Raw genomic sequence first — 54,476 nt, forward strand, 5'->3', positions numbered from 1 at the left:
CCCGCGCCGGGCGCCGGCGCCGGCGCGCCGCAGCAGCAAGGCCAGCCCGGTTCGGGCGCCGCCGCCGGTTCGGGCGGCAGCCAGGACACCCGTCCGGCCCGCTGAGGCCGGCGTCGCCACCATCCGGCCCCGCGGCGCCGTCGCGGGGCCTTCTCAGGGAGAACTTCCATGCGCGCATTTCACCAAGCCACGACCCTCCTGTTCCTGGGCGCCATGCTGGCCGCCCCGCCAAGCAGCCAGGCGCAAACGGCCAAGCCCGACGCCGGCCCGGTCAATTCCGCCCATAACATCGAGACCGAAGACCGCGATTTCCTGTCCAACGCGGCCCAGGCCGGCCATCTGGAGATCGAAGGCAGCAAGATGGCGCTGCGCAAATCGGCCAACCTGGACATCAAGACCTTCGCCCAGCGCATGATCGACGACCATGGCAAGGTGGCGCAGGAGCTGGCCGGCCTGGCGCGCAACAAGGGCGTCGAGATCCCCGGCGAGCCGTCCCTCATGCAGAAGGGCGTGCTCAAGGGGCTGGACCTGCGCAGCGACGGTTTTGACGAAGCCTATGCGGATTCCATCGCGGTCTCGGCCCACAAGGACGCGGTGGAACTCTTCGACAAAGCCGCGCGCGAGGCCAAGGACGCCGAGGTCAAGGCCTTCGCCGCCCGCGTGCTGCCCCAGCTCAAGCAACACCTCGCGATGGGCCAGGAGCTCCAGCGCAAGGTGTCGGCCAAGCAAAAACAGAAGGACTGAGCCGCCTAGCGCCGGCGCGTCATCGCGGTTCCCAAGAGCAGCAGGGCGCCGGCGCCCACCCACAACATGCCGCCGCCATGGGTGCGCAGCTGGGTGTAGACGCTATGGCGGCGCACGTTGGAAGGGCGGGGCGCCGAGGTGCGCAGGCCGGGCTCGTACAGGGCGTCGCCATCATGCGTGGCCGGCACATCGCTGCGCTGGCGGCGCGTCATCCACCCGGCCAGGCGGTCCATGACGCCCGGCACGCGCTGGCCCAGGGACCCCATCATCGCCGCCGCCGAGCCCACATAAACGTCGCGGGCCGGCGTGCAGGCGGCGTACAGGATGGCGTCGGCCACCAGTTCCGGCGCATAGACTGGCGGGATCAGGGTCGGCTCCACGTCCATATAGTTGCGCGCATGGCGCGTGAAACCGGTGTCGATGGAGGCCGGCTTGATCAGGGTCACGCTGACGGGGGCCTCCTGGGTGCGCAATTCCATGCGCAAGGCGTCCGTGAAACCTTTGACGGCATGCTTGGCCGCCGAGTAGGCGCCCTGCAGCGGGATGGCCCGGTCAGAGACCTCGCTGCCCACATTGACCAGCGCGCCGCCGCGCTCCTTGAGATAGGCCGCGGCCGTCAGCGACCCGTAGACCACGCCCCAGTAGGTGGTCTCGAACAGCTGGCGCTGGTCCTCCAGCGGCACGGTCAGCAGGTCCCCGAAGATGGACACGCCCGCATTGTTGACCCAGGTGTCCACGGCGCCGAAGGACTCCTGCGCGCGCTGCAGCAATTGCGAGTGATCCTCCTGGCGGCCCACATCCATCACGACGGAAATCGCTTCGCCGCCCTCGGCGTGGATGGCCTTGGCGACCTCGCCCAGCGCGGCCTCGTCGCGCCCGGCCAGCACCACGCGCGCGCCGGCGCGCGCCGCCGCCTTGGCCGTGGCCGCGCCTATCCCGCTGCCGGCGCCGGTGATCACGATCACCTGTTCGGACAGGGGCTTGAGTTTGAGTTTGTTCATCGATGGTTCTCCGTGCGGGCCCGGTCCCCGATGAACCGGGATCCGGACAGGGAGTCCGGAGCAGGGCAGGCGGCGGCAAGCCGCGTGCCCGGGCAGGCACGCCACCTGCTGGCCCACCCGGCTCTTCCACCCACACCGGAGCCTTCCATGTTTGCGCACAACAAACGCCTGCAATACACCGTCCGCGTCGCCGGCGGCGACCCGGGACTGGCCAACCTGCTGCTGGAACAATTCGGCGGCCCGCAAGGCGAACTGGCGGCCGCCTGTCGCTACTTCACCCAATACCTGGCCGAAGACGACCCCGGCCGCCGCGATATGCTGATCGATATCGCCACCGAAGAGCTCAGCCATCTCGAGGTGATCGGCTCCCTGGTGGCCATGCTCAACAAGGGCGCCAAGGGCGTGCAGGCCGAAGCCACCGAAAAAGAAGCCGACCTCTACCGGCGCCTGCAAGGCCCGGGCAACGACTCCCACCTGACTCAAGTCCTCTATGGCGGCGGCCCGGCGCTCACCAACTCCGGCGGCCAGGTCTGGAACGCCGGCTATATCGACACCATCGGCGACCCGCTGGCCGACCTGCGCTCCAATATCGCCGCCGAGGCGCGCGCCAAGATCATCTACGAGCGCCTCATCAACGCCACCGACGACGCCGGCGTCAAGGACGCGCTGACCTTTCTCATGACGCGCGAAGTCTCGCACCAGCTGTCCTTCGAGCGCGCCCTGCATGCCATCGAACCCAACTTCCCCCCGGGCAAGCTGCCCGGCGATCCGCGCTACGCCAATACCTACTTCAATATGTCGCAAGGCGAGGGCGATATGCGCGGCCCCTGGAACCGCGACGATATGTTCGAGTATGTCAGCGACCGCGAAGCACAGATGGGCATAGACGGCCAGGGCGAGGCCATCGTGGCGCTTGCGCCGGAGGAAAAGCAGGCGGTCGAAGCCATGCGCAACCGCCTGGCGACGCGGACCTAGGCGCCGGCTACAGGCTGCTGCCCAAGGCCCGCATCTGTTCGCGGATCTCCTGGCCGGGCAGGTCGCGCAGCCGGCGTCCCGAGGTGATGGACAGGGCCGCGGCAAGTGCCGCGGCCCGGCCATATTCGAAAATTCCGCCACGGCCTGGCGGCTTTTCCGTCTTGTCCCCTGGCGACCGTCAAAATACGCATAATGTATATTATGTAAAGTAACGGAGATGGCGGAAGCCCGGTCCGCCCTGCGTGGTTTGGCAAGCCCCCGCCCGAAGCCGCCGCTTGCCCTATCCACCCCCATCCCGCTGTCCTCACACGGCCAGCCTCGCCACCAGCCCGATGACGGCGCAGGCCGCGATGACTTCGATCACGCCGCGCTTGAACCTGAAGAGCGCGAGCGCGGCGCCCAGGGCGATCAGCGCCGACAGCGCATCGAACGGCCCCGCCAGCCCCTGGGGCCAGAGCACGTGATAGCCGAAGAACACCGCCAGGTTCAGGATGACGCCGACAACGGCCGCGGTAATGGCGGTCAAGGGCGCGGTGAATGTCAGGTCTTCCTTGGTGGCCTCGACCAGCGGGCCGCCCGCCAGGATGAATAGAAAGGACGGCAGGAAGGTGAACCAGGTCACGATGACGGCGGCCACGGCGCCCGCGGCGAACAGCAGCTCCGGGCCGAGCAGGCTATGCGCGTAGCCGGCGACAAAGCCGACGAAGGCAACCACCATGATCAGGGGGCCCGGGGTGGTTTCGCCGAGGGCCAATCCGTCGATCATCTGCACGGGCGTGAGCCAGCCGTAGTGGTCGACCGCGCCTTGGTAGAGGTATGGCAGCACGGCGTAGGCGCCGCCGAAGGTCAGGTAGGCGGCCTTGGTGAAGAACCAGCCCATCTGGGTGTAGGCGCCCTGCCATCCGCCAAGCGCCGTGAGGACGGCCATCGGGAGGCCCCACAGCGCCGCGCCGACGGCCAGGACGCCGATCAGGCGGCCCCAGCGGAAACGGGCGTGTTCCGGCGAGGGCGTGTCGTCGTCGATCAAGGCCGGGCCATGGCTTTGGGCCTTTGATCCATGGCGCGCGCCAGCGTGGAAGTATGCCGGCCATCGGCGGCCGCCCACGGCGCCGGCCAAGGCCGCGATGGCGACAATCAGCGGAAATGGCAGTGCCAGCGCGAAGATCGCCACAAAGGCCGCGGCGGCGATGCTCCAGAGCACGGGGTTTTTGAGGGCCCGGGATCCGATGCGGTGGGCCGCATGCAGGACGATGGCGGTCACCGCCGGCTTGATGCCGTAGAACAGCCCGGCGATGACGGGCACGTCGCCCCAGGCGATGTAGATCCAGGACAGGCCGATGAGGATGAACAGCGAAGGCAGGACGAACAATCCGCCCGCGACCACCCCGCCCCAGGTCCGATGCAGCAGCCAGCCGATATAGGTCGCCAGTTGCTGCGCCTCCGGTCCGGGCAACAGCATGCAGTAGTTCAGGGCATGCAGGAATCGCCGCTCGCTGATCCAGCGCCGGCGCTCGACCAGTTCGGTGTGCATGATGGCGATCTGGCCCGCCGGGCCGCCGAAGCTGATGAAGCCCAGCTTGAGCCAGAACCACAGCGCCTGCCGGAAGCTGACCGGCCCGGGCCGCTCCAGCGGCTTGTCCTCGGGCGCGCCGGCGGCCACGGCCGTCTCCCGCGTGTTCATCATGCCCCGCCCTCCTTCTCGAAGCTGGCCAGCAGCCCATCGAAGACGCCGCTGGCCAGCGCCAGCAGTTGGTCATCGTCGGCGACCGTGGCCCGCAGACCCGCCAGAATCTGTTCCACCCCGGCGGCTTCGGCGGGCTGCACACCGCCGGCATCCAGAAAATGCACGATGGCGCCGAGCCGGTCGATGCCACGGCTTTGCAGGCCAAAGGCGGCCGCCAGGTGCTCAAACGTGACCTTGGCGCCGACATGCGAGAAGCTCGCGCCGTCGAAGTCGAAGCCCACGGCCGTCCGGGGGCAGTCGGCCGGCGACGCCAGCCACAAGATGCGGGCATCCTTGTCGATGCGGCGCCGGATCAGCCAGGCGCTCGCCAAGCGGTCCACCCAGGGCCGGGCGCGCGTCGCCCAGGTCCGGCCCTGGTAGTCCTCGACCCGCAACCGCACGATGGGCGAATCGAGCGCATGCGGCTCGTCGGCCGACAGGGCGCGATGCGCGCCCTCCTCCAGTTCGCGCAATGCCGCATCGGCCTGGCGCTGGGCCTCGCCCGGAAAGAAGTCCGTCTCGGCCAGCTGGACATAGGTTTTGCGCAGCTTGCGCAGTTGTTTCAGGGTCTCCAGCGCGGTATCGGGCGACAGCGCGCTTCGCAGCGGCTCGACGCCCTTGGCCATCAGCTCGCCATACTCGGCCGACCGGTCGAACAGGGCCTGCAGCCGCGCCGGATCTTCCTCGGCAAACGCGGCATCGGCCAGATAGGCCGTCCCGCCGCTATCGCGGACCTCGCGCGCGATCGTTTCCAACGTCTGCCGGCTGCCGCCGCGTGACGGCAGCAGATAGACGCCGTCACGCAGCACGGCCGCCCCGCAGGACTTCAGGGCGCGCCAGGCGCGCATGCGCGCCGCGGCGTTTTCCGTGGGCATCGAAAGAATCAAGGCTAACCAGTCCATGCCGGGCTATCGTTATGTAGAGTATTTAACGTTTTTGTAGCGTACTCTTCAAGCCCAACAAAAGCAACAAGGCCGGGGCGGCGCCAGGGTTTTCCGGCTGCCTATCCTCCCCCCGGGGATATGATGGCGGCATGATGAAGAGCGACCCCCACACCCATCACGATGCCGTCGCCAAGCGCCTCAAGCGGGCCGAGGGCCATTTGCGCAGCATTCTGCAAATGATGGAGGACCACCGCGGCTGCCTGGAGCTTGCCCAACAGCTGCACGCGGTCGAACGGGCGATCTCGCAGGCCAAGAAAATCCTGATCCGGGACCACGTCGACCACTGCCTGCAGGAGGCGGTGGGCGGCGCAGGGGCGGACAGGCAGCGCGCCATCGACGAGTTCAAAGCCATCACCAAATACCTCTGAGAGCCCTTACCCATGCTGTCGTTTTCCGCGCTGTTGGCCCAAGGCGCCGCGCACGCCTGGCTGTTCATTCCCAGCGCCATCCTGCTGGGCGCCCTGCACGGCCTGGAGCCCGGCCACTCCAAGACCATGATGGCGGCCTTCATCGTGGCGATCCGCGGCACGGTCTGGCAGGCCGTGCTGCTGGGCCTCACCGCGACCCTTTCCCACACCCTCGTCGTATGGGGCATCGGCCTGGGCGGGATGTATCTCTGGCGCGGCGTGGCGCCGCAGGCGCTGGAACCGTATTTCCAGCTGGCTTCCGGTGTGATCGTCGCCGCCATCGCGGCCTGGATGTTCTATCGGACCTGGCGCGAACAGCATGCCGGGGCGCATGTCCACCCTCACGCGCACGACCACTCCGCGCACGACCACTCCCCGCACGACCACGCGGGGCATGTCCATGACCGGGGCGGGCATCACCATGACGCCGACGACGACGGCCATACCGACGCCCACCAGCGGGCGCACGCCCGCGACATCCGCCGGCGGTTCGCCAACCGCGACGTGACCCATCGGCAGATCGCCCTCTTCGGCTTGACGGGGGGTCTCATCCCCTGCCCCGCGGCCATCACCGTCCTGCTGCTGTGCCTGCAGCTCAAGGCATTCACCCTGGGCGCGGTGCTGGTGCTGTGCTTCTCCATCGGCCTGGCCATCACGCTGGTCACGGTCGGCGTGGTCGCGGCCCTGGGCGCGCGCCAGGCCAGCCGCCGGCTGCCGGGCTTGAACACCTTCGCGCGGCGGGCGCCCTATCTGTCCAGCCTGCTCATTCTGGCGGTCGGGGGCTACCTGGGCCTGCTGGGGTGGTCGGGGCTATCCGCGAACCCGGCGGCGCAGAACCCCGGCACCGCCGGCCTGTCTCTTCCGGCTGGACATTAAGCTCCGCCCGGGCGCGATGCCCGGGCGTGAGCGCCGCCGATTCGCCGTGGCGAGCGCGACGCCGGCAGGTTCGGCGGTGCGCGGCCCATCGCTCCTCCCCCTGCCCCTCCCTCCCTCTCCGCCTCGCCCGACATCTGCCGCAAGGAGGCGGTTTACCGTTGGCCTTGGCGGTTTCACCTTGCTCCGGCCAATGAGTGACACCCCTTGACGGCTTTATTTGCAACAAACTTATCGTGCCGACCACGGCCGGCGGCAGCATTGGCGTCACGCAAATGGTGCGCTCCGCGCCGGACGGCAACACGGTGGCCGGCGTCTGGCTGGGCCCGGTGACGGTGGCCCCGCATACCATGCCGGTCTCCTACACCCTGCAGGACTATATACCCGTGGCCCAGCTCACCAGCGCGCCCTATGTGATGTGCGTGCAGAGCAGCTTCGCCGCCGACGACGGCAAGGCGCTGATGAAGACGCTGCGCGAGGCGCCCAACCGCTATTCCTTCGGCACCGACGGCGCCGGCGACACCCTCATGGCCTTGCTGGGTGGCCATATCGATCTGTACGTGGGCTCGATCCCGCCCGTGCTGCCCTATGTGAAGAACGGCAAGGTCAAATGCCTGCAGCTGACCTCGGCCGACAAAGTGGCGGCATTGCCGCAGGCCACCAGCCTGAACGAGCTGGGCCTGGGCGAGGAGCAGACGCTGTTGTGGCGCGGCATCCTGGCGCCGAAGCAGACGCCGCCCGAGCGTATCCGGGTGCTGGAACAGGCTTTCACCACGGCCGCGCAGGCGCCGGCCACGCGCCGCTTCGTCGAGGAGGCCGGCGAGCAGGTCACCATCGTGACCGGCGAGGCGCTGCGCAAGCAGATCGAACAGGAGTACACCGCCTTGGGCAAGGTCGCGCAGGGCTTGAGCCTGACGAAGTAAGGGCCGGCCCGCCAGGCCGCTCAGCCTGCCCGCAGACGCCGCCAGAGCGTCGTCGGGCTGATGCCCAGGACCTCGCAGGCGGCGCGCCGGTCGCCGCCACAGCGCGCCAGTACCTCTCGCACATGGGCCGCCTGCTGTCGGCGGCCATGTTCGGCCAGGTTGCCCTCCATGGCCGAAGCGGCGGGCGGGGCCGGCGTGGTGTCCCGGACGAGCTCGGGCGCCACGTCGGCCACGATCTGGCGCAGCCGCGCCGGCGGCAGGTTCGCGGGCGTCTCGGCCAGGAAGACCGCCAGGCGCTCCAATACGTTCTCGAGTTCGCGGATATTGCCGGGCCAGCCATAGCCCAGCAACACCGCCTCGACCGCCGCGGGCAAGGGCGCCTCGCCCGTCAAGCCCAGGTTCTGCCGCGCGCGGCCATACAGCTTTTGCGCCAGCAGCCAGATATCTTCGCGGCGCTCGCGCAGCGTCGGCATGTCGATGCGCAGGATATTCAGGCGGAAGAACAAGTCTTGCCGGAACGCGCCCGCGGCCACCATGGCGGACAGGTCGCGATGGGTGGCGGCGATGATGCGCACATTGACAGGCACGGCTTCGCTTCCGCCCACGGGCATGACCTGCCGCTCTTGCAGCACGCGCAACAGGCGGATCTGCAAGGCCGGCGGCATGTCGCCGACCTCATCCAGGAACAGCGTGCCGTTGTGGGCCGACTCGAACAGCCCCGGCTTGCCGCCGCGGCGCGCGCCGCTGAAGGCGCCGTCCTCGTAGCCGAACAGTTCGCTCTCGAGCAGGGTCTCGGGCAGCGAAGCGCAATTGACGGCGATGAAGGGAAAATGATGGCGGGCGCTTTCCTGGTGGATGCCCTGGGCCATGACTTCCTTGCCGGTGCCGCTTTCGCCGCCGATCAGCACGGTGGAATCCACGCGCGCGTAGCGCCGGGCCAGCATGCGGGCTTTCTCCAGCGGCCGTGACACGCCGTAGAGGTCGTCCAGCGTGTAGCGCACCGTCTTGCCGCGCGCGCGGGCGCGGGTGCGCAGGTTGCGGTCGGCGCGATGGATGGCGCCGGCCTCCTGCAGTGTCAGCACCGCGCCCGACAGGCCGGCGCGGGTGGCCAGCGGGATGCGGTTGACCACCACCATCTTGCCGCCCAGCCGGTGCACGGATTCGGCTTCGCGCTGGCCGCTGCGCAATACCTTGTCCAGCGACAGCGCGGGCGAGATTTCCTCCAGGCGGCGGCCGGCCAGCCCGGCCGCGCTGATGCCGAGCAGCCGCTCGACGGCCGGATTGAGCGCCTGCACATGGCCGGCGGCGTCCACCGCGGCCACCCCTTCGTCCAAGTTGGCCAGCACCGCGTTGAGATAGTCGCGGCGGCTGGACTCGATGCGTTGCAGGCGGGTGATCTCGATGGCGTCCTCGATACAGGCCGCCACGGTGGACAGCGTGTAGACCAGCACGCCGGCCAGGCCCATGCGTTCGGCATAATCGACGATCAGGCCCGACCCCACCAGCACCTCGATGCCCTCGTCCTTGAGCTGCTTGGCCTGGGCCAGCGCGTCGTCCTGGTCGAGGTAGGTGCGCACGGGGATATCGACCGCGAAGGTCTGCATGAAGGTCTGCAGCGCGGGATACTGCGCATGCTGGCCCAGCAGGGCGATGCGCGGCGAGATGCGCCGCGCCGTGGCCAGGGCGTTCATGACCTCGAAGCCGCTGATCTTGACCTGCACCACCGGCACGCTCACGTGGCGGCGCAGATAGCTGCCGTTCAGGCCGGCGGCCACCACGGCATCGACCCGTCCCTGGCGCGCGGCCTCATTGATGGCAATGGCCGCCGCATCGAAGCCGGCCTCGATCAGCTTGAACTCGCCCCGCTCGGCATAGCTGGGCAGGATCTGGGCGAAGCTGCGCGCGATGCGCGCCACGGCGACGGCCCAGATACGCGGCAGCGCGGCGACTTCGGACTCGGCGGGAGCGGTCAGCATGGGGTTCCGGCGGCGGAGAATGGGCCTGCATTTCAGCATTGCAATGCCGTGATTTCAATCCTGAAATACCCCGCCCCTGCCCAGCCGGCCTTTCCCCGGGACAAGGCGGTTGGCATATATCTTGCATGGATGGGGAACATCATCCCCCCATGGAGTGCTTCATGTTGCCTTTCTCCGAACACGCCCTGCCCGCCAGCGCCGGCCTGCGCCTGCGCCAGGCCATGCAGGCCGAACAGCCTTTGCAGGTCGTCGGCGCCATCAACGCCAATCACGCCCTGCTGGCGCAGCAGGCGGGCTTCCGGGCCATCTATCTTTCTGGCGGCGGCGTGGCGGCGGGCTCGCTGGGCGTGCCCGACCTGGGCATCGTGGGCCTGGAGGATGTGCTGACCGATGTGCGCCGCATCACCGATGTCTGCCCCCTGCCCCTGGTGGTCGACGTGGACACCGGCTTCGGCGCCTCGGCCTTCAATGTGGCGCGCACCACCCGCTCGCTCATCTCGGCGGGCGCGGCCGCCATGCAGATCGAGGACCAGGCCGGCGCCAAGCGCTGCGGTCACCGGCCCAATAAAGAGGTGGTGACGCTGGCGGAAATGGTCGACCGCATCAAGGCGGCCGTCGACGCCCGCAGCGATCCGGACTTCGTGATCATCGCGCGCACCGACGCGCTGGCCAGCGAAGGCCGCCAGAGCGCGCTGGACCGGCTGGCCGCCTGCATCGAGGCCGGCGCCGACGTGGCCTTCCCCGAAGCCGTCCATGACCTGGAGAGTTTCCGCGGCTTCGCCCGCGCCCTGCCCGCGCCCATCCTGGCCAATATCACCGAGTTCGGCCAGACGCCGCTGCTCACGGTGCAGGAGCTGGCCGCCGCCCAGGTGGCGCTGGCGCTCTATCCGCTGTCCGCCTTCCGGGCCATGAACCGCGCCGCGCAGCGCACCTATGAAGCCATCCGCCGCGACGGCACGCAACGCGCCATGCTGGACCAGATGCAGACGCGCATGGAACTGTATGAGAGCATCGGCTACTTCGCCTATGAACAGCGCCTGGACGCCCTGTACGCGGCCCGGCCCGTCGGACAATGACCATGAAGACCGGCGAAACCATCGTGACCGATCCCTATCTCCAGGTCTTTGACCCGCAAGCCGCGCACGGCCGGCACTTCAGCGTGCCGGCCTTTGCCGCCGACCACGGGCTGCGCGCCGACCGCCTGCCCTATGTGGCGCGCGTGCTGATCGAAAACGCCCTGCGCCACGAGAGCGCCGCCCACCGCGAGCGCCCGCGCGCGCTGGCGCTGCTGCGGACCTATCACGCCGATGCCGCCGCGCCCGCGGAGCCGGCCGACGTCTGGCTGCACCCGACGCGGGTGCTGGCTCAGGACGTCAGCGGCATCCCCAGCCTGATCGACCTGGCCGCCATGCGCGACGTGCTGCGGGCGCGCGGCGGAGACCCGCGGCGCATCAACCCGCTGATCCCGACCGACCTGATCGTCGATCACTCCCTGATCGCCGAAGAAAGCGGCCACGCCGGCGCGCGGCAGGCCAATGAGGCGCGCGAGTACCACCAGAACCGCGAGCGCTACACCTTCCTGAAATGGGCCCAGGACGCTTTCGACAACCTGCGCCTGGTTCCGCCGGGCAAGGGCATCCTGCACCAGATCAACCTCGAATACCTGGCCGACGTCGCCACCGCGGTGCGCACGGCCGGCGGCGTGGCGGTCACCTGTCCGGACACCCTGGTGGGCACCGACAGCCACACGACGATGATCAATGCCCTCGGCGTGCTGGGCTGGGGCGTGGGCGGCATCGAGGCCGAAGCCGCCATGCTGGGCGATGCGCTGGTCCTGCGCGCGCCCGAGATCGTCGGCGTGCGGCTGTTCAACCGCCCGGCGCCCGGCATCACCGCCACCGATCTGGTCCTCAACCTCACGCGCATCCTGCGCGAAGCCAAGGTCGTGGCGCAGTTCGTCGAATTCACGGGCGAGGCGCTGGACGGCGTGCTGTCGCTCGAAGACCGCGCCACGCTGTCGAACATGGCGCCTGAATATGGATCGACCTGCGCCTACTTCCCCGTGGACGAGGAGACGCTGGCCTATCTGGCGCGCACCGGCCGCAGCCCCGGCCACGTCGAGGCCGTGCGGCGCTATGCGCAAGCCGCGGGCCTGTGGCGCGGCCCGGTCCCGCCCGCCTACAGCCGCCTGGTGGAGGTGGACCTGGCGCGCCTGGGCCGCGTGGCGGCCGGGCCCAGCCGGCCCCAGGACCGCATGACGCTGGCCGAGGTGCCCGTCAGCTTCGCCCGCGCCACCGCCGCCCTGCCCGCCCGCCCGGACGCGGCCCTGCCCGAAGGGGCCGTGGTGCTGGCCGCCATCACCAGTTGCACCAACACCTCCAACCCGCGCCTGCTGGTGGCGGCCGGCCTGCTTGCCCGCAAGGCCCGCGCCCTCGGTCTGCGTCCGCCGGCCTGGACCAAGACTTCGTTCACGCCCGGCTCGCGGGTGGTGACCGACTATCTGCGCGCCAGCGGCTTGCAGGACGACCTCGATGCGCTGGGCTTTCATACGGCGGGCTATGGCTGCGCCAGCTGCGCCGGCCTGTCGGGTTCGCTGCCGCCCGAGGTAGAGGCGGCCATCGGCGCGGGCAGCACGCGCGTGGCGGCCGTCCTGTCCGGCAACCGCAACTTCCCCGGCCGAGTCCATCCGCTGGCGCGGGCCAACTACCTGGTGTCGCCGCCCATGGTCGTGGCCTATGCCCTGGCCGGCACCGTCGCCCGCGACCTGGAACGCGAAGCCGTCGGCGCCCGCGAAGACGGGCGGGCCGTGATGCTGGCCGAGCTCTGGCCCGACGACGCCGAGATCGACGCCGTGGTGGCCGATCATGTCCGCCCCGGGCTGTTCACCGAGCGCTACCGCGACGTCTTCGAGGGCGACCGCGCCTGGCGCGACCTGCCCGCCGGCGACGGCGCCTGCTACCAATGGGACGCCGATAGCCTGTACCTGCGCCGCCCGCCCTATCTGGACGTGCCCGCGCACACGGGGCGCGTGCGGATCGAGGGCGCGCGCGCCCTGCTCGTCCTGGGCGACTCGGTCACCACCGACCATATCTCGCCGGCCAACGAGATTCCGCCCGCCTCCAGCGCCGGGCGCTATCTGCTGTCGCTGGGCGTGCCCGCCGATGGCCTGCACACCTATCTGGCGCGGCGCGGCAACCACCGCGTGATGATGCGCGCCACCTTCGCCCAGCCCACCCTGGTCAACGAACTGCTGCCCCAGGGGCCGGCCGGCGCCACCCGCCATCAGCCCGACGGCGCCGTGCTGCCCATCTACGATGTGGCCATGCAGTACCGCGACGCCGGCGTGCCGGTGATCGTCGTGGCCGGCAAGGATTACGGCAACGGCTCCTCGCGCGATTGGGCCGCCAAGGGCACGCGCCTGTTGGGCGTGCGGGCGGTCGTGGCCGAGAGTTTCGAGCGCATCCATCGTTCCAACCTGGTGAACATGGGCGTGCTGCCGCTGGAGCTGCCGCCGGGCGTCACGCGCTTGACGCTGGGCCTGGACGGCACGGAGATTTTCGATCTGGACATCCCCGCTTCCCTGGCTCCCCGGGGCACGGTGGCTTGCCTGATCCGGGGCTTGGGCGCGCCCCGGCCATTGTCCCTGCTCTGCCGCCTGGACAATGCGCACGAGATCGAGATCTGGCGCGCGGGCGGCATCTTGCCCGCGGTATTGCGCCAGGCCCTGGAGGAGACGCGCTGAGCGTTCTTCCCTCATATCCATAAACAGGAGACAAGATGAACCTCGACCGATTCAAGACCTCCCTGTCGGCGCTCGCGCTGGCCGCCGGCCTCGCCGCCGCCTCGCTGGCGCAGGCCGCGCCCTGGCCGGACCGCGCCGTGCGCCTGGTCGTGCCCTTCTCGGCCGGCGGCCAGCTGGACAACATGACCCGCATCTTCGCCACCGGGCTGTCCGACCACCTCAAGCAGCCCGTCATCATCGACAACCGGCCGGGCGCCGGCGGCATCATCGGCTCGGACATGGTGGCCAAGGCCGCGCCCGACGGCTACACCTTCCTGGTGGCCGGCAATGGCGCCATCACCAACAAGATGCTGCGCAGCAAGATGCCCTATGAGGACAGCGACCTGGTGCCGGTCGGCCTGCTGTTCGAATCGGCCTCGGTCATCGTGGTCAATGCCAACAGCAAGATCCGCTCGCTCAAGGACTGGCAACAGCAGGCCGGCCAGGCCAGGCATCCTATCCTGTTCGCCACCGCCGGCACCGGCAGCACCGGCCACTTCGTGGCCGAGATGCTGGGCCAGGCGCTCAAGGTGCCGGTCACGGTCGTGCCCTACAAGAGCGGCTCGGAAAGCTCCACGGCCCTGATGGGCGGCCAGGTCGACGCGGCCTCGGAGGCCGCCGTCTCGGTGCGCAACTATGTCAGCGCCGGACGTGTGCGCGCCCTGGCGGCCACCGCCGACCACCGCTCGCCGCTGTTGCCCGACACGCCCACCACCGCCGAACAGGGTTTCGGGCAGATCAACATCACCCACTGGGGTGGCCTGTACGCGCCCAAGGACACGCCGCCGGCCATCATCCAGGCCATGAACCAGGCCATCGCCGACGTCATGGCCAACCCCAAGGTCAAGCAGCAGCTGGAAGACGCCGGCTACGAGGCCATCCCCGGCAGCGTGGACAAGTTCAAGGCCTTCATCGCCGCCGAGGACAAGCGCCTGGGGGCCATCGTCAAGAGCGCCAACATGAAGGCGGAGTGAGCCCCGGGGGAGACGGCATCGGCCGGAATAGCCGGAAGGCGGCGTCCGGCGCCAGCAAAAAACAAACGGCCCCTATCGAGGCCGCCGGGCGCCTCAGGCCGCTGCCGGCGCATGACTCCGCGCCAGCAGGCACAGGCATTCATACATCAGGGTGGCGCCCAGCAAGGCCGTGTTGCCGCTGGGGTCATAGGGCGGCGCGACTTCGACCACGTCGGCGCCGACGAAATCCAGCCCGTCCAGGCCGCGCAGCAGCGCCAGCGTCTCGCGCGTGGACAGCCCGCCGATCTCCGGCGTGCCGGTGCCGGGCGCATAGACCGGATCCAGGCCGTCGACATCGACCGACAGATAGGCCGGCCCCGGACCCACCACGCGCCGCGCCTCGCGGACGATGGCCTGGACGCCGGCGGCGTCGAACTCCTCGATGAACACCACGCGCATCCCGTGGTCCAGCGAGTAGCGCCAGCCCTCGTCGGTGTTCTGCGCCCCGCGTATCCCGATCTGTATGGTGCGCCTGGGATCGAGCAGCCCGGCCTCGACGGCGCGCCGGAAGGGCGAGCCATGGCTGAACTTGGAGCCGGCGTGTTCGTCCCAGGTGTCGGTATGGGCGTCGATATGAACCATGCCCAGGGGCTGGCGCGGCGCGATGGCCTGGAAGATGGGAAAGGTGATGGAGTGGTCGCCGCCGGCGACCAGCACCTTCTTGCCCGCCGCGAAAAGCGGCGCGAAGAAGCGCCGGATATCCTCATGGGCGGCTTCCAGCTGCCCGAATCCCGTGAACGGCACATCGCCGATGTCGGCCACCTTGCACACGGCGAAGGGATTGAATCCGGTCACATGGTGGATGGCGCGCGTCATGCTGGACATGTTGCGGATCTCGCGCGGACCGAAGCGCGCGCCCGGGCGCAGGGTCACGCCGCCGTCGAAGGGCACGCCCGCCAGCGCGATGTCGAAATCGTCCTGGGGCGCGGCCTGGGGCACCCGCATGAAGGTCGGCATGCCGCTGTAGCGCGGCAGGCCTTGCATCGTGATGTCAGTACTCATGAAGGCATCCTGGTGGTCAGAAGGTGGCTGGCGTGTTGACCCACAGCACCCGGGCCATCGCGCGGCCCGGGTTGCGATAGCTGTGCGGCACCTCGCTGGAAAAGTAGAAGGAATCTCCCTGGCGCAGGTGGTGGACGGCCTCTCCCAGGTGCAGCTCGAACTCGCCTTCGAGCACATAGCCCATCTCCTCGCCCGCGTGCGAGATTTTTTCCAGGCTCTCCGCTTCGGGCTCGAGCTGGTGGATGTCGGCCTGCAGCAGCTGGCCGCGCATGGGCACGATGACCCGTTCCAGCTTGACGCCGGGTTTGCGGCCGCGCGCGCTGGTGAACTCGATGACGGGCCTGTCGCCCTGCCGGATCACCGGCGACGAAGGCGGCGCGTGGGCCGCCATGAGCTCGGCCACGTTGGTGTCCAGCGCCCGCGCCAGCCGGTGCAGATTGGCCAGCGAGGGCATGACCTGGCCCCGCTCGATGCGCGACAGCAGGCTTTCCGAGCAGTCGGCCGCCTGCGCCAGGGCCTTGAGCGTCAGGCCGTGCACCCGGCGGGCATGCTTGATCCGGGTGCCCAGCGCGGGCTGCATGGATACGTCGGGCGGCGCGGGCGGCCGTGGACGGGAAGCGGATGGAGGCGTCATGGCGGCGCCCGGCTCAGGCCAATACCGAGAAATGGATCTCGACCGGCCGGTTGTCATTGATGGGCACGATGTCCTGCGGGCAGGCCGAGAGCACCACGACGCAATCCATGTCGGCGCGCAGGTCGACATAATCGCCCGCCTTGGAGACCGGGGGCAGCCATTGGACGCCGCCATCCGGGCCCACGGGAATGTTCATCCACAGGTTCAGCGGTTGCGGCACCTCGCGGGCCCGCAGGCCGATGGCCTTGAGCGCCAGGCGCATATTGTCGGCGCAGTTGTCGTGATAATGCTCCACCCCCAGGTTGCGATAGCGATAGGCGTCGCAGGCGGCCATCAGGGTGTCATGCACGCCGGGCGAAGTATCGGCCAGCAAGGTCATGATGCTGCGCCGGCGGTTGCTGTAGAGGGCGTCGCCCGCCTTGGGGATGATGCGGTCGATGGCCGCGCGCGCATGCTCCATGGACATGAACTCGCTCAGGTCGTCGCTCTTGAAGGCCCAGGTATCGCAGACCTGGCTGCCATGGGTATTGACAATGCGGATCACCTGGCCGCGCGCCAGGCGGACCGCGCGGCCATGGCGCGCGGGGACCTCATAGCGCCTGCCGGGCTCCGGCGTGCCGTCGGGCGAGATGGGCTCCAGATGGGTGTTGTTCAGGCCAACGGCTTCGCCATTGTCGGCGACGGTGGCGGCGAGGTGGGTGTCCATGCGGGTTTCCTTGACGGTGGTGGGTGGAACAGGGAATCAGGATGAGCAGGGTTCGGCCAGGTGCAACAAACACCAGGCCAGCGCCCGCGTGCAGGCGGCCAGGTCGGCGATCGCCGTGTCTTCGGCCGGGTGGTGGCTCACGCCCGCCACGCTGGGCGCGAACAGCATGGCGGTCGGGCAGAAGCCCGCCATCGGCATCGCGTCATGAAAGGCGCCGGACAACATGCGGCGATGCGGCAAGCCCAGCGCCTGGCAGGCCGAGAGCGCGAGCGCGACCAGCTCGGGGGCGAAATGCACGGTGGGCTTGTCCTGCAGGACCTCGATACGCCCTCCCTCGGGCAGCGCGGCGTCCATCACGGCGCGCACGGCATCCAGCGCCCGCGCCTCGGGATGGCGCGCATCGACCGTGAAGCTCACCCGGTCGGCGATGGTGTTGATCGAACCCGGGGTGCACTCCCAGCGGCCTATCGTGACACGCAGCCGGTCATCGCCGGCCCGGGCATGCTCCAGCACGGCATGGGCCATGCGGATGGCCTTGGCCTGCGCGTCGTCGCGGCTGGCCAACGGCGTGGTGCCGGCGTGCGCGCTGCGTCCGGGCACCGTCACGCGATACCAGCGCACGCCCTGGATAGCGCTCACGCATCCGACCTGCAGGCCCTGCGCCTCCAGCACGGGGCCTTGTTCGATGTGGGCCTCGATATAGGCATGCACGGGTTCGCCCAGGCGCCGTGCCATCCCGGCCCAGCCCGCCCGCGCCGCATGATCGCCGAAGTCCGCCACGGCCCGGTCGCGGGCGTGCCCGAACGACACGCCCCCGGCGTCGGTCACCGCGAGAAAATCCGCCAGGCGGCCCGGGTCGGCATAGGAGACCGAGCCCATCAGGCCGGGCGCGAACCGCGACCCCTCTTCATTGGTCCACATGACCACCTCCAAGGGACGCCGGGTGGCGATGCCCAGGTCATCCAGGGCGTCGAAGACCTCCAGGCCCGCCACGATGCCGAAGGCGCCGTCCAGCCAGCCGCCCAGGGGCTGGGTGTCGGCATGGCTGCCCGTCATCACCGGTTCGGCCCGGGGATCGCGGCCCAGCCGGCGCACATAGACATTGGCGGCGGCATCGATGCCCACGCGATAGCCGGCGCGTTGCCCGAAGTCCTGCGCCAGCCAGCGGCGCGCCTGCAATTCCTCCGCGCTCAGGGCCTGGCGCGCCCCCCCGCCGGTGGCCACGCCGCCATGGCCGGCCAGGCCGCGCTGGCGGGCCGCCAGGCGGGCGGTATCGACAGCCCCGGCCAGGCGGGCCGCCAGGGCCGCGGCGCCGGCCGCGCTCATGGCGCCACCCCGGCCAGGCTGCGCCGTATCCAGGGCTGCAAAAAAGCCCGCAGCCGCGGGTGCTCGGGCCGGTAGATGATCTCCTGCGGCGTGCCCACGGCGACAATGCCGCCTTTTTCCATGAAGACAATACGGTCGGACACCTCGGCCGCGAAACTCATTTCGTGGGTGACCATCACCATGGTCATGCCCTCGCGCGACAGCGACTGGATGACCTCCAGCACTTCGTCGACCCGCTCGGGATCCAAGGCGGAGGTCGGCTCGTCCAGCAGCATGGCCTCGGGCCCGATGGCCAGGGCGCGCGCGATGCCCACGCGCTGCTGCTGCCCGCCGCTCAGGTTGGCGGGCAAGGCATCGGCCTTGGCCGACAGCCCCACGCGCGCCAAGGCGTCGCCCGCGATCTGGCGCGCGCGGTCGGCGCGCATGCCCTTGGCCAGCGTCAGCGGCGCCATCACATTGGCCAGCGCGGTCATGTGCGGCCAGAGGTTGAACTGCTGGAACACCATGGCCAGGGGTGCGCGCACCTCGGCGATGACGCGGTCGGACTCGGGCCGCAGGCGTCCCGCGGCGTCACGCTGGTAGCCCAGCAAGGCGCCGCGCACCCTCACCTCCCCTTCATCATAGGCTTCCAGGAAATTCATGCAGCGCAGCAGCGTGGTCTTGCCCGAGCCCGACGGACCGATCAGGCTCACGACCTCGCCGCGCGCCACATCCAGGTCCACCCCGGCCAGCACGCGGTGGCCATCGAAGGACTTGCCCACGCCCCGCAGGGACAGCATGGGAACGGCAGTATTCATGGACAGCTCCTCAACAAGCCAGGCGGCGCTTGAGCGCGGCGCCCAAGCGCTGGATCAGCATCGCCAGCAGCAGATAGCTCAGCGCCAGCAGGAAATAGGGTTCGATGTAGACGAACTGCTCGGACACCACCTTGCCCGCCGTCATGGTCAGTTCGGGATAGGTGATCACCGAGGCGAGCGCGGACTCTTTCATGAGCAGGATGGTCTGGTTCAGGACCAGCGGCAGGCTGGCGCGCAGGGCTTGCGGCGCCTGGATGCGCAGGAAGACCTGCCGCCGGCTCAGGCCCATGCAGCGCGCCGCCTCGACCTGGCCCTGGGGTATCGCTTGCCAGCAGCCCCGGAAAATCTCGGCGAAGTACGCGCCGCCATACACCGACAGCGTGACCGCGGCCGCGGTAAAGGGGTCCATCGTGATGCCTGCGGCCGGCAGGCCGAAGTAGACGATGAACAGATGGATCAGGAAGGGCACGCCGCGCCACACCGCCGTATACGTCCAGTACAGCCCGCGCAGCGCCGGCAGCCCCGTCTCGCGCAATACGTGGGCGACGAAACCCAGCGCCAGGCCGCCGGCCAGGCCCGTGGCCACCAGGGCCAGGGTGCGCAGCGCGGCCAGCCCGAATACGGGCAACAGCCCGCCCAGCATCGTGATGTCTATCATGTCTTGTTGATGGCCATGCGGTTCATCACCGCGGCGCTGGCGCGCCGCCCCTGCCCCAGCCGCCTACCCAGCCAGGATCCCAATACAAAAATGGCGCCGGTCATGAGCAGGTACAGCGCGCCCACCGACAGATAGACCTCCAGCGGCCGGAAGTTGGCCGACGCGATCTGGCGCCCGGCGCGGGCCAGCTCGGCCACGGCGATCACCGACACGATGGACGAGTTCTTGACCACATCGATGGCCTCCGACACCACGGCCGGCCAGACCGCCCGCGCCACCTGGGGCAGCTGCACATAGCGGAAGACCTGGTGCCGGCTCAGGCCGAAGATGACGCCCGCCTCGACCTGGCCGGGCGGCACCGCGGCCAGCCCGGCGCGCAAGATCTCCGACTGAAAGGCGCCCGAGTTCATGCTCATGACCAGGATGGCCACCAGCAAGGGCGGCAAGTCCAGCCCGAAGGCGCTGGGCAGGTAGAACAGCATCAACAGCTGCACCAGCAAGGGCGTGCCCCGGAAGAAACCCACATACCCGGCCACCGCCCGCCGCAACGGCCCGCGGCCGCGCAGCGACAGGCCCAGCAAGACGGCGCCGAGCATGAAGCCCAGCACAATGGCCGAGGCGGACACCACCAGCGTCATGCCCGCGCCCTGGAGCAGCGCCGGCAGATAGGCCTGCCACCGGTCAAGGAAAGAAGCGGCATTCATCGCGCGGCGCGGCTCAGAGTTCGGGGACCGGCACGGCGTCGGTGGGAACGTCCATGGTGAAGCCGAACCACTTGGTCTGCAGCGCCTGCAGCTGCCCGGACTTGGCGGCCTGGGCGATGCCATCGGAGAAGAACTTCACCAGCGTCGCGCTGTCGGCGTCCTTGCGGCCGACCCAGCCGAAATAGGTCTTGGGGCCGATGGGCGTGGACAGCACGGCGTAGACGTCCGAGCGCGTCTTCACCAGCGAGGCCAGGTTGGCCAGGGACTGCGCCACCGCCGACAGACGCCCGGCGGCCAGGTCGGCATAGGCCTCGTCAAAGCTGACGTACTCGCGGATGGTGACAGGCGGCTTGCCCTCGGCCTGCAGCTTCTTGGCGTAGTCCTGCAAGGCTTTCAATTGCGCGGAGCCGGCTTGCGAGCCCACGACCTTGCCGGCGATGCCGGCTGGATCGCTGAGCGCGGTGTCGTCCTTGCGCTTGACCAGCGCCGTCGTGGCGTCGGCGATGGGCACCGTGAAGGCGAACTTGCTCACGCGGTCCTTGGTAAGCGTCACCGACGTGACGATGAAGTCAAAGCGCTTGGTGGCCAGGCCCGGCAAAATTCCCTGGAAAGGCACGTCCAGCTGCTTGACCTTGACCTCGGGCAGCCCGGCCAGGATGAGCTTCATCAAGTCCGGGCCATAGCCCACGATCTTGCCGTCCTGGACGGACTCGAAAGGCGCGAACTGCGCCTCGGTGCCGATCACGATCTCTTTCTTCTGCTTGATCGTGCTCAGCAGGTCGGCGCTCTGGGCGGCGCCCGCCACGAACAAAGACAGCACTCCCGCGAATACTTGGCGTAGCAGCATGGCAATTCCCCTGTGTCGGATTCCTGGCCTGGGCGGCGGCCCGGCCAGGCAAGTCACTGGCATCGCACGCAAGTGACTTGCATGACTAGCAAGCAAGTTGCATGCCAGTTCTGCGACAGGGGGAAAAAGGGCATCGTGGGACCCCGGCGGCCGGCAGGCGCACCGGCCTTGTGCGCAATGCATGGCGGCCCGGCACCAAGCCGGGGCGCGCCGGCCGCCCGGCTGCGGGCGCGCTTACTCGAAGTAGTCGGGATAACGGGCGGCCAGGCCGTCCACAAAACTCTCGATCAGGCGGATGTGGTTGCGCAGCGACGCCACCAGCGCTTCGGTATCGCCTTCCACCAGCGCGGCCACGATGATCTCGTGCTGGTCCAGCGCCTTGGTATTGCTTTGCAAGGCCGGGATGGCCATGCGGCGGACACGTTCCATGTGGGTACGCGCCTGGCGCACCGGCTCCCAGGCGCCGGGATGGCCGGAGAGGTCGATGATGGCTTTGTGCAGGTCTTCGTCGCGGTCCAGGCCGCCTTCGACATCGTTGCGGCCGATGGCCTCGCGCTGGCGCCGCACGATGTCCAGCACCGCCCGCCGGTCGGCCTCGGGAGCCAGGACCGCCAGGCGCGCCGCGCCGCATTCGATGGTTTCGCGGATGAACAACGCATCGGCCAGCACCTGGCGGCTCATCTTGCGCACGGTCGTGCCCACCTGGGGCGCCACGGTCAGCAGGCCCTCGGCGGCCAAGCGGCGGAACGTCTCGCGCACTGGCGTGCGGCTGACGTGCAGCATCTCGCCGATCTCCACTTCCGACATGGCGGTGCCCGGCGGCAAGATGCCGCGCACGATGGCCGCGCGCACCGCGTCGTAGACCTGGGTGCTGGCCGTGCCCCGGGTGGCGATGGCCAGGGGGCCGAGTGACGACGCCAGCCCGGGCGTGCTGGCGAGATGATTAGCGGTGCGTGCCATAGATCGGATTGGACGGGTGAGCCGAGCGCCAAAGGTAGCATCAAAACAACGTCCGGGCGTGGGCCCTGCCCTCGCAGGAAATCGTTGACGCCCGCCGGGAAGATGCATAGACTTCGCATAGAAGTATCCTAGTATACCAATTAACGATAAGCGATAACTTCCCGGAGACAAGCATGCGCAAGCTCATCGTCGCGTCCCTGCTGGGCGCTCTTTTCACGCCGCTTGCCGGCGCGCAAGACACTGTGACCCTTACCTATGGCGATTGGCAGCTCGCCCAGGAGGTCTGGGGCAAGTCCCTCAACCAGGTGATCGACCAGTTCGAGAAAGAACATCCCGGTATCAAGGTCAAGCGCGAGCCGGTGCCGCTGGGCCAGCGCGACGTCAAGTACAGCACCGCCATCCGGGCCGGCGCCGGGCCGGATGTCTTTGCGCTGGACGCCAATCCGGTGCGCCAGTACATCGCCGAGGGCTGGGTCCGCGACTTGACTCCCCAGGTGCAGCAGGCCGGCGGCGCCCAGTTCCTGTCCGACTTCTATCCCATCGCGCTGGAGCCGGTCACGGTCGATAAAAAAATCTATGGCCTTCCCATGAACACCGTGGCCATGGTGCTGGTCTACAACAAGCAGCTGTTCAAGGAAGCCGGCATCGACGGCCCGCCCAAGACCTGGACGGCCTTCCGCGAGGATGCGCGCAAGCTCACCCGCTCCTCGACCGGCGGCCAGGCCATCGACCGCTGGGGCTTCGGTTTCGTGCTGGCGCCGGCCGGCTTCGACTTGCGCTTCTCGGCCATGCTGCGCGGCTTCGGCGGCGACTTCGTCACGCCCGATGGCAAACACTCGGCCCTGAACACCCCGCAGAGCAAGGCCGCCTTCAACCTGCTGCTGGACATGGTCGAAAAAGACAAGTCCATTCCGCCCGGCGTGACCCAGGTCGACGCCAATGGCGCGCGGCGCCTGCTGGCCAACCAGACCACGGCGATGAAGATCGGCACGACCTGGAGCCTGCCCGAAGTCAGCGCCATGAATCCCAAGCTCGACGGCTGGCACACCCTGGGCCTGGCGCCCATCCCCCAGCCCGAAGGCAGCACCGAAAAAATCCGCACCACCCTCTTCCAGAAGTCCATCTTCGTCAACAAGAACAGCAAGCATCCCGAGCAGGCCTGGCTGCTGGCCAAATACCTGACGGACGCGGCCGCCATGAAGACCTGGTACGACTTCAACAACATGCTGTCGTCGCGCCGCAGCGTCAACGAAGGGTACGACAAGATCAGCGGCAGCGAGTCGGCCCGGATCGTGTCGGCCGAGATCGAGCACGGCGCCTTCCTGCCCCAGACGCCCAAGTGGCCGCAGATCCAGGAAGCCTTCCGCCAGAACCTGCAGGCGGCGGTGGCCGGCTCCAAGACGCGCGAGCAGGCGCTTGACGACGCGCACAAACAGGCCGAGGCGCTGCTGCAACAGCCCTGAACCGGCGGGCCACGGCCCGCCTCCAACGAGAACATCAATGGAAAAGAGGCAATGGGCCGGGTACGCCTTCGTGGCGCCCGGCGTGATCCTGCTCATCCTGATCCTGGGATTTCCGGCCGTCATGGCGGTCCTGCAGAGCCTGGGCATCGGCGAGGCTTCGGGACCGAGCCTGGCCGGCTACGCCCGCCTGGTCCAGGACGCCGAGTTCCGGGCGTCCTTGCTGAACACGGTCATCTTCGTCGTCTGTGTCGTCAGCCTGCACTTCCTGCTCGGCCTGGGCGTGGCCCTGCTGCTTAATCAGCGGTTCCGCGGCCGCTGGCTGTTCCGGGTGATCGCCATCCTGCCCTGGACCATGCCCGATGTCATCGGCGGGCTGATTTTCCGCTTTATCTTCGACACCCTGTCGGGCGGCGTGAACCTGGTCATCCAGCTGGCCGGCGGCACGCCGGTGGATTGGCTGGGCCATCCGCAATGGTCGCTGATGACCGTCATCCTGGCCGAGGCCTGGCGCGGCTATCCCTATGTGATGCTGATCCTCTTGGCCGGCCTGCAAGCCATCCCGCGCGACCAGTACGAGGCCGCCGAGATCGACGGCGTCGGCAAGTGGAAGGTCTTCGCGCACATCACCCTGCCCAATCTGCGCCCCATGATCGCCATCGCGCTCATCCTGGACGCCATCTGGGAATGCCGGCTGTTCGGCATGATCTACGGCATGACGGGCGGCGGGCCCGGCTATGCCACCCAGAACCTGACCCTGCTGGTCTACAAGAACTACTTCCAGTTCTTTGACAGCGCCTATGCTTCCTCGATCGCCGTCGTGCTGGCCGCCCTATTGCTGGTGCTGGCGGTCCCCTATGTGCGCACGACGCTGAAGGAACAAAGGTAATCCGATGCGATCCCGTCTCACTTCCTGGATATGGACGTACGCCGCGCTGTTCGCGATGGCCGCCTATAACCTGCTGCCCTATTTCTGGATGGTGTCCTCGTCCCTGAAGACCGATCTGGAGGTCACGGCGGTGCCGCCCACCCTTTTTCCGCACGAGCTGACCACGGCCGCCTACCGCCGCATCTGGGAGCAGGAAGGCTTTGTGCGCTACTTCCTGAACAGCGTGCAGGTCTCGGCGGCCACCGCCCTGCTGTCGGCCGCGGCGGGGCTGTTCTGCGCCTATGGTTTCTCGCGCTTCCGTTTCCGGGGCCGCGAGTTGCTGATGATCCTCTTCCTGGCCAGTCAGGTCATTCCCGGCGTGCTGCTGGTCGGCCCCTACTTCAAGCTGGTGACGCTGGCCGGGCTCTATGACACCCATCTGGCGCTCATCCTGGCGCAGACCACCCTCACCCTGCCGTTCTCGGTCTGGATGCTCAAGGGCTATATCGACACCGTGCCCACCGAGATCGACCAGGCGGCCGAGATGGACGGCGCCTCCAAGCTGCAATGCCTGCGTTATTGCATCCTGCCCAACATCCTGCCGGGCCTGGTGGCCACCATGATCTTCGCCTTTCTGCTGGCCTGGGGCGACCTGCTATGGGCGCTGTGCCTGATCAACGATCCGGCGCGGCAGACCATGACGCTGGGCATCACCAACCTGGTCGGCCAGTTCCGTGTGCTGTGGTCGGACGTCATGGCGGCCACCGTCATCGGCTGCGCCATCCCGGCGTTTGCCTATGTCTTCCTCCAGCGCTATCTGGTCCAGAGTTCTGCCGGTTCGGCAGTCAAGGGGTAACGGCGTGCATGCTATCGATCTGCCCAATGGCGGCGGCCTCAGCGAGTTGATCCTGGGCGGCCACGAATACCTGCCCGATGGCCGCTCGCGCGCCTTCAACGAAGACATGGCCCGCGCCGTGATGCCGGGCGTGGTGTTCCCCGGCTTCGGCGGCCCGGGCCGCCTGGCGGTCCTGCGCCGCGCGCTCGACGCCGGCGTGCGCGCCTTCGACGTGACCATAGACTCCGAGAAAGAGGCCCTGGGCCGCAACCTGCGCCAACTGGGCGTGCGGGACGCGACCGTGCAGACGCGCCCGGAAGGCATGCTGTATGGCTACGATCCGGCCAACCGCAAGCTGGTCACCCCCGGCCTGCTGCGCGCCGAAGTGCGGCGCATCATCGACATGATGCAAGTGCCCCGGATCGACATCCTCAACATCGGCATCCTGCGCGACGCCCTGGACGCCGACGCGGCCTACCTGTCCAGGCTGGCCGACATCCTGGACGGCCTCAAACAGGAAGGCCTCATCGGTCACGCGGCGGCCGACAGTTTTTCGGGCGCGCGCTGCTATCTCGCCATGATCGCCTGCGGCGCCTTCGACAGCATCAATATCAATTTCAACCTGGCCGACGACCGCGCCTTGGACGAAGTCATCCCGGCCGCGCGGGCGCGCGGCATGCGGGTCGTCGCCCGCGAAATCTACCTCAAGGGCGAGCTGTTCCGCATTGCCCGCGACCTCGGCCTGCCCGCCGCCCAAGCCGCCCGCGCCGCCTACAAATGGGTGTTGAGCCGGCCCGGCATCGACGCCTGCATCCTCGGCGCGCAGGACGAGCTCCAACTGCAGGCCAGCCTCGACGCCCTGGCCTCGCGCCGGCTGGACAGCGACGACCTCGATACCCTGGACCGCCTATTCGCGGCCCCCGCCTTGCGGACGCTGCGCGAGAACAATCGCGCGCGTTTCCTCCTTTGACTCCACGAACCCACGACATCATGAGCAACCCAGTTTCCGACGCGCTTCGCCAGCAACTGTCCCAAGTCAGCATCGCCACGCTGTCCACGGCGCTGTTCAAGCGCGGCTTTCGCAACACCGTGATCCAGGGCGTCCTGCCCGTGAATCCGGGCGCGCCGCGCATGGTGGGCGCGGCCACCACGCTGCGCTACATCCCGTCGCGCGAGGACATCGACCATGTGGGCGTGTTCGCCGACCCGGAAAACGCCCAGCGCAAGGTCGTCGAACACATGCCGGCCGGCAATGTGCTGGTCATCGACAGCCGCGCGGACGCCGGCGCGGCCTCGGCCGGCAGCATCCTCATCAACCGCCTGAAGGTGCGCGGCGTGCGCGGCATCGTCACCGACGGCGGCTTTCGCGACACGCCGGAGCTCCAGGCGCTGGATTATCCCGTCTATTGCGCCCGGCCGTCGGCGCCCACCAACCTGACCCGGCACCATGCGGCCGACATCGACCTGCCCATCGGCTGCGGCGGCGTCCCCGTCTATCCGGGCGATGTGATCGTCGGCGACGCCGAAGGGGTGATCGTGATCCCGGCCCATCTGGTGCAGGAGATCGCCGACGAAGCCAGCGAGATGACGGTGTTCGAGGACTATGTGACCGAGCGCGTGCGCGCGGGCGCCAGCACCTTCGGCCTCTATCCGCCCTCGGAAGCCGCCAAGGCCGTGTTCGAGGCCTGGCAGCGCGACAACCACCGCTGAAACCGGAACGAGACATCATGGCATCCGTCGCCCTCGACAATATTGAGAAACGCTACGGCGATACCCACACCATCAAGGGGGTGAGCATCGATATCGCCGATGGCGAATTCGTCGTGCTGGTCGGCCCCTCGGGCTGCGGCAAATCCACTCTGCTGAGAATGATCGCCGGCCTGGAAGACATCTCCGGCGGCGAGCTGCGCATCGACGGCGAGCGCGTCAACGACCTGCCCGCCAAGTCGCGCGATATCGCCATGGTCTTCCAGAACTACGCGCTCTATCCGCACATGACGGTGTTCGACAACATGGCCTTTTCCATGAAAATGCGCGGCGTGGACAAGGCCGGCATCGCCCGCCGCGTGCAGGCCTCGGCCGAGATACTGGGCCTGCAGCCCTATCTGAAGCGCTATCCCAAGCAGCTGTCCGGCGGCCAGCGCCAGCGCGTGGCCATGGGCCGCGCCCTAGTGCGCGACCCCAAGGTGTTTCTCTTCGATGAACCCCTGTCCAACCTGGACGCCAAGCTGCGCGTGCAGATGCGCGCCGAGATCAAGAGCCTGCACCAGCGCCTCAAATGCACCACCGTCTATGTCACGCACGACCAGATCGAGGCCATGACCATGGCCGACAAGATCGTGGTCCTGCAGGACGGCGTGGTCGAGCAGATCGGCGCGCCCCTGGCCCTCTATGACGCGCCGGCCAATCTTTTCGTGGCGACCTTCCTGGGCTCGCCGACGATGAACCTGGTGCACGGCGCGGTGCGCGAGGCCGAGGGCGGCTTGCACCTGGCCACGCCCAAGGGCGCCTGCCTGCCCCTGCCCGAGGCGGCGCGCGCCCACCTGGGCCGGGACTGCGTCTATGGCATCCGGCCCGAACATCTGGCGCCGGCCGATGACGGCGTCGCGGTGGACGTCTCCGTGGTCGAGCCCACGGGCGCCGAAGTCCATGTGGGCGTCGAGCTGCACGGCCAGCCCATCACCTGGGTCTCGCGCGAGCGCGTGGCGCACAAGCCGGGCGACGCCGTGCGCCTGGCGCCGCGGCCCGACCGGGTGCATCTGTTCGACGCCGCTTCCGGCGAGCGCCTGGCCTTGTGACGCCCTCCAGGCCGGGCGGCCGCCCCGGGGCTAACCGCCGCCGCCGAAGCCGCGCTCGCGCTGCCTGACCAGCCGCGTGAGCGTCTGGTTCACGGGGGCGGTCATGCCGCATTTGGCGGCCTGTACCGGGATGGCCCCGTTGATATAGCCGATCTCGCTGACGCGCCCGCGCTCATGGTCCAGCATGACCGAGGGCTTGGCATCGCGGATGCGGTTGCCGAAAGCCCGCACATGCGCCACCGGGTCGGCGACCGCGATCGGCACGCCCAGCGCGCGCGCCACGGTCCAGGCTTCGGTGGCCGCGGCCTGGCTCACCAGGCTGACATCGGGGTCGTCCATGACGCCGCCTATGGTCAGGCCGCTCAAGGTGCACGGCGCGCTGTAGGCAACGTTGCAGATAAGTTTCTCCCATTGCATGGCCGCCAGGTCCGTCACCGCCTCGGCCGTGAATCCGGCCCCGCGCCAGATGTCGGCGATCCGCTCCACCTGCTCGGCGCGCAGGCCGGCATAGGCGCCCATGCGCACCGCCGACATGCCGTTGTGGTGCACATGCCCGGGCGCGGGCAAGGAGGCGCCGAAAGCCGCGGCGATCCCCACGGCCAGGCGGTCCGCGCCGATGGCGCCGGCCACGTCGTCGGCGCTGCCCAGGCCGTTCTGCAGGGTCAGCACCAGCGTATCGGGTCCGGCCATGGCGCGCGCCTGGGCCGCCGCCTCCGCGGCCTGGGCCGCCTTGACGGCGATGATGATCAGGTCGACCGCCTCCTCGGGAGGCTGGGTATAGGCCCGCAGGCGCACCGTGCGGTCGCCGCTGGCGCCCTCCACGCGCAGGCCGCGTTCGGCCATGGCGGCGATATGCTCGGCCCAGCGGGCGATGGCGATGACGTCATGGCCGGCCGAGGCCAGCAGGCCGGCGTAGACCGAGCCCATCGCGCCGCAGCCCATGATGGCGATTTTCATATGACGCTCCTTCTTCAGCGCGCGGCCAGCGCCGCGATGGACCCGGCCAGCTCCGGCTTTTGCTCCAGGCCGAAGCCCGGCGCATCGGTGGGCCGGACCTTGCCGCCGCCCAGCGCGCACTGGGGCGAATAGCCGCCGAAGGGCTGGAAGACGCCCGGATAGGCTTCGCAGCCGCCCAGGCCCAGGCCCACGGCGATATGCAGGTTGATCAAGTGCCCGCCGTGCGGATGCAGGCTGCGGCGGTCGAAACCGGCCGCCTCCACGGCCGCCAGCATCTTCAGGTATTCGGTCAGGCCATAGGACAGGCCGGCATCCATCTGCAGGATATCGCGTCCGGGCCGCATGCCGCCAAAACGCAGCAGATTGTTGACGTCGGGCAGCGAGAACAGGTTTTCGCCCGTGGCGATGGCGCCGCCGTAGGCCTGCGCCACCCTGTGGTTGAGCGCATAGTCCAGCGGATCGCCGATTTCTTCGTACCAGCGCAAGGCATAGGGTTCCAGGGCCCGCGCATAGGCCAGCGCGGTGGCCTCGTCAAAGCGCCCATTGGCGTCCACCGCCAGGTTGGCGCCCTCGCCGGCCACGGCCAGCGCCGCCTCGATGCGCGCCAGGTCATCGGCCAGGGGCGCGCCGCCGATCTTCATCTTGAACTTGCCGAATCCCTGGTCGCGGTAGGACTGGAACTCCTGCCGCAGGCGCTGCCGCGCATCGCCGCTGTCGTAGTAATAGCCGCCGGCCGCATAGACCTGGGCGCTTGCCTCGCCCACCGCGCGGCCCGCGTGGCGCGCAATCGTCAGATAGGCCGGCTCGTCGCGCAGCTTGGCGTTCAGGTCCCACAAGGCCAGCTCCAGCGCGGCCACGGCCGCCGCCCGGTCGCCATGGCCGCCCGGTTTTTCGTTGCGCATCATGACGGCGCTGGCGCGCGCCGGATCGAAGGCGCCGCCGCTGTCGTCCAGCAGCGCCTGGGGCGCGGCGGCCAGCAGTCGCGGGATGAAGCGCTCGCGCAACAGGCCCGGCTGGGCGTAGCGGCCGATGGAATCAAAGGCATAGCCCACCAGCGGCCTGCCCTGGCGGCGCACATCGCACTCGATCGCCACCAGGGAGACCGTGTGCTCGGCGAAGTTGACCAGCGAATTGGAGATATTGCCTTGGAGAGGGACTGACATTTCCCGGATGGCGGTGATGCGCATGGGGTGAGACTCTGCAGAGTTGAAGTAAGAAATCGGGGCGGCCCGCGCGGGGCGGTGTCATTGCACGGAGATGCCGGCCGCCTGGATGATTTGCGCCCAGCGCGCGGTATCGTCATGGATCAGCTTGGCGAAATCCTGGCGGCTGTCCACCACGGGCCAGGCGCCCAGCTCGATCATGCGCGCCTTCATGGCCTCGCCGCCCAGGGCCTGGCTGAGCGCGGCGTGCAGCTTGTCCAGCACCGGCACGGGCGTGCCGGCCGGGGCGAGCAGGCCATACCAGCTCGGGGAGTCGAAATCCTTCACGCCGCCCTCGGCGATGGTCGGGATGGCGGGCGCGCCCGGAAAACGCTGCCCCGAGGTCACGGCAATGGCTTTGAGCTTGCCATTCTTCAGGAAGGGATCGGCCACGGCCAGTCCGGTGACCAGCAGCGGGATCTGCCCCGAGACGATGTCGGCGATGGCCTGGGCGCCGCTCTTATAGGGGATATGGGTCATCTTCATGCCGGTGGCGCGGGCAAGCCGTTCGCCGACCAGGTGACCCATGCTGCCCGCCCCGGCGCTGCCGAAGTCCAGCGTGCCCCCCTCCTTGCGGTCCAGCGCCACCAGCTCGGGCAGCGTATCGGCCTTGAGCCGCGGGTTGGCCACCAGCACCAGGGGCACATTGGCGATGCGCGAGATGGGCGCGAAGTCGCTCTGCGGCTTGAAGGGCAGCTGCTTGTACAGCGAGGGATTGATGACCAGCGTGGCGTCGGCCGCGAAGAGCAGCGTATACCCATCGGGCGCGGCCTTGGCCACCGCATCGCTGCCGATGTTGCCGTTGGCGCCGGGGCGGTTTTCCACCACCACGGTCTGCCCCAGCGCCTCGCCCAGGGTCTGGCCCAGCATCCGGCCCAGGATATCGGTCGTGCCGCCCGCGCCGAAAGGCACGATCAGCCGGATGGGCCGTTCGGGGTAGCCGGAAGCCTGCGCCGGCGCGCCGCCCAGCGCCAGGCCCAGCGCCGCCACCATGGCCAGCGCGCGATTGCGGACTTGCTTGATGCCTTTCATCGATGTCTCCCTGCTGTTTTATCGTCGTGCTTATTTGATGCACACGTTTGCACTGAGAGGACTATAATCCTTGTCGTGCTGATGAATAACTACTCGTTTACCCGATTAAAAATTTAAAAATCGTTTTTCATACGTGTGCACCAAAGAGGGAAACATGACCCCATCCATCGCCCGCAGGCCGCAGACGCTGTTCGACAAGTTCTGGGCCAGCCACCATGTCGCCGAGCTGGAGGACGGCCGCAGCCTGGTGCACATCGACCGCCACCTCCTGCACGACCTGTCCAGCCCGCAGGCCTTCGACGCCCTGCGTGCCGCCGGCCGCCGCGTGCACAGTCCCGGACGCAACATCGCCATCGCCGACCACATCGTCTCCACCGCCCCTGGCCGCCAGGCCGAGCGCGTGCCCGGCGGCGACGCCATGCTGGACGCCCTGGCCGCCAATGCGGCCGAGTTCGGCCTGCGGCATTACGGCCCGGACCACCCGGACCAGGGCATCGTCCATGTGCTGGCGCCCGAGCTGGGCCTGGTGCTGCCCGGCATGACGGTGGCCTGCGGCGACAGCCACACCTCGACGCTCGGCGCCCTGGGCGCCTGGGCCTGGGGCATAGGCACCTCGGAGGCCGAGCATGTGCTGGCCACCCAGACCCTGGCCATGCGCCGCCCGGCCGCCATGCGCCTGACCCTGACCGGCGCCTTGCCCCCGGCCCTGAGCGCCAAGGACATGGCCTTGCATGTGCTGCGCCGCATCGGCGTGCGCGGCGCGCCCGTGGGCTTTCTCGAACTGGCGGGTCCGGCCATCGCCGCCTTGCCCATGGAAGGCCGCCTGACCGTCTGCAATATGGCCATCGAGGCCGGGGCGCGGGCGGCCGTCATCGCGCCCGACGCGGTCACGCTGCAATACCTGCGCCAGCACGCGCCCGAGGTCTGCGCCGATCCGCGTGCCGTGGCGGATTTCCAGCACTGGCGCAGCGATGCGCGGGCGCGCTATGACACCGAGCTGGCGCTGGAGCTGGCCCTGAGCGAGCCGCAGCTGACCTGGGGCACCGATCCCTCCCAGGTCGCCGGGGTGGGCGAGGCCTTGCCCGACCCGCAGCAGGCCGATGACAAGGCCGGCCGCGACGCGCTCTTGCGCGCCTACCGTTATATGGATCTCGCGCCGGGCCGGCCGCTGGCGGGCACCCCGGTGCAGTGGGTGTTCATCGGCTCCTGCACCAATGGCCGGCTGTCTGACCTGCGCGCGGCCGCGAGCATCGCGCAAGGCGGGCGGGTGGCCGCCGGCGTGCGCGCGCTGGTGGTGCCCGGCTCGCGGCGCGTCAAGCGCGCCGCCGAAGCGCTGGGGCTGGACCGCATCTTCATCGAGGCGGGTTTTGAATGGCGCGAGCCGGGCTGCTCGATGTGCGTGGGCATGAACGCCGATAAAGTCCCCGCCGGCCAGCGCTGCGTGACCACATCCAACCGCAACTTCGAGGGCCGCCAGGGCCCGGGCGCGCGCAGCCACCTGGCCAGCCCCGCCAGCGCGGCCGCCGCCGCCCTGGCCGGCCACATCGTCGATCACAGGGAATTGGTCTAACATGAAGCCCTTCCTCAGCGCCCACGGCAGCATGCTTCCCTTGAACCAGGACAACATCGACACCGATGCCATCGTGCCCCAGCGCTGGCTGGTGACCGTTGCGCGCAGCGGCATGGCCGACGGTTTCATGGGCGCCTGGCGCTATGACGAGCAAGGCCGCCCGCGTCCCGGTTGCGTGCTCAACCAAACGGCCTACCAAGGCGCGGCCATTGTCGTGGCGCGCAAGAACTACGGCTGCGGCTCCTCGCGCGAGCACGCGGTCTGGGCCCACCAGGAATACGGCATCCGGGCCATCGTGGCCGAGAGCTACGGGCCCATCTTCCACGAAAACTGCCTGAAAAACGGGCTGCTGCCCGTGACCCTGCCGGCCGCCGCCATCGAGGCGCTGACACGCCAGGCGCTGGCGCGGCCCGGCGCCGGCTGCACCGTGGACCTGGCCGCCCAGCGCGTCACCGGCCCCGACGGGCAGGCCTATGGCTTCGACATCGACCCCGGCCGGCGGCGCCTGCTGCTCGAGGGCATCGACGACATCGGCCTTGCCTGGCGCCGCGCCGCGGCCATCGAACGCTTCCAGACCGAACAGCAAGCACAAAGACCATGGCTGGCATAGTCGCCCGCACCAACGTCACCATCAAGGACATCGCCACCGCGCTGGGCATGTCGCACACGACCGTCTCGCGCGCCCTGGCCGATCATCCCAAGATCAGCGCGGCGACCAAGGCCAGCGTGCGCGAAGCCGCGCGCAGCATGGGCTATGTGCCCAACGGCACGGCGCAGAACATGCGCACCGCGCACAGCCCGGTCATCGGCCTGATCGTGCCCGATATCCAGAACGACTTCTATGCGGCCACGGCCAAGATCGTGGCCGACGCCGCCGCGGCGCGCGGCTTTCAGCTGGCGCTGAGCATCACCGAAGACAACCCCGAGCGCGAGCTCAATGACCTGCGCGCCTTCGTCGTCTCGCGCGCGGCCGGCGTCATCATCACACCCACCGTCTCGCCCAAGGCTGAAACCGTGGCCCTGCTCAAGAGTATCCACGCCATCCAGCTCATACGCCAGCACGCGGCCATGGAAGCCGAGGCCGTGGTCATCGACGAGCGGGCCGCCACGCGCGCGGCCGCCGAACACCTCATCAATTACGGCCATCGCCGCATCGCCTATGTGGGCACCACGACCGACCTGAGCTGCGGCGAGGACCGCCTCGAAGGCTTCCATGGCGCCATGCGCGACGCCGGCCTGGACGCCAGCCTGACGGCCGTAGGCCCGCCGCGAGTCGAATTCGCCCATCGGGCCGTGCATGGCATGATGGGCGGGGCCAAGCCGCCCAGCGCCCTGATCGTGGGCAGCTCGCGCCTGACCGTGGGCGCGCTCAAGGCGCTGCGCGGCCTGGGCCTGTCCTGCCCGGGCGACGTGTCCGTGGTCGGCTATGGCGATCCCGACTGGTTCGAACTGATCGGCGAAGGCCTGACCACGGTCGCCCCGCCCGTCTATCCGCTGGGCGCCTACACCATCAACCTGCTCCTGGCGCGCATCCACGGAGAATCCGAACCCGCGCGCGCCGGCCATGCCTGCCCCTCGCGCTTTCCGGCCACGCTCACCATACGCGGCTCGACCCGGCCCTACGCACCGCGAGGCCCGGCGGGCGGATAATACGGTTCCCCCCCACCACTCGAGGATGACGATGTCTCGCTGGACTTTCTACACGGCCCCCGGCACCTGCGCGCTGGCCACCCATATCGCCCTGCACGAAGCCGGCGCCGAGTTCGACCTGGTCAAGCTGGACATGTCGGCCAACCAGCAGCAAAGCCCGGCCTATCTGAGCGTCAACCCCAAGGGCCGCGTGCCGGCCCTGGCCACCGAGCACGGCGTGCTGACCGAGACCCCGGCCCTGCTGGCCTTTGTCGCCCAGCGCTTCCCGGCCGCGCGCCTGGCGCCGCTGGACGACCCCTTCGCCTTCGCCCGCATGCAGGAGCTGGCCAGCTACCTGGCTTCGACCGCCCACGTCGCGCACGCGCACAAGCGGCGCGGCGCGCGCTGGGCCGACGACCCGGCCGCGCACGAAGCCATGCGCGCCAAGGTGCCGCAGACCATGACGGCCTGCGCGGCCTACCTGGAATCGCAGATCGCCGGGCCCTGGGTGGCGGGCGAGGCCTACAGCGCCGTCGACGGCTACCTCTTCACCGTGGGCAGCTGGCTGGAAGGCGACGGCGTGGACATGAGCCGCTTCCCCAAGCTGTCCGCCTACCTGGCCCGCGTGGCCGCCCGCCCGGCCGTCCAGCGCGCGCTCGCCGAAGCGCAGGCCTGAACCCAAAGCCAGTCCATCGGACTGGCTTTTTTACCGCGCGGCGCGTCGCTCAGCCGGGCACGCCCTGCCCGGCTTCGTCGGGCTGGCCGCCCGCCAGGTCGTAGTACAGGACGTCGCTCCAGTACATGCCCAGGGAATAATCCGCCATCCGGGCGGGCGTGCCGTCGCAAGCGCGGTCCAGCCGCAGGCCGAAGAAGGCATCCAGCGGCGCCTCGCCCTTGTGCGTGGTGGCGGCTTGCAGCACCCGGGCGGCCTGATCGATATCGGCCGGCAAGGCGTCCAGGGCCGCGCCGGCCTGGCGGCAGCGCTCGATCTCGTCCTCCACCCTGGCTTTCAAGGCCTGCGGCTCGCCTTCGGCCATGACGTCCAGCTCCAGCGTTTCGAGCAGCACATAGCGGTCGCGGTGCGCGCGCAGGAACGCCAGCATGTCGTCCAGCCTGTCGCCTAGCGCCCGGGCCGCATCTCCCGTGGGTTCGGCCGGACCGAACAGGCTCTTGATCTTGCCCAGCACGGAAGTCGGCGGCGGCGGCGGGGGCTGGGCCCCGGGCAGTGTCTTGACGATGTCGGCAAAGCGCTGCACGCGCGCCAGGCCCGGCTCGAACGGGCTGGCGATGGCGTGCAGCGGCACGGCGGCGCCGTCGAGCGTGTCGGAGATCAGGCTGGCGCACAACCGCGGGTCGCCGCTGGCCAACAGGCGATACAGAAAGGGCAGCTCATATGCCCATTCGGACAGGCCGCTGACGGTCAGGGGGCGGTCATCGTGCGATGCCGGCGGGTGGCTGATGGCGAACAGATAAGAGCGATTGGCCATGGGGACTCCGTTGAACGGACGCATCGCGTTTATTCCATAGAATGCCGCGGGCGGCCAGCCCTGGTAGGTTCTTGATACAGAGCTTCGCGTCCTGTTGCGCCCGCCTCGATAGCGACATTGACGAAACCCGTCCGCCGCCGCAGACTGGCTGCGCGGCAGCCTTCTTGTCGCTGGCTTGTGTGATCCCGTGTATGCCCTGAACAGGATGTGCCATGTCTGAGCGAGTGAGTCGTTTTTGCCTGGCCGGCCTGCTGGCCGCCAGCGCCCTGGCCTGCCTGCCGGCGGCGGCCGCGCCACCTTCGGCGTCCACCGAGGACGCCGCCGCCCTGGCGGCGCTGGACCGCATGGGCCGCGCCCTGCGCGGCCTGCAGGATTTTCGCGTGACCGCCCGCAGCTGGGCCGATGTGGTCATGGACAGCGGCCAGAACATCTCGGTCAGCCATGAGACGGATTTGCTGGTCTCCCGCCCCCGCGGCCTGCGGGCCACGGTGCGCGGCGGCGGCGCCGAACGCGGCATGGTCTACGACGGCAAGACCGTCAATTTCACCAGCCGGGCCGGACAGGGCCCAGCCTACTACAGCGCCACCGCCGCGCCGCCCGATCTCGATGGGCTGGTGTCATGGCTGGCCACCCAATACGGGATCGAGCCGCCGCTGGCCGACCTGTTCTATTGGGGCCGCGTGTCCCAGGAGAACGTCGAGTCCGGACGCGAGATCGGCGCCGAACGCATCAATGGCGATTGGTGCCATCACTATGCCTTCCGGCAACCGGGCGTCGATTGGGAGATCTGGCTGCAGACCGGCGCCCGGCCGCTGCCCTGCCGGCTAGTGCTGACCGACACCGCCTATCCCTCGCGGCCGCGCTATGTGGTGGACTATCGCTGGGATCTGCGGCCCAGATTGCCCAAGGACGCCTTTGTGTTCCACGCGCCAGCCGGCGCGCAGCGCCTGCCGCTGCAGGCCGTGACCGCAGGAGAGCCGCGATGAGCAGACCCCGCTTGGCGTGTTGCGCACTGAGCGCGCTCTTGGCCGTGGTCAGCGCCGACGCGCTGGCCTTCCGGGCCATCGGCATGGCGCGCGGCAGCCTGCATGGCGCGGGCGGCTTTGCGCATTTCCAGGGAGGCGGCATGCACGAAGGCGGCCGCTTTGCCGGCGGCGGCTTCGAGCCAGGTCCCCGGCGCCTGCCCGATGGAGGGCCAGGGCCACACCCCGGACCTGGGCCACACCCCGGGCCTGGACCTGGACCCGGACCTGGACCTGGACCTGGGCCTGGGCCTGGGCCTGGACCTGGACCTGGGCCTGGACCCGGACCCGGACCCGGACCCGGACCCGGACCCGGACCTGGACCTGGACCTGGACCTGGACCTGGACCTGGACCTGGACCTGGACCTGGGCCTGGGCCTGGGCCTGGACCACATCCGGGCCCCGGGCCGCACCCCGGACCTGGCCCGGGGCCCGGACCGCATCCCCCACCCCCCCCGCCGCCGCCTCCCCCGCCCTACGGCTGGGGCTGGGGCTGGTACGACCCGGTGTGGGCGGGCGTGGCCGTGGGCGTGACCGCCGCGGCCATCGGCTCCATGGTGGCCTCGCTGCCGCCGGACTGCCGCGGCGAGACCATCAATGGCGTGAATTATCAGCACTGCGGCGATGCCTGGTATGAGCCGGTCTATGCCGGCGCCAGCGTGCAGTTCCGCGTGGTCGCGCCGCCTTATTGACGCGCTCAGGCCGGCGCGACGCCCTCCCGGTCGGCGCCGGCCACCACTTCCCGCAGGCAGTCCATGGCCAGGCGCACCGCCTGCGACATGAAGGCATCGCGCGACCAGTACATGGCCACGGCGCCAAAGCCCGACAGGCGCACGGGCAGGATGCGGATCACATTGAGCTGCGCCAGCCTCAAGGCCGCCCGGTGCGAGGCCACGCCTATCATGTCGCTGTTGTTGAGCAGGGTGAGGTTGGCCGTGACCGAGTTGGTCTCCACCGTGTCGCGCGGCAGGGCCTGGCCCGCCTCGGCCAGGGCATTGTCCAGGGCATTGCGCACGGGCGTGCCCTTGGGCCAGATGATCCAGCGGTAGGCCTGCATGTCCGGCCAGCGCGGGCTCTTGATCTGCAAGAGCGGATGGCGCGGCCGCACCACGAGATGGATGGTGTCCACGAACAGCGACTCCATTGCCAGCACGGGATCGCGGAACTCCGGATCGGCGCGGCCCAGCACCAGGTCCAGGTCGCCCTGGGCCAGCTGCTCGGTCAGGCGGTCCGTCGTGCCCTCGACCAGGCTCACGCGCGCCAACGGCATGCGGTCCAGGATGCGCATGATGGCCAGCGGCACCGTATCCGAGGCGGCCACGCCGCTGGCGCCGATGACCACGCGGCCGCTGCCGCCTTCGCGCAGGGCCTCCATGTCGCTGCTGGCGCGGTCAAGCTGGGAGTCCAGCCGCTTGGCATGGGCGATGAGCACCTCGCCATAGGGCGTGGGGACCAGGCCGCGGGCGTGGCGCTCGAACAGCGGCAGGCCGATGTCTTCCTCGAGGTCCTTGAGCCATTTGGACAGGCCCGGCTGGGTGGTGTTGAGGATGACGGCGGAGTGGCTGAGGTTGTGGGTCTGCGCCAGGCTCAGCAACATCCTGACGTGCCGCAGGCGCAGCCGGTGGGTCCAATCCATGTCTCGCTCCAGATATACTTGATTTTGTATGATCAATAAGAAAATATCATTTTTTTTGACATACCTGAAGCACCATAATGCGCTCCATATCGGGCGTCAGCCGCCCAGGACAAGCCGGAATACCGGCGCAAGGAGACAGATATGGCCGATGGACACTCCCAGGCGCGCGCGGACTACTACGCCCGCATCGCCGCCAAGCATCTCAGCCCGCTGTGGGAGTCGCTGCACAGCCTGGTGCCGCCCAAGCCGGCGCCGCGCTGCATTCCCTTTCTCTGGAAATACGACGAGCTGCGCGCCGACGTGCTGACCTCGGGCGAGCTCATCACCGCCGAGGAAGCCGTGCGCCGCGTGCTCATCCTCGAGAACCCCGGCCTGCCCGGCCAGGCCAGCATCACGCAGACGCTGTATGCCGGCCTGCAGCTCATCCTGCCCGGCGAAGTCGCCCCCAGCCACCGCCATACGCAATCGGCGCTGCGCTTCATCGTCGAAGGCAGTGGCGCCTACACGGCCGTCAATGGCGAGCGCACGACCATGCATCCGGGCGACTTCATCATCACGCCCTCGTGGACCTGGCATGACCACGGCAACGCCGAGACCGTCGATGGCGGCGAACCCGTGGTCTGGCTCGACGGCCTGGACATCCCGCTGATCCGGGCCCTGGACGCCGGCTTCGCCGAAAACTACCCGGCCGCCACCCAGCCGGTCACGCGCGCCGAAGGCGACAGCATGGCCCGCTATGGCTACAACATGCTGCCCGTGCGCCACGATGCCTCGCGCGTGGGCGCTTCGCCCATCTTCAATTATCCCTACGCCCGCAGCCGCGAGGCGCTGGACCAGCTCTACCGCCATGGCGAGCTCGATGCCTGGGACGGCGTCAAGCTGCGCTATGTCAATCCGGCCACCGGCGGTCACGCCATTCCGACGATGGCGACTTTCATGCAGTTCCTGCCGGCCGGCTTCCAGGGCCGCACCTACCGCAGCACGGACTCGACCATCTACAGCGTCGTCGAAGGCCGCGGCACGGCGCGCATCGGCGACCAGGATTTCGCCTTCGGCCCGCGCGATGTCTTCGTGGTGCCGTCGTGGATGCCGGTGCAGCTGGCCGCGCTCAACGACGCGGTGCTGTTCAGCTATTCCGACCGCCCGGTGCAGGCCGCGCTCGGCCTGTGGCGCGAGTCCCGCGAGGGCTGAATAACCGGGGCGCCAGCCGGCGCCCTGTTTTCTTCTTTGTTTCCGCAAGGGTTTTCTCATGGCTTATGTATTCGCCCCGCCGGCCGTGGTCGGCGTTCCCGTGGCCGGCAGCGCCGAACAATTCCCCGTGCGCCGCGTCTATTGCGTGGGCCGCAATTACGCCGCGCACGCCCGCGAAATGGGCTTCGATCCGGACCGCGAGCCGCCGTTCTTCTTCTGCAAGCCCGCCGACGCCGTCGTGCCGGTGGCGCAGGGCGAGACGCTGTCGCTGCCCTACCCGGCCGAGACCGCCAACTTCCACTACGAGATCGAGCTGGTGGCCGCCATCGGCAAGGCCGGCGCCGATATCCCCGTCGAAACCGCGCTGGAACACGTCTGGGGCTATGCGGTGGGCCTGGACATGACGCGCCGCGACCTGCAGATGAAGATGCGCGAGGCCGGCCGTCCCTGGGAGCTGGGCAAGGCTTTCGACCAGAGCGCGCCCATGGGCCCGCTCTACCCGGCCGCGCAGGCCGGCGACATCCACCATGCCGGCCTCTGGCTGAACGTCGATGGCCAGACCAAGCAGCAAAGCAATGTGGATAAGCTGATCTGGTCGGTGGCCGAGACCATCGCCTATCTGTCACGCTACTTCCGCCTGGAGGCGGGCGACCTGATCTTCACCGGCACACCCGAAGGCGTGGGCCCGGTCGTGGCCGGCCAGCTGATGGAAGGCGGCGTCGATGGCCTGGGCACGCTCAAGGTCAAGGTGACGCAGTGACCCAGCTCTACAATTTTTTCAATAGCTCGACCTCCTATCGCGTGCGCATCGCGCTGGCGCTCAAGGGACTGCCCTATGAGTACCTGCCCATCAACCTGCGCAAGCAGGAGCAGCGCGAGGCCGGCTATGTGGCGCTCAACCCTTCGGCCGGCGTGCCGCTGCTGGTCGAGGGCGAGCTTCGGCTGTCGCAGTCGCTGGCCATCATCGACTATCTGGACGCCACGCATCCCGAGCCCCGCCTGCTGCCGGCCGACGCGCTGGCGCGCGCCCGCGTGCTGGAGGTCTCGCAGGCCATCGCCTGCGACATCCATCCTGTCAACAATATGCGCATCCTGCGCTATCTGCAGGACGTGCTGGGCGTGACCGAGGCGCAGAAGAACGCCTGGTACGCCCACTGGATACAAGAGGGGCTGACCGCCGTCGAGGCATTGCTCGCCCGTCACGGCCATGGCGCTTACTGCTTCGGGGACGCGCCCACGCTGGCTGATTGCTGCCTGGTGCCCCAGGTGGCCAATGCCCAACGCATGAACTGCGACCTGTCGCCCTATGCGCGCGTGTTGCGCGTGTACGAACACTGCTCGGCCCAGCCCGCGTTCCAGGCCGCCGCGCCCTCGCGCCAACCGGATTTTTCCAAGTAGGCAGCACCCCGGGGCCGCCAGGCGCATGGCGGCCCCGGACAAGGACAGTACGACTCCGCCGGCGGCGGGGTCCGGAGACGAGACATGAATACAGCATCGGTGGGCAGATCCGCCCGGCAAACGGCCATCGTGGTGGGAGGCGGCATCGGCGGCCTGGCCGCCGCCCTGGCCCTCACCCGTCAAGGCATCCAGGTTCAATTGCTGGAGCAGGCCTCGCACATCGGCGAGATCGGCGCCGGCATCCAGCTCGGGCCCAACGCCTTCGCGGCACTGGACGCCCTGGGCGTCGGGGAGATGGCACGCCAGAAAGCCGTGTTCACCGATCACATCATCATGATGGACGCGGTGGACAACACCGAGGTCGTGCGCATCGAGACCGGGCAGGCCTTCCGCGACCGCTTCAACGGTCCCTATGCGGTGATCCACCGCGCCGATATCCACGGCGCCATCCTCGAAGGCGTCAGGCACGACCCCCTGATCACCTTCCGCACCTCCACCCAGATCCAGTCCTTCGAACAGGGCGACGGCTATGCCGAGGTCCGCGACACGGAAGGCAATGTCTATCGCGCCGACATGGTCATCGGCTGTGACGGGGTGAAGTCCGTGGTCCGCCAGAGCCTGATCGGCGACCCGGCCCGCGTGACCGGCCACGTGGTCTACCGCGCGGTGGTCGAGCGCGGCAACATGCCCGAGGACCTGCGCATCAACGCCCCGGTGCTCTGGGCCGGCCCGCGCTGCCACCTGGTGCACTATCCGCTGCGCGGCGGCGAGCAATACAACCTCGTGGTCACCTTCCACAGCCGCGAACAGGAAGAATGGGGAGTGCGCGACGGCAGCAAGGAGGAAGTGTTGTCGTATTTCGAGGGCATTCATGCGCGGCCCCACCAGTTGCTGGACCGCCCGACCTCTTGGCGCCGCTGGGCCACCGCCGACCGCGAGCCGGTCGAACAATGGAGTTTCGGCCGCGCCACCGTGCTGGGCGACGCCGCCCATCCCATGTCCCAGTACATGGCGCAGGGCGCGTGCATGGCGCTGGAGGATGCCGTGACGCTGGGCCTGTCGGTGCAGCAATGCGAGGGCGACCTGCCCGCCGCGCTCCAGCTCTACCAGTCCCTGCGCATTCCGCGCAGCGCGCGCGTGGTGTGGTCCACCCGCGAAATGGGCCGCATCTACCACGCCAAGGGCGTGGAGCGCGCGGTGCGCAACGCGCTGTGGCAGGACTGCCCCCAATCGCGCTTCTATGACGGCCTGCAATGGCTGTACGGCTGGAAGGCCGAGAACTGCATGCAAGGGCCCCGCATCTGACGTTTTTTTCCGCCGTTTCCCCAGCCATAACAACAGCTCCAGGAGACACACCATGAAACGCCGCCGTCAACTCTTGTCCGCCGCCCTGGCCGCCAGCTGCCTGCTGGCCAGCCCCTGGGCCCGGGCCCAGGCCCCGGCCTATCCCAGCCGCACCGTCACGCTGTACACCGCCTTTTCGGTGGGCAGCGGCCCCGACGTGGTGCTGCGCATCCTGAGCCAGGAACTCGGCAAGCTCTGGAAACAGCCCGTGGTGGTGGAAAACCGCCCCGGCGGCGGCGGCTTCATCGCCATGGAGGCCGTGGCCAAGCTGCCGGCCGATGGCTATGCCTTGCTGCAGCTCGACAGCGAGCACGTCTCGGCCCTGCCCCATCTGTACAAGGCGCGCAACTACGTGCCGCTGCAGAAGTTCGACCTGGTCGCGCCGCTGTTCTACACCCCGTTCATGGTGTCGGTCAGCCAGAAATCGCCGTGGAAGACGATGAGCGACCTGATCGAGGCGGCCAAGACCCGCAAGGACAGCCTGACCTATGGCTCCTGGTTCGTGGGCAGCCCGGGCCACCTGGGCGGCGAATGGCTGGCCTCGCTGACGGGCACCCGCATGATCCATGTGCCCTACAAAGAAGTCAGCCAGCTCTACACCGCGGTGGCCAACGGCGATGTGGACTGGGCCTTCGGCACCATCCCGTCCACCCGCCCGGTCTATGACAGCGGCAAACTGCGCTACCTGGCCATCGCCGCGCCCAAGCGCCATCCACAGTTCCCGGATGTGCCCACCGTGGCCGAGGCCGGCGGCCCGCCGCAGCTGGACGTCAACTCCATCGTCTCGCTGCTCGCGCCCAAGGGCCTGCCGCAGGACGTGCGCGACAAGGTCTATGCCGATGTGACCCGGGTGCTGTCCATGCCGGAGGTGCGCAAGCGCCTGGACACCTTCGCCTTCGAGCCGCTGACCTGGCCCCTGCCCGAGCTGCGCCAGCGCCTGGACCAGAAGTCGCAGACCTATAAAGCCTTGATCGAAGCCGCGGATATCCGCCTGGACTAGACCGTTTCCGGCCGCGCGCGGGGCGGGTTACGATCACGCGCATGACGATCTGCTTCAACCCCCGCGCCCTGGCCGCCGCCCTACTGCTGTTCATCGCGCTGGCCGTGCTGGCCACGGCGGGCGCGGGCTGGGGCTGGGTGCGCAGCTTCCTGGGCGACACCCTGGCGGTGATCTGGGTCTATTACCTGTTCAAGATCTTTCTGCGCGCCCACGTGCTGGCGCTGGCCGGGCTGGCCTTCGGCATGGGCGTGTTCGTCGAGCTGGGCCAATACGCGGCCGCCCACCTCGGCTGGCGGCTGCCCAACCCCGTGCTGCGCATGGTGCTGGGCAGCACCGCCGACGGATGGGACATCCTGGCCTATGCCCTGGGCTGGGTGGCGGTCGTTGCCATCGAGCTGCCGCGCCCGCCGCGGGGGACGGGCGGGAAGACAGCGGGACCATAATCCGGCAGGTGCCAGACACCGCGGGCGCGGTGTCGCGGCCGGCGCTTGGGGTGTGCCTGGCACCTGGGCAGGGTTCAGCGCTGCGAATCCAGGATTTCGCCGTTCTTCACGACGTCCTGGGCGCGGGCATAGCTTTCGATCAGCAGCTGGTAGGCCGGGAAGATCTTGGTGTAGACCTCGGCCCACTTGGCGGCGTCGGCGCGGTTCCAGGTGCGCTGCAGCTCGGAGGCCACCGCGGCGGTGTCCATGGGCACCACGCCGGCCTGTACCACGCGCGCCAGCGTGATCTCCTGGGCCATCTTGCTGTAGGTGCCCGAGGCGTCGATCACGGCGAAGACCTTGTAGCCTTCGGCCACGGCGCTGATGGACGGAAAGGCCATGCACACGCTGGTGATGGTGCCGGCGATGATGAGGGTCTTGCGGCCGGTGGCCTTGACGGCGGCGACGAAGTCCGGATTGTCCCAGGCGTTGATCTCGCCCTTGCGCGCCACGTACTGCTGGTAGTGATGCGCGCCCCAGGAACCCGAGACATTGGTCCAGCCCGTCCAGCCCTTGGTGAAGTCGGCGTGCAGGCCCAGCTTGACAGTGATGCAGCTTGACCTGGGTATTGCCCTGGTAGAACCAGCCTTCGGGCGTGCGCAGGCGGGCAAAGGCTGCCAGCGCGGCCGGATACTGGCCGCCCTCATAGGCGGCCCGCCCCTTCCAATAGGGGTCCTCGAACGCCGCGGCCGCCTGCTGGAAGTCCCCGCGCTCGAACGCCCGCCGCCCCTGCTGGTCGGGGGTGAAAAAAGCATCGGCCAGGGCGCCGGCCCTATACCGGCATATTCCCTGAATCCAAAATGCAGCTCGATGCGGTGGCTTCGCTGCAGCTGTATACGCGCAATAACGCCACGGATTATCGCAACGCCCCCATCTTCGGCCTGGACGTGATGGCCCGGCATATGTTTGGCAATGGCGTGGGCGCCGGCCTGATCGTGGGCACCCAACAGCAATTGGGCGCCGACTCCGGCCCCACCGCGGACCGCCTGAACGGCTTCAAGGGCCGCGACTGGGCCCTGGGCCCCATTCTTACCTATGACCGGAAGCTGGCGAACAACCGCTCGCTGTCGCTGTCGGCGCGCTGGACGCCGACGATCAGCAGCACACGGCGCCCGGACAGCACCAGCACCTTCATGGTGAGCGCGGCGCTGGTGTTCTGAGGCCGTAGACGGGGGCATCCGGGGCCTCGGGATCGAAGGCCCAGCCCGGCGCGGGGCGGCCGGTCAGATAGCCCTGCAGCACATCGCAGCCCAGGTCCACCAGCAACTGCCGCTGGGCCTCGGTTTCCACCCCTTCGGCCACCACCGACAGCCGCAAGGCATGGGCCAGCGCCAGGATGGCCGAGATGATGGACACATCCTCGGTATCGCGCTCCAGCTCGACCAGGAACCCGCGGTCTATTTTCAGTTCGCGCGCCGGAAAACGCTTCAGATAGGACAGGCTGGAGTAGCCGGTGCCGAAGTCGTCGATGGACAGGCCCACCCCCATGGCATAGAGCCGCCGCATGATCTTCACGCTCTGCGCGCCCTGCTTCATGGCCGTGGTCTCGGTGATCTCCAGCACCAGGCGGTTGGGATGCAGCCCGTGCCGCTTGAGCGTGGCGGCGATGTCGTCGACGAAACCGGCCTGTTGGAACTGCAGCGCCGGGATATTGACGGCGACGGTGCGGATATCCGCGCCCTGCCGGTCCCAGGCCACGACCTGCCGGCAAGCTTCGTCCAGCACCCAGGCCTGCAATGGCAGGATGAGATTGGTCTGTTCCGCCAGCGGGATGAACTCGCCGGGCGGCACATAGCCCAGCTCCTTGCTCTGCCAGCGCAGCAGGGCCTCGACGCCGATGCGCTCGCCGGTGGCCGCCTTGACCTTGGGCTGGTAGAACAGCCGCAGCTCGCCGCGCTCGATCGCCAGGCGCAAGTGCTCGATCACGCGCAGATGGCGGTCGCTGCCGGCGTTCATGGTCGGCTCGAAGAAAGCGTAGCGGTCGCGGCCCAGGTTCTTGGCGTGCGCCTTGGCCGCCTCGGCCTTGGCCATGAGGGCGTGCGGGTCCACGCCATCATGCGGGTAGACGGCGATGCCCACGCTGGCCGATAGCCGGATCTCCTGCCCCAGCACCCGAAACGGCTGGCGCAGGCTGGCCAGATAGTTGCCGGCCACATGGCCGGCGTAGGCCGCGCGCTCGACCGTCGCCACCGCGACGAACTCGTCTCCGCCCAGGCGCGCGAAACTGTCGTCGGGCCCGGCCGCCAGCGACAGGCGCTGGGCCGCGTGCATCAGGACCTCATCGCCCACCGGATAGCCGTAGGCCTCGTTGATGGCCCGGAAGCTATCCACGTCTATCACCAGCAGCGCCAGCATGCCGCCCTCGGCGCGGCCGCGGTCGATGGCGGCGGCCAGCCGCTTGTCGAACATGCGGCGATTGACCGCCCCGGTGACGCTGTCGTGGGAATGCAGATAAGAAAGCCGGTGGCGCGCCTCCTGCAGCGAGGTGGCCAGCTCGGCGCTCCTGGCCGTCGTCTGCGCATAGCTGGCCGACAGCTTGTTGGCCGCCAGCGACAGCGCCACGGTCAGGCCCAGGATGGTGGCGGCCAGCCCATCGGCGCTGATGGCCAGCGACAGCGTGCCGGCGCCTCCGCCGTGCACGGCCGAGGCCATGCCGCTGTAGTACATGGCGGAAAAGCCCAAGCCCATGGCGCCCGCCTCCCAGGCGCGCAAGGAGGGACGCTCGGGATAGGCGCGCTGGCGCGCGCCGCGCCAGATTCCTAGGCCGGCGGCCAGGATGGCCGCGGCAAAAGACAGCAGCACCAGGGGCCAGGAGAAGCCCGACGCGATGCGCACGGCCTCCATCCCCGTGTAATGCATGCCGGCGATCCCGGTGCCCACGATGACCGCCCCCAGCGCCCGCTCCCAGCGCGCCAGTCCGGGCTGTGTCATCAGCCACAGCGCCAGGGCCGCGAAGGCCACGGCGATCAGCAGCGCGATCAGGGTGGCCAGACGGCCATAGCCCCAGGGCAGGGGCAGACCGAAGGCCAGCAGCCCGACGAAGTGCATGCCCCACAGGCCGAAGCCCGTGATGCAGGCGCCCACCCACAGCCAGGCCGAGCCCACCCCCTCGCGCTCGACGACGATGCGCGCGGCGATCGCCAGCGCCGTATAGGAAGCGAGTACCGCCAGGGCGACGGACAGCAGAACGAGTGCGGGGCTATAGCCGGCCGGGACCATATCGGAGCGTCTGAGAAAGCATGCGCTCAGATTAGATCCAGGCCGAAATGAAGGCAAGAAGAACGAAGATAACTACAATACGCTGCGAATTTTTGATATTTACGAGATTCGCAGCGCTGCGAGCATCAGGCCGCCGCCACCCGCCGGCAATGTTGCAGGGCGGCTTCGATCAGGTTGTCGCTGGCCTCGGGCGTGCGGAAGGCCGAGTGCGCCGACAAGGTGACATTGTCCAGCGCGTACAGCGGATGGCTGGCCGGCATGGGCTCGACGTCAAACACATCCAGCGCGGCATGGCGCAGCTTGCCGCTTTGCAGGGCGGCGATCATCGCGGCCTCGTCGACCAGGGCGCCGCGCGCCGTATTGACCAGGATGGCGCCGTCGCGCATCCGCGCGATGCGCTCGGCCGATAGCCAGCCCCGGGTCTCGTCATTGAGCAGCAGATGCAGCGACAGGACATCGCTGCGCGCCAGCAGCGCGTCCGGCGTCACGAAGCGCACGCCCGGATGCGACTTGCTGCTGCGGTTCCAGGCCAGGACCTCCATGCCCACGCCTTGCGCCAGCCTGGCCATTTCGGCGGCGATGCCGCCAAAGCCCAGCAGGCCCAGGGTCTTGCCGGTCAATTGCACGGCATCGGTGCGCAGCCATTGCCCCGCGCGCATGGCGCGGTCCATTTTGCTGAAACTGCGCGCCGCCGCCCACATCAGGGCAAAAGCGCATTCCGCCACGGCCGTGTCGCCATAGCCCTTGATGATGTGCACCTCGATGCCCAGGGCGGCCAATTCCTCAGGATTCATATAGGAGCGCGCGCCCGTGCCCAGGAAGACCACATGCTTGAGACCCCGGCACGCCCGCGCCACCTCGGTGGGCAGATGCGTATGGTCGATGATCGCGATCCCGGCCCCGCCCAGCACGCCCGGAATCTGCTCGGGCCTGATGTCCGGCTGCCGGTTGATGACCAGCCCGGGATCGTCCGGGCGGTGCAAGCGTTCGGCGACGGCGGCCAGGGTGGGATTGGCATCGATGAAAACGGCTTGCATGGGGGGCTTCCTCTTCAGTGGCGGTCCCCGAGAGGATAGCAGGCCGGCCCGGCGCCCTTGCATCGGGCGCCGGGCCGGCCTTCAAGCCGCCGCCTTCACCCGCCTGAGCCGGCCGCTGCGGCCCCCGCCGCAGAAAAAGCCCGAGGCCCCATCCGACTCCAGGCCGGAGACGGCGACGTCCTCGGGCAGGGTGATGCGCTCCAGCACCTCGCCCGAAGCCGGGTCCACCCGCCTGAGCTCTCCCTGCCCGCCGCCATCCCCCACGCCATGCCAGAGCTGGTCGCGCGCCCAGGTCACGCCGGTGACGAAGCGGTCCGAACGCAGCGTGCGCAGCACCGCGCCGTTGGCGGGATCGATCTCGAGGATGAGGCATTCGCGCCAATGTCCCACCCATAGCGAGCCCTCGCCCCAGGCCAGCCCCGAGTAGCCGCTGCCGGGCAGGGGCAGCCTGGCGACTACCTGGCCGCTGGCCATGTCGATCTTCTGGATCACGTCGCCGCCGATCTGGTAGAGGTGCCGGCCATCGCAGGCCGTGCCCGCGTCGGCCTTCAGTTTCAGCTCGCGCACCACCTTGCCGCTGGCGGGGTCCATGGCCAGCAACTGCCCGCCGGTGGCGAACCACACATGCCGGCCGTCATAACTCACGCCGTGGATGGGCGGCTCACCGTCGAAAGGTCCGTACTCGCGCAGGATTTCCGCCTGATGCACTGTCTTAGCCATGATGATCTCCAAGGAATCGGTGCAGCCCATTCTAGGCAGGCGGCTCATGGACGGGGAGTAACAAGTCTGTCGGGTATCCCGGCAGGGGCGGGCTCAGCCAGCGCCGCGCCCGGCCCTGCCCCACCGCCCGCGCCCCGTCCTCGGCGGCCAGCGCCTGCAGGCCGCGCTGCACAGTGCGCGCGCTCAGGCCCAGGGCCTGGGCCAGCGCGGCGGCCGACCAGGCCTGACCGTCGGCCAGCAAGGCGGAGATCGCCGGCTCGGCGCTCGTGGCCGCCGGCAGGACCACCGCCACGCCGGCCGGCTCGCGAGGCAACAGCGCATAGCCGCCGGCGGTGGCCTGCACGCGCGCCAGCGGCGCGATCTTCTGGCGCAGCCTGCCTATTTCCACCCGCAGGCGGGCACGATGCGTCTCATCGATGCGCCGGGCGCGAAAGACCCGGCGCAGCAAGGTTTCGCGGTCCACATCCGCGGGCCAGGCCAGGGCCAATTCACGCGCCAGCGCCAGCAGCACCGGACGTGTGCGCAAATCCACCCGCAAAGCGCCGGCGCGCAACCCATGGCGGCAGCCATCGACCACCAGCCGGCCGCTGTCGAACAGCGCCTGCACCTCATCGAGGCAAAGCAGGCGTCCGCCCCCGGCGCCGGCCAACAGCGCCGCCGGCGCGTCCAGCTGCGCCATGGCGCGCGCGATCTCCTCGGCCAGGCCGGCCTCGGCCACGACCGCCGCCGACCGCGCATCCAGGCCGCGCATCTGGATGCCGGCCATCAGCAGATCCCAGGCCGGACGCAAGCGGGGCAGCAGATCGCCGGGATCGGCCTGCTCCAGCAAGGCGCGCGCCTGGACCACATGCCCGGCCAGCAGACAGCTGCGCGCCCGCAAATACACGGCATAGGCGGCGTTGTGTGGATCGTCCCGCAAGGCCGCGTGCGCCCGGGCCAGCGCCGCGTCGACGCCGCGCAGCTCGCGGCGCGCCAGCGCGATCTCGGCCAGCGCCAGCTGACAACGCGCCCGGGACTGCGGCTGGCGCGCGCCAAAACCGGCCGCCGCGCGCGCCAGCAGCGCCCGCGCCCGGTCGAAATCGCCGATGCGCGCCATCACCACGCCGCGCAATGCCAACGCCGGCGCATCGTCGCGCCGCGCCACGCCGTTCAACGCCGCCAGCGGGTCCCCTTGCATCAAGGCCCGCCAGGCGGCAGCCAACTCAGTGTCCATGCCCCTCCCCGCGAATACCAAGGAGTATCGCCCGGGGCCGGTCGCTTGTGTCGGGCGCGCCGGACAACCGGTGACAGGGGCTCGCAGACCGGGACGCGGACGCCGCCGCGCCTGCCCGCCACGGGCTAGAAAAAACGCCCCTGGTCGAGGTCTTCGATCAGGCCCGGGCCACTGGGGCGCCAGTTCAGGCGGGCCTGCGTCCAGGCGCTGGAGGCCGGCATGTCCATCGTGGCGAACATCGCGCACCAGCCGAAATGCGCGGCGGCGTCCTCGGGGGCGAGGGAAACCACGGGCAGCCGCATATTCCGCCCTAGCGCTTCGGCAATGTCGCGCATGGCGATGCCGGTTTCGCCCACGGCGTGATAGCGCGCGCCGCGCTCGCCCGCCTCCACGGCCAGGCGGAAGAGACGCACCACATCCGATAGGTGGCCGGCCGGCCAGCGGTTTTGCCCTTCGCCTACATAGGCCGCCACGCGCTTGTCGCGCGCCACCTCGACCAAGGGCGTGACCAAGCCCTGCCGCAAGGGGTTGTGCACTTGCGGCAGGCGCACCACGGACACATTGATGCCCTCGCGCAACAGGACCTCCACCTTCAACTCGGTCGCGCGGCGGGGATTGGGATGCTTCGGGTTGAAGACGCTTTCGATCGCCGGCCCGCCCTCTTCGGGCAGGCCCATGCCGGTGCCGGAGGTCACGATCAAGGGGCGATCAGAGCCCGCCAGCTCGGCGCCCAGCACCCCGACCACCCGCTGGTCCTCTTCACAGCTGGCCGCAAAACGGGAGAAATCATGACCGAACGCGGCGTGGATCACGGCGTCGGCGCCGGCCGCGCCCTGGCGCACGGCGGGAAGATCATCCAGCGTGGCCCAGTGCGCACGGGCGCCCAGCCGCGCCAGCACTTGAGCGCCCGCCTCGGAACGGGTCATGCCGATGACCTCATGGCCGGCCTGGCGGAGCTCGCAGACCAGGGCCTGGCCAATGAAACCGGTCGCGCCCGTCAGGAAAATACGCATGATGCCTACCTCAGTGTGGGAAGAAGGCGCTCACTATCCTATGGCGGTTTATCCCGTTAAAGTAGTGAGATTATCCTAGTAAGCATGCTACCCCCCTTGCTGTCATGGCGCTCCCGCACGAATCCCTGGGTGCTTTCCTGCGCAGCCGCCGCGCGCGGCTGGATCCGGCCAGCTTCGGCTTTTCCGGGCGCCGCCGCACGCCGGGCCTGCGCCGCGAAGAGGTCGCCCAGCGCGCCCACATCAGCCCCACCTGGTACACCTGGCTGGAACAGGGCCGAGGCGGCGCGGCTTCGCCCGAGGTGCTGGAACGCCTCGCCGCCGCGCTCCTGCTGACCGACACCGAGCGCGAGCATCTGTTCATCCTGGGTCTGGGCCGCCCGCCCGAGCCGCGCCACACACCGGACGAAGGCGTCAGTCCGCGCCTGCAGCGCGTGCTGGACGCGCTGCGGGACTGCCCGGCCATCATCAAGACCGCCCTCTGGGACGTGGTGGCCTGGAACCGCGCCGCCGCCGTGGTGTTCACCGACTACGGCGCCCTGCCGCCAGCCGGGCGCCACATCATGCGCATCCTGTTCCTGGACCCGGCCGTGCGCGCCAGACAGCATGATTGGGAGGGCCTCTCGCGTTTCGTGGTCGCCACCTTCCGCGCCGATGTGGCGCGCTTCGGCCGCAGCGCGCAGGCCTCCGACCTGGTCGACGAACTCAGCTCGGCCAGCCCCGAGTTCGAGGCGCTGTGGCGCGGCAATGACGTGCTCAGCCATGCGGACGGCGATGGCATCAAGCGCATCCGGCACGCCCAGCTGGGCAGCGTCGCGCTGGAATACTCGGCCTTCGCGGTGGACGGCCGCCCGGACCTGAGCATGATCGTCTACACCCCGCTGCAAGCCGGGATCACCGAGCGTATCCGCGCCCTGGCCGCCCGCGGCTGAGCCGCGGCCCCTAGACGGGCCGCGCCGTCCGGCCCGCGCGGCGCGGGGCGGCCAAAAGGCCGGCGATCTGCTCGTCCTTGACCGCCAACTGCGCGCGCAATTGGGCCGCATGCGCCTCCATGTCGGCATGGCGCTGCGCCAACGCCTGCTCGTGCAGGGCCAGGGCGCGCGCGCCGGCTTCGGCCTGGGCCTGCCAGTGCGCCTGCGCGGCCTGGGCAGCCGCCAGCGCGCCGGCCAGCCCTTCCACCTCGGCGCGCGCCTCGTCACGCAAGACCTGCAGCGCTTGGGCGTGGGCCTGCTCGCGCCCGGCCAGGCTGCGTGCCGCGGCATCGCGCTCCTCCTGCAGGCGGCGCACGGCCTGGCGCTGGGCATCCAGGTCGGTGAGCCAGCGCCGCTCATGGCTGGCGTGGCGGGCCTCGGCCTGGGCCAGGGCTTGCTGGTGCTGCTGCTGGGCGGCGGCCAGGCTGTCGCGCCCCTGGCGCTCGGCGCGCTGGGCCTCCTGCCGCGCCGCCTCGGCCGCCTGGCGCTGCGTCTGCAGCTCGGCCTCAGCATCCTCCAGCCGCGCCTGCAAGGCTTGCGCTCTTGCCTGGGCGGCGCCGGCCAAAGCCTGTGCGGCGGCCAGCGCGGCTTCCAGGTCGGCCTCGCGCTGGGCCAGCCGCGCCTGTGCCTGGGCCAGCGACTGGCGCTCGGCCTCCATGGCGGCCCGCTCGGCCCGCAGCCCCGCCTGCGCCTGGGCGGCCTGGTCCGCGGCCTCGGCGCGCGCCTGCGCCTGGGCTTCGCGCCATAGGCGCTGGGCGGCGTCCATGACCGCATCGGGCGGCCCGGCGCCGTCCAGCCGCCCGCCCAGCTCGCGCAGCCAGGCCTTCAAATGCGGCCCCACCGTATTGGGCGACCCGCGTCCCAGATGCTGGCGCACGCGCTCGATCGTGGGCTGCTCGCCCGCCCGCAGCAGGGCATCCGCCGCCGCCCAGACATCCTCTTGCTGAACCCCGATGGCCATGATCATTCCTTTACGCGGCGCGCGCCAACGTCTTAATTAGCGCGGATAATAGATGTTTATCCGCGCTATAAATCGCTAGATAGTACTGTTTAATACATACTACATATGATTTACAACAATTCCAAGCCCGACAGGCTGGCAACTCCCCGGAAAACCGCGTCGGCGGGCGGCGCGAGCAGCCTGGGGCAAGCCCTGGCGCGCCTGGGCGGCAGCGGCGATTCCCTGCGCGCCTTGCTGCGCGAAGGCAGCTCGCCCAACACACAAGCCGCTTATCTGGCGGCCATCCGCTATTGGGAGGCTTGGCATGCCCTGCGGCTGGGCCGGCCCTTCGCCCTGCCCCTGCCCGTCGCGGCCGTGCTGCAATTTATCGCCGACCACCTGGAACACAGCACCGCGGCGGGGCTGGCGCACGATCTGCCCGAAGCCATCGACCGCCAGCTGGTCGCCTCGGGCGCCAAGCGGGCGCCCGGGCCGCTGAAACTCTCGACGGTGCGCCATCGCCTGGCGGTGTTGTCCGAAGCCCATGAGACGCAGGCGCTGCCCAATCCTTGCCGCGACCACGCCGTGCGCACCCTCATGCAGCGCAGCCGCGCCGCCTACGCCCGGCGCGGCGATCTGCCGCAAGGCAAGGACGCCCTCACCCGCGAACCGCTGGAACAATTGCTGGCGACTTGCGACGACACGCTCATCGGCTTGCGCGACCGCGCCATGCTGCTGTTCGCCTGGGCCAGCGGCGGGCGCCGCCGCTCCGAAGTCGTGGCCGCCACGCTGGAGAACCTGCGCCGCACGCCCGAGGGCTATCTCTACGTGCTGGCGCATTCCAAGACCAACCAGGAGGGCCGCGCCCGGCCCGATATCTATAAGCCCGTGGCCGGGCGCGCCGCCCAGGCGCTCGACGCCTGGCTGGCGGCCGCCGGCATCACGCACGGCGCCTTATTCCGCCGCGTGCGCCGCGGCGGCATCGTGGGCGAGGCCCTGGGCGCCGAGGCCCTGCGCCGCATGGTCCAGGCCCGGGCGCGCCAGGCCGGGCTGGACGGCAACTACGCCGCCCACAGCCTGCGCGCCGGCTTCATCACCGAAGCCGGGCGGCAAGGCCTGCCGCTGGCCGAGGTCATGGCCATGAGCGGCCATGCCAGCGTCGCCACCGTCATGCATTACCACCGGGCGGGCGCGGCCGTCTCCTCCAGGGCGGCCCGCCTGCTCGACGAGGACTGAGCCGCCCGCCCGCGCTACACTAGCGGGCCACGCGGGCCCTGCCCGCGCCATTCATCCGGCGCCGGCCCGCGCAGCGGCCGGCCCTCACTGGAGCCACACCATGGCACAAGCCTCCGCCCGTCACATCCTCGTCTCCACCGAAGCCAAAGCCCAGGAACTGAAGACCGCCATCGAAAACGGCGCCGACTTCGCCCAGGTCGCCCGCGAAAACTCCAGCTGCCCCTC

54 protein-coding genes and 3 pseudogenes (1 of these 57 running past the window's edge) are annotated in these 54,476 nt (G+C 69.2%); 31 read left to right on the forward strand and 26 right to left on the reverse strand.

Going from position 1 to position 54,476, the window contains the following annotated elements; genetic code table 11:
• Positions 1-168 precede the first annotated feature (168 nt).
• The gene (locus AXA74_RS14410; protein WP_032956515.1) at positions 169-744 is read left to right on the forward strand and encodes a DUF4142 domain-containing protein; all 576 of its coding nucleotides are present in this window, start codon (positions 169-171) and stop codon (positions 742-744) included.
• 5 nt (positions 745-749) lie between these two features.
• Here the strand turns inward: AXA74_RS14410 and AXA74_RS14415 are convergent, their stop codons facing one another.
• Positions 750-1,745 (reverse strand): SDR family oxidoreductase, encoded by a 996-nt coding sequence (locus AXA74_RS14415; protein ID WP_029580988.1) that lies wholly within the window; start codon positions 1,743-1,745, stop codon positions 750-752.
• Between the two features lie 147 nt (positions 1,746-1,892).
• On the opposite strand from AXA74_RS14415, the gene AXA74_RS14420 reads away from it, so the two are divergent.
• Positions 1,893-2,720, forward strand: coding sequence for a manganese catalase family protein (locus AXA74_RS14420; protein ID WP_032956528.1), 828 nt, complete (start codon positions 1,893-1,895; stop codon positions 2,718-2,720).
• A gap of 304 nt (positions 2,721-3,024) precedes the next feature.
• Here AXA74_RS14420 and chrA read toward each other — a convergent pair whose 3' ends face one another.
• Together chrA and AXA74_RS14430 are read right to left on the reverse strand one after the other, a co-directional pair.
• Positions 3,025-4,404, reverse strand: a complete 1,380-nt coding sequence (chrA, locus tag AXA74_RS14425) for a chromate efflux transporter (protein ID WP_223850534.1) — start codon at positions 4,402-4,404, stop codon at positions 3,025-3,027.
• Positions 4,401-5,345 (reverse strand): chromate resistance protein ChrB domain-containing protein, encoded by a 945-nt coding sequence (locus AXA74_RS14430; protein ID WP_032956514.1) that lies wholly within the window; start codon positions 5,343-5,345, stop codon positions 4,401-4,403. Before AXA74_RS14430 ends, chrA begins: the two co-directional genes overlap by 4 nt.
• 131 nt (positions 5,346-5,476) lie before the next feature.
• Between AXA74_RS14430 and AXA74_RS14435 the strand changes: the two genes are divergently transcribed.
• The 3 genes from AXA74_RS14435 (at position 5,477) to AXA74_RS14445 (ending at position 7,590) form a co-directional block, all read left to right on the forward strand.
• Positions 5,477-5,755 (forward strand): metal-sensing transcriptional repressor, encoded by a 279-nt coding sequence (locus AXA74_RS14435; protein ID WP_126623580.1) that lies wholly within the window; start codon positions 5,477-5,479, stop codon positions 5,753-5,755.
• Between the two features lie 12 nt (positions 5,756-5,767).
• Positions 5,768-6,670, forward strand: a complete 903-nt coding sequence (locus tag AXA74_RS14440) for a nickel/cobalt efflux transporter (RefSeq protein WP_051593944.1) — start codon at positions 5,768-5,770, stop codon at positions 6,668-6,670.
• 194 nt (positions 6,671-6,864) lie between these two features.
• Positions 6,865-7,590: a tripartite tricarboxylate transporter substrate binding protein gene (locus AXA74_RS14445; protein ID WP_126623581.1), complete on the forward strand. Its 726-nt coding sequence runs from the start codon at positions 6,865-6,867 to the stop codon at positions 7,588-7,590.
• Between the two features lie 20 nt (positions 7,591-7,610).
• Here AXA74_RS14445 and prpR read toward each other — a convergent pair whose 3' ends face one another.
• Positions 7,611-9,566: a propionate catabolism operon regulatory protein PrpR gene (gene prpR, locus AXA74_RS14450; RefSeq protein WP_051593945.1), complete on the reverse strand. Its 1,956-nt coding sequence runs from the start codon at positions 9,564-9,566 to the stop codon at positions 7,611-7,613.
• A gap of 161 nt (positions 9,567-9,727) precedes the next feature.
• On the opposite strand from prpR, the gene prpB reads away from it, so the two are divergent.
• The 3 genes from prpB to AXA74_RS14465 are packed head-to-tail and all read left to right on the forward strand — an operon-like array spanning position 9,728 to position 14,321.
• Positions 9,728-10,642: a methylisocitrate lyase gene (gene prpB / locus AXA74_RS14455; protein WP_029581012.1), complete on the forward strand. Its 915-nt coding sequence runs from the start codon at positions 9,728-9,730 to the stop codon at positions 10,640-10,642.
• A gap of 2 nt (positions 10,643-10,644) precedes the next feature.
• The gene (gene acnA / locus AXA74_RS14460; protein WP_051593946.1) at positions 10,645-13,308 is read left to right on the forward strand and encodes an aconitate hydratase AcnA; all 2,664 of its coding nucleotides are present in this window, start codon (positions 10,645-10,647) and stop codon (positions 13,306-13,308) included.
• A gap of 35 nt (positions 13,309-13,343) precedes the next feature.
• A complete protein-coding gene (locus tag AXA74_RS14465) occupies positions 13,344-14,321 on the forward strand; it encodes a tripartite tricarboxylate transporter substrate binding protein (protein ID WP_032970180.1) in 978 nt (325 codons plus the stop codon).
• 93 nt (positions 14,322-14,414) lie between these two features.
• On the opposite strand, the gene speB is transcribed toward AXA74_RS14465, so the two are convergent.
• The 9 genes from speB to AXA74_RS14510 all read right to left on the reverse strand — a co-directional run bounded on the left by speB (position 14,415) and on the right by AXA74_RS14510 (position 21,994).
• On the reverse strand, positions 14,415-15,362 hold the full coding sequence (gene speB / locus AXA74_RS14470) for an agmatinase (protein ID WP_032970178.1): 948 nt from the start codon (positions 15,360-15,362) through the stop codon (positions 14,415-14,417).
• Between the two features lie 16 nt (positions 15,363-15,378).
• Positions 15,379-15,996, reverse strand: coding sequence for a cupin domain-containing protein (locus AXA74_RS14475; RefSeq protein WP_080700152.1), 618 nt, complete (start codon positions 15,994-15,996; stop codon positions 15,379-15,381).
• 13 nt (positions 15,997-16,009) lie between these two features.
• Positions 16,010-16,702, reverse strand: coding sequence for a DUF1989 domain-containing protein (locus tag AXA74_RS14480; RefSeq protein WP_029581017.1), 693 nt, complete (start codon positions 16,700-16,702; stop codon positions 16,010-16,012).
• 36 nt (positions 16,703-16,738) lie between these two features.
• Positions 16,739-18,028: a M20 family metallo-hydrolase gene (locus tag AXA74_RS14485; RefSeq protein ID WP_060833216.1), complete on the reverse strand. Its 1,290-nt coding sequence runs from the start codon at positions 18,026-18,028 to the stop codon at positions 16,739-16,741.
• Positions 18,025-18,825 (reverse strand): amino acid ABC transporter ATP-binding protein, encoded by an 801-nt coding sequence (locus tag AXA74_RS14490; protein ID WP_032956507.1) that lies wholly within the window; start codon positions 18,823-18,825, stop codon positions 18,025-18,027. The genes AXA74_RS14485 and AXA74_RS14490 overlap by 4 nt, the downstream gene beginning before the upstream one ends.
• 10 nt (positions 18,826-18,835) lie before the next feature.
• Positions 18,836-19,483, reverse strand: coding sequence for an amino acid ABC transporter permease (locus tag AXA74_RS14495; RefSeq protein WP_197723103.1), 648 nt, complete (start codon positions 19,481-19,483; stop codon positions 18,836-18,838).
• Positions 19,480-20,187: an amino acid ABC transporter permease gene (locus AXA74_RS14500; protein ID WP_048940140.1), complete on the reverse strand. Its 708-nt coding sequence runs from the start codon at positions 20,185-20,187 to the stop codon at positions 19,480-19,482. Before AXA74_RS14500 ends, AXA74_RS14495 begins: the two co-directional genes overlap by 4 nt.
• A gap of 13 nt (positions 20,188-20,200) precedes the next feature.
• Entirely contained in the window at positions 20,201-21,034 is an 834-nt protein-coding gene (locus tag AXA74_RS14505; protein ID WP_029581022.1) for a transporter substrate-binding domain-containing protein, read from the reverse strand.
• Between the two features lie 234 nt (positions 21,035-21,268).
• Positions 21,269-21,994 carry a GntR family transcriptional regulator gene (locus AXA74_RS14510; RefSeq protein WP_032962021.1) on the reverse strand — a complete coding sequence of 242 codons (726 nt, stop codon included), beginning with the start codon at positions 21,992-21,994 and terminating at the stop codon, positions 21,269-21,271.
• A gap of 173 nt (positions 21,995-22,167) precedes the next feature.
• Here AXA74_RS14510 and AXA74_RS14515 point away from each other — a divergent pair, with 173 nt between their 5' ends.
• Genes AXA74_RS14515 through AXA74_RS14540 form a run of 6 tightly spaced genes read left to right on the forward strand, consistent with a single transcriptional unit; the run spans position 22,168 to position 27,955 of the window.
• A complete protein-coding gene (locus AXA74_RS14515) occupies positions 22,168-23,457 on the forward strand; it encodes an ABC transporter substrate-binding protein (protein WP_029581024.1) in 1,290 nt (429 codons plus the stop codon).
• A gap of 37 nt (positions 23,458-23,494) precedes the next feature.
• Positions 23,495-24,343 (forward strand): carbohydrate ABC transporter permease, encoded by an 849-nt coding sequence (locus AXA74_RS14520; protein ID WP_048940141.1) that lies wholly within the window; start codon positions 23,495-23,497, stop codon positions 24,341-24,343.
• 4 nt (positions 24,344-24,347) lie between these two features.
• Entirely contained in the window at positions 24,348-25,178 is an 831-nt protein-coding gene (locus AXA74_RS14525; RefSeq protein ID WP_029581026.1) for a carbohydrate ABC transporter permease, read from the forward strand.
• A 4-nt stretch (positions 25,179-25,182) separates the two neighbouring features.
• Positions 25,183-26,127, forward strand: coding sequence for an aldo/keto reductase (locus AXA74_RS14530; RefSeq protein WP_029581027.1), 945 nt, complete (start codon positions 25,183-25,185; stop codon positions 26,125-26,127).
• Between the two features lie 20 nt (positions 26,128-26,147).
• Positions 26,148-26,867, forward strand: a complete 720-nt coding sequence (locus AXA74_RS14535; protein ID WP_029581028.1) for a ribonuclease activity regulator RraA — start codon at positions 26,148-26,150, stop codon at positions 26,865-26,867.
• Between the two features lie 17 nt (positions 26,868-26,884).
• On the forward strand, positions 26,885-27,955 hold the full coding sequence (locus AXA74_RS14540) for an ABC transporter ATP-binding protein (protein ID WP_032979268.1): 1,071 nt from the start codon (positions 26,885-26,887) through the stop codon (positions 27,953-27,955).
• A gap of 30 nt (positions 27,956-27,985) precedes the next feature.
• On the opposite strand, the gene AXA74_RS14545 is transcribed toward AXA74_RS14540, so the two are convergent.
• The 3 genes from AXA74_RS14545 to AXA74_RS14555 are packed head-to-tail and all read right to left on the reverse strand — an operon-like array spanning position 27,986 to position 31,146.
• On the reverse strand, positions 27,986-28,912 hold the full coding sequence (locus tag AXA74_RS14545; RefSeq protein ID WP_032970708.1) for a ketopantoate reductase family protein: 927 nt from the start codon (positions 28,910-28,912) through the stop codon (positions 27,986-27,988).
• 14 nt (positions 28,913-28,926) lie between these two features.
• Positions 28,927-30,099 (reverse strand): enolase C-terminal domain-like protein, encoded by a 1,173-nt coding sequence (locus AXA74_RS14550; RefSeq protein ID WP_032962005.1) that lies wholly within the window; start codon positions 30,097-30,099, stop codon positions 28,927-28,929.
• 57 nt (positions 30,100-30,156) lie between these two features.
• Entirely contained in the window at positions 30,157-31,146 is a 990-nt protein-coding gene (locus AXA74_RS14555; protein WP_032970709.1) for a Bug family tripartite tricarboxylate transporter substrate binding protein, read from the reverse strand.
• A gap of 154 nt (positions 31,147-31,300) precedes the next feature.
• On the opposite strand from AXA74_RS14555, the gene AXA74_RS14560 reads away from it, so the two are divergent.
• Genes AXA74_RS14560 through AXA74_RS14575 form a run of 4 tightly spaced genes read left to right on the forward strand, consistent with a single transcriptional unit; the run spans position 31,301 to position 35,021 of the window.
• Complete coding sequence (locus AXA74_RS14560) at positions 31,301-32,716, forward strand: 3-isopropylmalate dehydratase large subunit (protein WP_029581033.1); 1,416 nt, start codon at positions 31,301-31,303, stop codon at positions 32,714-32,716.
• 1 nt (position 32,717) lies between these two features.
• On the forward strand, positions 32,718-33,326 hold the full coding sequence (leuD, locus tag AXA74_RS14565) for a 3-isopropylmalate dehydratase small subunit (RefSeq protein WP_032979269.1): 609 nt from the start codon (positions 32,718-32,720) through the stop codon (positions 33,324-33,326).
• The gene (locus AXA74_RS14570) at positions 33,314-34,366 is read left to right on the forward strand and encodes a LacI family DNA-binding transcriptional regulator (RefSeq protein ID WP_032955290.1); all 1,053 of its coding nucleotides are present in this window, start codon (positions 33,314-33,316) and stop codon (positions 34,364-34,366) included. The genes leuD and AXA74_RS14570 overlap by 13 nt, the downstream gene beginning before the upstream one ends.
• 31 nt (positions 34,367-34,397) lie before the next feature.
• Positions 34,398-35,021 (forward strand): glutathione S-transferase family protein, encoded by a 624-nt coding sequence (locus AXA74_RS14575; protein ID WP_029581036.1) that lies wholly within the window; start codon positions 34,398-34,400, stop codon positions 35,019-35,021.
• Between the two features lie 49 nt (positions 35,022-35,070).
• Here the strand turns inward: AXA74_RS14575 and AXA74_RS14580 are convergent, their stop codons facing one another.
• Positions 35,071-35,832 (reverse strand): DUF7822 domain-containing protein, encoded by a 762-nt coding sequence (locus AXA74_RS14580; RefSeq protein ID WP_032961995.1) that lies wholly within the window; start codon positions 35,830-35,832, stop codon positions 35,071-35,073.
• Between the two features lie 212 nt (positions 35,833-36,044).
• Between AXA74_RS14580 and AXA74_RS14585 the strand changes: the two genes are divergently transcribed.
• From AXA74_RS14585 to AXA74_RS14595, 3 genes are all read left to right on the forward strand, one after another.
• Positions 36,045-36,818, forward strand: coding sequence for a DUF2092 domain-containing protein (locus AXA74_RS14585; RefSeq protein WP_032979270.1), 774 nt, complete (start codon positions 36,045-36,047; stop codon positions 36,816-36,818).
• A gap of 201 nt (positions 36,819-37,019) precedes the next feature.
• The gene (locus AXA74_RS24225; RefSeq protein WP_155680874.1) at positions 37,020-37,388 is read left to right on the forward strand and encodes a hypothetical protein; all 369 of its coding nucleotides are present in this window, start codon (positions 37,020-37,022) and stop codon (positions 37,386-37,388) included.
• The gene (locus tag AXA74_RS14595) at positions 37,379-37,546 is read left to right on the forward strand and encodes a hypothetical protein (RefSeq protein ID WP_155271751.1); all 168 of its coding nucleotides are present in this window, start codon (positions 37,379-37,381) and stop codon (positions 37,544-37,546) included. The genes AXA74_RS24225 and AXA74_RS14595 overlap by 10 nt, the downstream gene beginning before the upstream one ends.
• Before the next feature lie 5 nt (positions 37,547-37,551).
• Here AXA74_RS14595 and AXA74_RS14600 read toward each other — a convergent pair whose 3' ends face one another.
• Entirely contained in the window at positions 37,552-38,490 is a 939-nt protein-coding gene (locus tag AXA74_RS14600; RefSeq protein ID WP_029581041.1) for a LysR substrate-binding domain-containing protein, read from the reverse strand.
• Between the two features lie 141 nt (positions 38,491-38,631).
• Here AXA74_RS14600 and gtdA point away from each other — a divergent pair, with 141 nt between their 5' ends.
• The 6 genes from gtdA (at position 38,632) to AXA74_RS14630 (ending at position 43,866) form a co-directional block, all read left to right on the forward strand.
• Positions 38,632-39,681 carry a gentisate 1,2-dioxygenase gene (gene gtdA, locus AXA74_RS14605; protein WP_029581042.1) on the forward strand — a complete coding sequence of 350 codons (1,050 nt, stop codon included), beginning with the start codon at positions 38,632-38,634 and terminating at the stop codon, positions 39,679-39,681.
• Positions 39,682-39,739: 58 nt separating this feature from the next.
• Complete coding sequence (locus AXA74_RS14610) at positions 39,740-40,441, forward strand: fumarylacetoacetate hydrolase family protein (protein ID WP_029581043.1); 702 nt, start codon at positions 39,740-39,742, stop codon at positions 40,439-40,441.
• Positions 40,438-41,079, forward strand: coding sequence for a maleylacetoacetate isomerase (maiA, locus tag AXA74_RS14615; protein WP_032955293.1), 642 nt, complete (start codon positions 40,438-40,440; stop codon positions 41,077-41,079). Before AXA74_RS14610 ends, maiA begins: the two co-directional genes overlap by 4 nt.
• An 84-nt stretch (positions 41,080-41,163) precedes the next feature.
• On the forward strand, positions 41,164-42,384 hold the full coding sequence (locus AXA74_RS14620) for a 3-hydroxybenzoate 6-monooxygenase (protein WP_029581045.1): 1,221 nt from the start codon (positions 41,164-41,166) through the stop codon (positions 42,382-42,384).
• A 52-nt stretch (positions 42,385-42,436) separates the two neighbouring features.
• Positions 42,437-43,423 (forward strand): Bug family tripartite tricarboxylate transporter substrate binding protein, encoded by a 987-nt coding sequence (locus AXA74_RS14625; protein WP_029581046.1) that lies wholly within the window; start codon positions 42,437-42,439, stop codon positions 43,421-43,423.
• A gap of 41 nt (positions 43,424-43,464) precedes the next feature.
• Positions 43,465-43,866 carry a ribosomal maturation YjgA family protein gene (locus AXA74_RS14630; RefSeq protein WP_029581047.1) on the forward strand — a complete coding sequence of 134 codons (402 nt, stop codon included), beginning with the start codon at positions 43,465-43,467 and terminating at the stop codon, positions 43,864-43,866.
• A gap of 74 nt (positions 43,867-43,940) precedes the next feature.
• On the opposite strand, the pseudogene AXA74_RS14635 reads toward AXA74_RS14630, so the two are convergent.
• Together AXA74_RS14635 and AXA74_RS24695 are read right to left on the reverse strand one after the other, a co-directional pair.
• Positions 43,941-44,369: pseudogene (locus AXA74_RS14635) on the reverse strand (isochorismatase family protein); the annotation flags it as partial.
• Positions 44,370-44,433: 64 nt separating this feature from the next.
• Positions 44,434-44,679: pseudogene (locus AXA74_RS24695) on the reverse strand (hypothetical protein); the annotation flags it as partial.
• On the opposite strand from AXA74_RS24695, the pseudogene AXA74_RS14640 reads away from it, so the two are divergent.
• Positions 44,679-45,065: pseudogene (locus AXA74_RS14640) on the forward strand (transporter); the annotation flags it as partial. The pseudogenes AXA74_RS24695 and AXA74_RS14640 sit on opposite strands and share 1 nt — an antisense overlap.
• On the opposite strand, the gene AXA74_RS14645 reads toward AXA74_RS14640, so the two are convergent.
• The 5 genes from AXA74_RS14645 to AXA74_RS14665 all read right to left on the reverse strand — a co-directional run bounded on the left by AXA74_RS14645 (position 45,037) and on the right by AXA74_RS14665 (position 51,107).
• Positions 45,037-47,124: a putative bifunctional diguanylate cyclase/phosphodiesterase gene (locus AXA74_RS14645; protein WP_048940150.1), complete on the reverse strand. Its 2,088-nt coding sequence runs from the start codon at positions 47,122-47,124 to the stop codon at positions 45,037-45,039. The pseudogene AXA74_RS14640 and the gene AXA74_RS14645 sit on opposite strands and share 29 nt — an antisense overlap.
• Positions 47,125-47,249: 125 nt before the next feature.
• Positions 47,250-48,161, reverse strand: a complete 912-nt coding sequence (locus AXA74_RS14650; protein WP_029581051.1) for an NAD(P)-dependent oxidoreductase — start codon at positions 48,159-48,161, stop codon at positions 47,250-47,252.
• 81 nt (positions 48,162-48,242) lie between these two features.
• Positions 48,243-48,881 carry an NHL repeat-containing protein gene (locus AXA74_RS14655; RefSeq protein WP_032979283.1) on the reverse strand — a complete coding sequence of 213 codons (639 nt, stop codon included), beginning with the start codon at positions 48,879-48,881 and terminating at the stop codon, positions 48,243-48,245.
• A 31-nt stretch (positions 48,882-48,912) separates the two neighbouring features.
• A complete protein-coding gene (locus AXA74_RS14660; RefSeq protein WP_032979273.1) occupies positions 48,913-50,094 on the reverse strand; it encodes a hypothetical protein in 1,182 nt (393 codons plus the stop codon).
• 125 nt (positions 50,095-50,219) lie between these two features.
• Positions 50,220-51,107 carry an SDR family oxidoreductase gene (locus AXA74_RS14665; protein WP_032979274.1) on the reverse strand — a complete coding sequence of 296 codons (888 nt, stop codon included), beginning with the start codon at positions 51,105-51,107 and terminating at the stop codon, positions 50,220-50,222.
• 104 nt (positions 51,108-51,211) lie between these two features.
• On the opposite strand from AXA74_RS14665, the gene AXA74_RS14670 reads away from it, so the two are divergent.
• The gene (locus tag AXA74_RS14670) at positions 51,212-52,036 is read left to right on the forward strand and encodes a helix-turn-helix transcriptional regulator (protein WP_032979275.1); all 825 of its coding nucleotides are present in this window, start codon (positions 51,212-51,214) and stop codon (positions 52,034-52,036) included.
• 10 nt (positions 52,037-52,046) lie between these two features.
• Here the strand turns inward: AXA74_RS14670 and AXA74_RS14675 are convergent, their stop codons facing one another.
• A complete protein-coding gene (locus AXA74_RS14675) occupies positions 52,047-53,036 on the reverse strand; it encodes a DNA-binding protein (protein WP_032979276.1) in 990 nt (329 codons plus the stop codon).
• Positions 53,037-53,141: 105 nt separating this feature from the next.
• Here AXA74_RS14675 and AXA74_RS14680 point away from each other — a divergent pair, with 105 nt between their 5' ends.
• Positions 53,142-54,251 (forward strand): site-specific integrase, encoded by a 1,110-nt coding sequence (locus AXA74_RS14680; RefSeq protein ID WP_230588838.1) that lies wholly within the window; start codon positions 53,142-53,144, stop codon positions 54,249-54,251.
• A 100-nt stretch (positions 54,252-54,351) separates the two neighbouring features.
• A protein-coding gene (locus AXA74_RS14685) for a peptidylprolyl isomerase (RefSeq protein ID WP_029581058.1) crosses the window boundary here: on the forward strand, positions 54,352-54,476 show its 5' end (the start). Its footprint extends 157 nt past the window's final position; the window shows 125 of its 282 coding nt (coding positions 1-125); its start codon is at positions 54,352-54,354; its stop codon lies off the right edge, out of view.

It is taken from the genome of Bordetella hinzii LMG 13501, assembly GCF_001548475.1.
GTDB lineage: Bacteria > Pseudomonadota > Gammaproteobacteria > Burkholderiales > Burkholderiaceae_B > Bordetella > Bordetella hinzii.

Coding starts and splice junctions, on each gene's coding strand:
- AXA74_RS14410 (WP_032956515.1), top strand. CDS start 169: ATGCGCGCATTTCACCAAGCCACGACCCTCCTGTTCCTGGGCGCCATG.
- AXA74_RS14415 (WP_029580988.1), bottom strand. CDS start 1,745: ATGAACAAACTCAAACTCAAGCCCCTGTCCGAACAGGTGATCGTGATC.
- AXA74_RS14420 (WP_032956528.1), top strand. CDS start 1,893: ATGTTTGCGCACAACAAACGCCTGCAATACACCGTCCGCGTCGCCGGC.
- chrA (WP_223850534.1), bottom strand. CDS start 4,404: ATGATGAACACGCGGGAGACGGCCGTGGCCGCCGGCGCGCCCGAGGAC.
- AXA74_RS14430 (WP_032956514.1), bottom strand. CDS start 5,345: ATGGACTGGTTAGCCTTGATTCTTTCGATGCCCACGGAAAACGCCGCG.
- AXA74_RS14435 (WP_126623580.1), top strand. CDS start 5,477: ATGATGAAGAGCGACCCCCACACCCATCACGATGCCGTCGCCAAGCGC.
- AXA74_RS14440 (WP_051593944.1), top strand. CDS start 5,768: ATGCTGTCGTTTTCCGCGCTGTTGGCCCAAGGCGCCGCGCACGCCTGG.
- prpR (WP_051593945.1), bottom strand. CDS start 9,566: ATGCTGACCGCTCCCGCCGAGTCCGAAGTCGCCGCGCTGCCGCGTATC.
- prpB (WP_029581012.1), top strand. CDS start 9,728: ATGTTGCCTTTCTCCGAACACGCCCTGCCCGCCAGCGCCGGCCTGCGC.
- acnA (WP_051593946.1), top strand. CDS start 10,645: ATGAAGACCGGCGAAACCATCGTGACCGATCCCTATCTCCAGGTCTTT.
- AXA74_RS14465 (WP_032970180.1), top strand. CDS start 13,344: ATGAACCTCGACCGATTCAAGACCTCCCTGTCGGCGCTCGCGCTGGCC.
- speB (WP_032970178.1), bottom strand. CDS start 15,362: ATGAGTACTGACATCACGATGCAAGGCCTGCCGCGCTACAGCGGCATG.
- AXA74_RS14475 (WP_080700152.1), bottom strand. CDS start 15,996: ATGACGCCTCCATCCGCTTCCCGTCCACGGCCGCCCGCGCCGCCCGAC.
- AXA74_RS14480 (WP_029581017.1), bottom strand. CDS start 16,702: ATGGACACCCACCTCGCCGCCACCGTCGCCGACAATGGCGAAGCCGTT.
- AXA74_RS14485 (WP_060833216.1), bottom strand. CDS start 18,028: ATGAGCGCGGCCGGCGCCGCGGCCCTGGCGGCCCGCCTGGCCGGGGCT.
- AXA74_RS14490 (WP_032956507.1), bottom strand. CDS start 18,825: ATGAATACTGCCGTTCCCATGCTGTCCCTGCGGGGCGTGGGCAAGTCC.
- AXA74_RS14495 (WP_197723103.1), bottom strand. CDS start 19,483: ATGATAGACATCACGATGCTGGGCGGGCTGTTGCCCGTATTCGGGCTG.
- AXA74_RS14500 (WP_048940140.1), bottom strand. CDS start 20,187: ATGAATGCCGCTTCTTTCCTTGACCGGTGGCAGGCCTATCTGCCGGCG.
- AXA74_RS14505 (WP_029581022.1), bottom strand. CDS start 21,034: ATGCTGCTACGCCAAGTATTCGCGGGAGTGCTGTCTTTGTTCGTGGCG.
- AXA74_RS14510 (WP_032962021.1), bottom strand. CDS start 21,994: ATGGCACGCACCGCTAATCATCTCGCCAGCACGCCCGGGCTGGCGTCG.
- AXA74_RS14515 (WP_029581024.1), top strand. CDS start 22,168: ATGCGCAAGCTCATCGTCGCGTCCCTGCTGGGCGCTCTTTTCACGCCG.
- AXA74_RS14520 (WP_048940141.1), top strand. CDS start 23,495: ATGGAAAAGAGGCAATGGGCCGGGTACGCCTTCGTGGCGCCCGGCGTG.
- AXA74_RS14525 (WP_029581026.1), top strand. CDS start 24,348: ATGCGATCCCGTCTCACTTCCTGGATATGGACGTACGCCGCGCTGTTC.
- AXA74_RS14535 (WP_029581028.1), top strand. CDS start 26,148: ATGAGCAACCCAGTTTCCGACGCGCTTCGCCAGCAACTGTCCCAAGTC.
- AXA74_RS14540 (WP_032979268.1), top strand. CDS start 26,885: ATGGCATCCGTCGCCCTCGACAATATTGAGAAACGCTACGGCGATACC.
- AXA74_RS14545 (WP_032970708.1), bottom strand. CDS start 28,912: ATGAAAATCGCCATCATGGGCTGCGGCGCGATGGGCTCGGTCTACGCC.
- AXA74_RS14550 (WP_032962005.1), bottom strand. CDS start 30,099: ATGCGCATCACCGCCATCCGGGAAATGTCAGTCCCTCTCCAAGGCAAT.
- AXA74_RS14555 (WP_032970709.1), bottom strand. CDS start 31,146: ATGAAAGGCATCAAGCAAGTCCGCAATCGCGCGCTGGCCATGGTGGCG.
- AXA74_RS14560 (WP_029581033.1), top strand. CDS start 31,301: ATGACCCCATCCATCGCCCGCAGGCCGCAGACGCTGTTCGACAAGTTC.
- leuD (WP_032979269.1), top strand. CDS start 32,718: ATGAAGCCCTTCCTCAGCGCCCACGGCAGCATGCTTCCCTTGAACCAG.
- AXA74_RS14570 (WP_032955290.1), top strand. CDS start 33,314: ATGGCTGGCATAGTCGCCCGCACCAACGTCACCATCAAGGACATCGCC.
- AXA74_RS14575 (WP_029581036.1), top strand. CDS start 34,398: ATGTCTCGCTGGACTTTCTACACGGCCCCCGGCACCTGCGCGCTGGCC.
- AXA74_RS14580 (WP_032961995.1), bottom strand. CDS start 35,832: ATGGCCAATCGCTCTTATCTGTTCGCCATCAGCCACCCGCCGGCATCG.
- AXA74_RS14585 (WP_032979270.1), top strand. CDS start 36,045: ATGTCTGAGCGAGTGAGTCGTTTTTGCCTGGCCGGCCTGCTGGCCGCC.
- AXA74_RS24225 (WP_155680874.1), top strand. CDS start 37,020: ATGGAGGGCCAGGGCCACACCCCGGACCTGGGCCACACCCCGGGCCTG.
- AXA74_RS14600 (WP_029581041.1), bottom strand. CDS start 38,490: ATGGATTGGACCCACCGGCTGCGCCTGCGGCACGTCAGGATGTTGCTG.
- gtdA (WP_029581042.1), top strand. CDS start 38,632: ATGGCCGATGGACACTCCCAGGCGCGCGCGGACTACTACGCCCGCATC.
- AXA74_RS14610 (WP_029581043.1), top strand. CDS start 39,740: ATGGCTTATGTATTCGCCCCGCCGGCCGTGGTCGGCGTTCCCGTGGCC.
- AXA74_RS14620 (WP_029581045.1), top strand. CDS start 41,164: ATGAATACAGCATCGGTGGGCAGATCCGCCCGGCAAACGGCCATCGTG.
- AXA74_RS14625 (WP_029581046.1), top strand. CDS start 42,437: ATGAAACGCCGCCGTCAACTCTTGTCCGCCGCCCTGGCCGCCAGCTGC.
- AXA74_RS14630 (WP_029581047.1), top strand. CDS start 43,465: ATGACGATCTGCTTCAACCCCCGCGCCCTGGCCGCCGCCCTACTGCTG.
- AXA74_RS14645 (WP_048940150.1), bottom strand. CDS start 47,124: ATGGTCCCGGCCGGCTATAGCCCCGCACTCGTTCTGCTGTCCGTCGCC.
- AXA74_RS14650 (WP_029581051.1), bottom strand. CDS start 48,161: ATGCAAGCCGTTTTCATCGATGCCAATCCCACCCTGGCCGCCGTCGCC.
- AXA74_RS14655 (WP_032979283.1), bottom strand. CDS start 48,881: ATGGCTAAGACAGTGCATCAGGCGGAAATCCTGCGCGAGTACGGACCT.
- AXA74_RS14660 (WP_032979273.1), bottom strand. CDS start 50,094: ATGGACACTGAGTTGGCTGCCGCCTGGCGGGCCTTGATGCAAGGGGAC.
- AXA74_RS14665 (WP_032979274.1), bottom strand. CDS start 51,107: ATGCGTATTTTCCTGACGGGCGCGACCGGTTTCATTGGCCAGGCCCTG.
- AXA74_RS14670 (WP_032979275.1), top strand. CDS start 51,212: ATGGCGCTCCCGCACGAATCCCTGGGTGCTTTCCTGCGCAGCCGCCGC.
- AXA74_RS14675 (WP_032979276.1), bottom strand. CDS start 53,036: ATGGCCATCGGGGTTCAGCAAGAGGATGTCTGGGCGGCGGCGGATGCC.
- AXA74_RS14680 (WP_230588838.1), top strand. CDS start 53,142: ATGATTTACAACAATTCCAAGCCCGACAGGCTGGCAACTCCCCGGAAA.